Genomic DNA, 55,799 nt, shown 5'->3' on the forward strand with positions numbered 1-55,799 from the left:
CCCCGACCCAACCCCCAGCGCAGGCTCAGAAAAGCTGCAGCACCCGCAGGCCGGCGAGGACGACGGGCAACCCGAGGACGACGAGCATCACCCAGGCGGTGATCCGGTGCCGTCGCTGGGAGGAGTCGAGCCGGGCGGCGAAGTCCAGGAGCGCGCCGTCGGGGACGTGGGCGGTCAGGCCCATGCGCCGGGCGTCGGGCGGGAGGTGCAGGCCGGCGTACCAGGTCGGCTCGGTGTCGTCGTCGTGGTCGTCGGGATCCTCGACGGGATCACACGGGTCGACGGGAACACCGGGCACCCCACAGACGCTACGCCGGTGCAGCACAACTCGCTGGGGCGCGCGCGAGCGCTCCCGTAGCATGGCCAGGCACCCACCGTCGACGAAAGGCCGCCCGGACCGGGCATCCATGACTGACAGCCAGACCTCTTCCACGCGGCACACCGTCGTGGTCCCGAACAGCATCAACATGGTGAGCCTGCTGGGACCGGGCGACGAGCACCTCGGGCTCATCGAGCAGGCCTTCGACGCCGACGTGCACGTCCGCGGCAACCGGATCACGCTGTACGGCGAGCCGGGCGAGGTCGCCCTCGCCGAGCGGCTGCTCGAGGAGCTGGTGACGATCATCCGCACCGGCCAGGGCGTGACCGGCGAGACCGTCGAGCGCGTGCTCACCATGCTGCGCGCCGAGACCACCGAGCGTCCCGCCGACGTGCTCAGCCTCAACATCCTCAGCAACCGCGGCCGCTCGATCCGTCCGAAGACGCTGAACCAGAAGCGCTACGTCGACTCCATCGACAGGCACACGGTCACCTTCGGCATCGGCCCCGCAGGCACGGGCAAGACGTACCTCGCGATGGCCAAGGCCGTGCAGGCCCTCCAGAGCAAGAACGTCAATCGGATCATCCTGACCCGCCCGGCCGTCGAGGCCGGCGAGCACCTGGGCTTCCTGCCGGGCACGCTGAGCGAGAAGATCGACCCGTACCTGCGCCCGCTCTACGACGCACTGCACGACATGATCGACCCCGAGTCGATCCCGAAGCTGATGGCCGCCGGCACCATCGAGGTGGCGCCGCTGGCGTACATGCGTGGCCGCACGCTCAACGACTCCTTCATCATCCTCGACGAGGCGCAGAACACCACGCCCGAGCAGATGAAGATGTTCCTGACCCGCCTCGGCTTCGGCTCGAAGATCGTCGTCACCGGCGACATCACCCAGACCGACCTGCCGGGTGGCGTGAAGTCCGGCCTGCGGATCGTCGAGGGGATCCTCGACGGCGTGGAGGACATCTCGTTCAACCGGCTCACCAGCCACGACGTGGTCCGGCACCGCCTGGTCGGCAAGATCGTGGCGGCGTACGACGAGTTCGACGCCGAGCGCGAGCGCGTCAGCGAGCAGCGCGCGGCCAAGGACGCGAGCCGGTGAGCATCGAGGTCCTCGACGAGTCCGGCCACGCGCTGGACGTCCGGTGGCTGGCCGACCTGAGCCGGTTCGTCATGGACCGGATGCGGGTCCACCCGATGGCCGAGCTGTGCATCAAGGCCGTCGACGAGGCCACCATCGCCGAGCTCAACGAGCAGTGGATGGAGAAGGAGGGGCCGACCGACGTCCTCGCCTTCCCGATGGACGAGCTACGTCCCGGCCTGGTCGACGAGGAGCCCGAGGAGGGCGTGCTCGGCGACCTGGTGCTCTGCCCCGAGATCGCGGCGAAACAGGGTGAGACCGCGGGCCACGGCAAGGACGCGGAGATCGAGCTGCTGACCGTGCACGGGATCCTCCACCTGCTCGGCTACGACCACGCCGAGCCGGAGGAGCACAAGGAGATGTTCGGCCTGCAGGACGAGATCCTGAAGGAGTGGCGCACCCGGTGACCGCCGGGGACGTGGGGCTGCTGGTCACGGCAGCCGCACTCGTCGTGCTCGCAGGCCTTTTCAGCGCCGTGGACGCGGGCATCAGTGCCTTCTCCCGCGCCCGCGCCGAGGAGCTGGTGGGGGAGGAGCGCGCCGGCGCCAAGAAGCTGGTCGCGCTGCTCGACGACCCGGTCCGCTTTCTCAACACCGCGCTGTTCCTGCGCCTGCTGTGCGAGGTCGCGGCGATCGTGCTGGTCACCCTGCACATCGACGAGGCCGTCGACGGCGCCTGGTGGGCCAGCGTGCTGCTGACCATCGGGATCATGCTCGTGGTCAGCTTCGTCGTCATCGGCGTCGCGCCGCGCACGCTCGGCCGTCAGCACTCCGAGACCGTCGCGCTCTACTCGGCCGGTCCGCTGATGGCGCTGAGCAAGGTGCTCGGCCCGCTGCCGCGGCTGCTCATCGTCGTCGGCAACGCCCTGACGCCGGGCAAGGGCTTCCGCGAGGGCCCCTTCTCCACCGAGACCGAGCTGCGCGAGCTCGTCGACCTCGCCGAGGCGTCCGCGGTCATCGAGTCCGGCGAGCGGCGGATGATCCACTCGGTCTTCGAGCTCGGCGACACCACCGCACGCGAGGTGATGGTCCCGCGCAACGACGTGGTCTACGTCGAGCGGCACAAGAACCTCCGCCAGACGATGTCCCTCTTCCTGCGCTCCGGCTTCTCCCGGGTGCCGGTCATCGAGGACAACCTCGACACGATCGTCGGCTTCGCCTACCTCAAGGACGTCGTCCGGCGGGACTTCGAGGCGCCCGAGGTGGAGCTGACCCAGCACATCGACGAGGTGATGCGCCCGGCGACGTACGTCCCGGAGTCCAAGCCCGTTGACGCGCTCCTCTCGGAGATGCAGGCCAACCGGCAGCACATCGCGGTCGTGGTCGACGAGTACGGCGGCACCGCCGGCATCATCACCATCGAGGACCTGCTCGAGGAGATCGTCGGTGAGATCACCGACGAGTACGACGAGGAGCAGGTCGACAGCGAGCGCCTGGCGGACGACCACGGGCAGCCGGGGGGCTGGCGGGTCTCGTCGCGCTACCCGGTGGACGACCTCGAGGAGCTCTTCGGCTTCGACGTCGAGGAGGAGGACGTCGACAGCGTCGGCGGCCTGATGGCCAAGCACCTCGGCCGCGTGCCGATCCCCGGCTCGGTCGTGGTGGCGCACGGCCTGCGCTTCGAGGCCGAGGGCCCGGCCGGCCGGCGCAACAAGGTCGCCACCGTGCGCATCGTCCCGGTGGCCCCCGATGAGCCCGACACCATCCAGGAGGACGAGTGACCACCACCGCCGACGGCCCGGAGCTCACCGCCGAGGATCGCAAGCTGGTGACCCTGGCCCGCGCCACGCGCGCCCGCACCCGGGCCGCCGAGGGCGCGGCGGTGCGCGACGCCGACGGCCGGACGTACGCCGCCGCGACGGTCGACCTGCCCTCCCTGCAGGTCTCCGCGCTCGGCGTGTGCGTCGCCATGGCGGTCGCGTCCGGGGCGACCGGCCTCGAGGCCGCGGTCGTCCTGACCGAGGCCGACGGCGTGGCCGACACCGACCTGGCCGCGCTCCGCGACCTCGCCGGCGCCGGCGTGGTCGTCCACCGGGGTGACCCGCGCGGCGCCGTCGTGGAGACCGTCGCCAGCTGATCGGCACCGGGCGGCGCGCATGGACAGCGCTCGGCACGGGCACCCCGAGGAGCATGTCGGAGAGACCCGGGACGGCGAAGCGCGGCGACGACACCTCCTCGAACCTCGCGGTCCGCGCGACCCGCAGCACGGTGGGGCGGGAGAGCACCACGTTCGGGTTCTCGATCCTGGTCACCGCGCTCTTCGGCATGCAGCAGGTCGTCCACGGCACGCCCGGCGCGCGTGAGGTGATCGCGTACGCCGTCGGCGCAGTGATGTCCTTCACCGTGCTCGAGGCGGTGCTGTCGAAGGGCTTCCGTCACCCCATGCCCCAGCACCACACGCGCGTGCTCGCCCTCGGCACCGCCCTCAACGTGGCCTCGGTGCTCGGCGGACTCCTGGCGGGGTGGGGTTGCGCGGAGCTGCTCGACGGTTGGGTCTCGTTCGCCGTGACGCCGTTCGTCGCCGGAGTGGTGTACCTCCTCATCGAGAGCCTCGAGGCGGCCGCCTCCGAGCGGCTGCTGGCGAGGTCCGGCGTGGACGACGCCGAGGAGGTCAGCGACTGAGGCCTGGCGTGGGGGCGATGGTGACGATCACCACCGTCGGGTCCGAGCCGGGAAACCCGCGCGCACGGACGGCATCGGCCGGAGTAACTTGTTGCCCGTGACAACTTCCGGGGTGTGGGAGAAGCACGAGCAGGCGGTGGCCCGGCTGCGGGCGTCGTACGCCGCGATCCCGCCGGGAGCGCCGGTCCGGCTCGCCAAGCAGACCTCGAACCTGTTCCGCCCGCGCGCCGCCACGACCGCTCCGGGGCTCGACGTGAGCGGCCTGACCGGCGTGCTCGAGGTCGACCCGGTCGCGCGGACCGCACAGGTGCAGGGCATGTGCACCTACGAGGACCTCGTCGACGCGACGCTGCCGCACGGCCTCATGCCCTACGTCGTCCCGCAGCTGCGGACGATCACGCTCGGCGGCGCGGTCACCGGCCTGGGCATCGAGTCGACCAGCTTCCGCAACGGCCTGCCGCATGAGTCGGTGCTGGAGATGGACGTCCTCACAGGCGCCGGTGAGGTGGTCACGACCCGTCCGGGCGAGCGGCTCTTCGACGCGTTCCCCAACTCCTACGGCTCGCTCGGCTACGCCACGCGGCTCGTGATCAGCCTCGAGCAGGTGCCGTCGTACGTCGCGCTGCGCCACGTCCGGGTCGATCCGGAGCTGCTGGCGGGGACGATCGAGGGGATCGTCGCGACCGGCGAGCTCGACGGCGTCCGGGTCGACGGCCTCGACGGCACGGCGTTCGCGCCGGACGAGGTCTACCTGACCGTCGCCACCTGGCGGGACGAACCGGGCCCGACCAGCGACTACACCGGCCAGGACATCTACTACCGCAGCATCCGGCAGCGGCCGACCGACCTGCTGACGACCTACGACTACCTGTGGCGCTGGGACACCGACTGGTTCTGGTGCTCCGGCGCGTTCGGCGCACAGCACCCGCTCGCGCGCCGGGTGTGGCCGCGCAGGTGGCGACGCTCGGACGTCTACCACCGGATGGTCGCCCTCGAGCGCCGCCACGGCGTCGTGGACCGGCTGGACCGGCGCGCGGGCCGTCCGCAGCGCGAGCGGGTGATCCAGGACGTCGAGGTGCCGGTCGAGCGGCTCACCGAGTTCCTCGCCTGGTTCGACGAGGCCGTCGGCATGCGGCCGGTGTGGCTGTGCCCGCTGGTCGCGCAGCACGACTGGCCGACGTACCCGCTCGAGCGCGGCGCGACGTACGTCAACGTCGGCTTCTGGGGGACCGTCCCCGTGGGCGACGACGCGCCCGAGGCCCCGCTCAACCGGGCCATCGAGGCGACGGTCCACGAGCTGGGCGGCCACAAGTCGCTCTACTCCGAGGCCTTCTACGACCGCGAGACCTTCGACCGGCTCTACGCCGGCGAGCACCTCGCGGCCGTCAAGAGCACCTATGACCCCGACGACAGATTGACGAGCCTCTACGACAAGGTGGTGAGGAGACGGTGAGCTCGATCTCGATCGGCGACGCGGTGGCGTCGCTGCTCCGTGACGGGATGCCGGTGCGGTTCGAGGCGTACGACGGGTCGGCCGCCGGGCCGAGGGACGCCGACATCCGCCTCGTGCTGACCGACCCGCGCGGACTGGCCTACATCATGACGGCTCCGGGCGACCTCGGCATGGCGCGCGCCTACGTCTCGGGGGACCTGGAGGTGCACGGCGTGCACCCCGGCGACCCGTACGACGCGATGACGCTGTTGATGAACCACCTGCGCTTCCGCAAGCCGACTCCCGCCGAGGCGGTCCGGCTGGTGCGAGGGCTGGGCATCAACCACCTCAAGCCGCCGCCGCCCCCGCCGCAGGAGCACCTGCCGCGCTGGCGCCGCGTGGTCGAGGGCGTGCGGCACTCGCTGACCCGCGACGCGGAGGTGATCAGCCACCACTACGACGTGTCGAACACCTTCTACCGTCACGTGCTCGGCCCGTCGATGGCCTACACCTGCGCGGTCTTCCCGAAGGAGTCGGCATCGCTGGAGGAGGCCCAGGCCGAGAAGTTCGACCTCGTCGCCCGCAAGCTCGACCTCCGGCCCGGGCAGCGCCTGCTCGACGTCGGCTGCGGCTGGGGCGGGATGGTCATCCACGCCGCCAAGGAGTACGGCGTCCGCGCGCTCGGCGTGACGCTCTCCCGCGAGCAGGCGTCGTGGGCCCAGCAGGCCGTCGACGAGGCCGGCGTGGGCGACCTGGTCGAGGTGCGGCACTCCGACTACCGCGACGTGCCCGAGACCGGGTTCGACGCGATCAGCTCGATCGGGCTGACCGAGCACATCGGGGTGCGCAACTACCCGGCGTACTTCGGGTTCCTGCGCGACCACCTCAAGCCCGAGGGCCGCCTGCTCAACCACTGCATCACCCGGCCGCACAACCGCCCGGAGTCGACGGGTGCGTTCATCGACCGCTACGTCTTCCCCGACGGCGAGCTGACCGGCTCCGGCACGATCATCACCGCGGCGCAGGACGTCGGCCTGGAGGTGATGCACGAGGAGAACCTCCGCCTGCACTACGCCATGACGCTGCGCGAGTGGTGCCGCAACCTGGTGGAGAACTGGGACGCCTGCGTCGCCGAGGTCGGCGAGGGCACCGCACGGGTGTGGGGCCTCTACATGGCCGGGTCGCGGCTGGCCTTCGAGCGCAACGAGATCCAGCTGCACCAGGTGCTGGCGGTCAACACCACCGAGGACGGCCGCGACGGATTCCCGCTGCGTCCGACGTGGTGACTAGCCTGACCCGGTGAGCACCCGGGCCCAGCAGCACACCGCCGAGGTCGTCGGCCGGACCCAGGTCTCCGACCACCTCGTGCGGCTCGTGCTCGGGGGCCCGGGCCTCGCGGACTTCTCCTCGACCGGCGTGCCGGACGAGTGGGTGGGCCTCGTCGTGCCGGGCCAGTTCCAGAGCCGCTACTACACCGTGCGGTCGTGGGACGGGTCCTCCCTCGTGCTCGACGTCGTCGTCCACGACGTCGGCCTGGTCACCGAGTGGGCCCGCCGCGACGTGGTGGGGGAGACCGTGACCGTGACCGAGCCGAAGGGCTCTTTCGCGATGCCCGACGACGCGGCCTGGCTGCTGCTCGTCGGCGACCTGACCGCGCTGCCGGCGATGGCCCGGATCCGCGAGACCGTCGACGTCCCGACCCGGGTCTGGGCGGAGGTGCCGGCCGACGACGAGCTCGCCGGCTACCTGCCCGCCGGCGCGGACGTCACCTGGCTCGACCAGCCCGGCGACGGCGAGAGCCGGCTCGCCGAGGCGGTCGAGGGGATCGACTGGCCCGAGGGCGAGGGCTACTTCTGGATGGCCGGCGAGTCCGCGCAGATGCGGGCGGTCCGCAAGCACCTCATGCGGGTCCGGCAGCTGCCGAGCACGGCGTACGACGTCATGGGCTACTGGCGCGCCAACGCGAAGCGGCAGCCGCGGTCCGTCGACCCGGGGCCGGTGTGGCGCGCAGGCAAGGCGGCCGGCAAGACCGACGACCAGATCTGGGCCGACTACGACTCGGCCGCCTCCGACCCAGCACCCGACCCGGCATCCGACCGACAGGCCTGACATGAGCGACACCACCTCCGGCACCTCCGGCACCTCCGGCACCACCGAGCACCGCAGCGGCTTCGCGTCGTTCGTCGGCCGGCCGAATGCGGGCAAGTCGACGCTGACCAACGCCCTGGTGGGCCAGAAGGTCGTCATCACCAGCTCCAAGCCGCAGACCACCCGCACCGTCGTGCGCGGCATCGTGCACCGCCCCGACGCGCAGCTGGTGCTCGTCGACACCCCCGGCCTGCACCGCCCGCGCACGCTGCTCGGCGAGCGGCTCAACGACCTCGTCAAGACCACGCTCGCCGAGGTCGACGTCGTCGCCGCGTGCTTCCCGGCGAACGAGAAGATCGGCCCCGGCGACCGGTTCATCGTCAACGAGATGGCCAAGGTCAAGCGCACCAAGAAGGTCGCCATCGCCACCAAGACCGACCTCGCGACGCCCGAGCAAGTCGGCCAGCACCTGCTCGACATCCAGGCGCTGGGCGCCGAGACCGGCACCGACTGGGCCGAGATCGTCCCCGTCTCCGCGCAGGCCGGCGACCAGGTCGAGCTCCTCGCCGACCTGCTCATCGGCCTGCTCCCGGCCGGGCCGCAGCTCTACCCCGACGGCGACCTCAGCGACGCCCCCGAGGAGATCCTGGTCGCCGAGCTGATCCGCGAGGCCGCGCTCGAGGACGTCCGCGACGAGCTCCCGCACTCCATCGCCGTCGTCGTGGAGGAGATGAACCTCCGCGAGGACCGGCCCGAGGACAAGCCGCTGCTCGACATCCACGCCAACGTGTACGTCGAGCGCGACTCCCAGAAGGGCATCATCATCGGCCACAAGGGCTCGCGGCTGCGCAGGATCGGCACCGACGCCCGCAAGCAGATCGAGGCCCTCCTCGGCACCCCGGTCTACCTGGACCTGCACGTCAAGATCGCCAAGGACTGGCAGCGCGACCCCCGCCAGCTCCGCAAGCTCGGCTTCTGAGCCTGCCAACACCCACCGGTCGGTCGAGGAGGTTGCGCAGCAACCGTCTCGAGACCCGGTGAGGGGCGCCTCCGCTGGTTGAGCAGGGAGGCGCCCTGGCGCCGACCGTGTCGAAACCCGGTGAAGGGCGCCTCCGCTGGTTGAGCAGGGAGGCGCCCTGGCGCCGACCGTGTCGAAACCCGGTGAGGGGCGCAGGGCAGCAGGCACCTGTCCGGGTCTCGACCCGCCCGTCGCGACCTCGTTCCCCGGCGCGGGGCTTGCTCGACGTTCCTTCGCGACGCCCCCCGCTCGTTCCTCGCGGGCGGCTGCTCAGTCCGGCGCCCAGCAGCGGCCGAAGGTCATGCCGGAGCGCCACTGGTCGGCGCTGGGCCACTCGTAGCCCCACTCGAAGCTGAGCGGGTCGTCGGCGGTGTCGCGGCCGGCGTCCTCGCACGGGCCCTGGCCGGCGTCGCGCACGGTCGCCTCGCCCGGGTAGCGGCCCGAGCCGAGGTCGACGACGGCGACCGCGCGCCAGGTGTGGTCGGTGGAGCACGGGACCCGGCGGAATCCCGGGGCGTCGGGGCCGGCCGTGCCGCACATCGCCCACCGGCGGGCGGCCTCGGGGCGGTCGAGGACGCCGGCCAGCCGGCCGGTCAGCGGCGCGAGCTGCTCGGGACCGGCCAGCGAGACGACGTCGCAGCGGTACCACTCGGCACCCGCGTCGGACTCCTCGACCGTCGGGGTGAACCAGACCGAGCGCAGCATGCTCAGCCGCAGCGCGTCGCGGCTCCCGCCGAGGAACGGGCCGAGCCGCCGCGGGCACTCCTCGGCGACCTGCTGCTGCACCCGGTCGGAGTCGACGGCCAGCAGGTGCCCGCCGACGACGGCGTCGAGCGTGCCGACGGCGTACGTCCTCGAGGTGTGCCGGCCCGAGCACGGCACCGGGTCGGTGGCGGTCGTCGGCGCGACCGCCTCGGCGTAGGTCATCCGGTAGCAGGCCCGGTCGTCCGGCTCGGAGCCCGAGGAGCAGCCGGCGGCGAGGGCCAGCAGCAGAGCGGCGGCGGCGCGGCCGCGCATCAGTCCGGGGTCCGCGCCCAGCACACCGAGCGCCGGTTGCCGGCCTGCCACTCGGCCTCGTGGAACCACGTGTAGCCGAAGTCGTACTCCACCGGGTAGCCCAGCCACGCACCCACCGACTCCGAGCAGAAGTCGCGGGTGGTGACCTCGACGACCCGGTCGCCGGGGTACTCGTCGTCCTGGTCGCCGACCTTGATCGTGGTGACGGCACGCCAGTCGTGCTCCTGCGAGCACGGCACCTTCGTGCCGGTGTCGACCGACGGGCCGACCGCGCAGACCATCCACCGGTCCTGGGGACGGCCGAGGAGCAGCCCCTCGGCGGTCTCGGGGAGCGCGACGTACTCCTCGCTCTCCTCGCCGCCGCCGACGACGTCGCAGCGGTACCAGCGCGCACCGTCGTCCCACGCCTCCTCGGACGGGCGGAACCACGCCCAGCTGACGACGGTGCGCATCACCAGGCTCTCGTCGGCGCCGAGCAGCTCCTGGAACCGCTTCGAGCAGGTCTCGTAGGCGAACGCCCCCATCTCCTCGTCGTCGTACGCCGCGTCGTGGAGGGCCTCGGGCAGCTCGCCGACCGCGTAGGTCTGGGCGGTGTGCCGCTGCGAGCAGGGGACGGTCCGCGTGGCGTTCGAGGCGCGCGCCACGTCGTCGGGCGTCAGCACCCGGCAGGCGCCCAGCTCGGGCACCTCGACGGCGTCGACCTGGTCGGGATCGGTGTCCCCGCCCTGGGCGTCGGTTCCGCACCCGGCCAGCAGGGCCGTCACCAGGAGCAACGCGGGGAGCAGACGCACGCGCCGGATGCTACCTGCGGGTCAGGTCAGCTGCGCCCGCATGTGGTCGAGGATGCGGCCGATGAGCCGCGAGACCTGCACCTGGCTGACGCCGATGTCCTCGCCGATCTCCGCCTGGCTCCGGTCCTCGAAGAACCGGAGGTAGAGGATCCGCTGGTCCCGCTCGTCCAGGGTGCGCACGACCGGGGCCAGCGCCACCCGTGCGTCGCTCGCGGAGAGCGCGTCCTCGCTCTGGTCGTCGGTCAGCAGGTCACCCAGGGAGCTGCTGCCGTCCTCGCCGACGGGCTGGTCCAGCGACCGCGGGGCGAAGCAGCCCCACGCGCGGTCCGCCTCGTCGTACTCCTCGGAGGTGATGCCCATCGCCTCGACGACCTGGTCCCTGGTGGGCTCGCGGCCGAGCTCCTGGCGCAGGTCCTCGAGGGTGCGGCCCAGCCGGCCCTGGAGCTCCTGGACGCGGCGCGGCGGACGCACCGACCAGCCGTGGTCGCGGAAGTGGCGGGTCAGCTCGCCGCGCACCGTCGGCACGGCGAAGGTGAGCAGGTCGTGACCGCGCTCGGGCTCGAAGCGGGCGATCGCCTTGACCAGGCCGACGTAGGCGACCTGGACGAGGTCGTCGTCGGAGATCCCGCGGCCGCGGTAGCGCCGGGCGATCGCCTCGGCCACGCCGCGGTTGACCAGCACGAGGTCGCGGCGCAGGTCGTCGCGGACGCCGTCGTCCTTCGTGGCGCGGAGCCGGTCGAGGAGCGCCTCGGTGCGGGCGGCACGCTCCGCGCGGGGGAGGCGGGTGGTGTGAGCAGACGTCATGGTTCCGTCCCGAGAACGAGGTGCGGACCGCCGTCTGCTCAGCGGTACATCCCTCACACAACCCGAGCCCGGTTGCGCAGAACCTCACCCGCGAGGGTGAAAGGATGCCGCCGGACCCGGGCGTCCGACACGCGCGGGGTCTGGTCCGGGCGATCCCGGGAACCGTCGGCGGGAGCCCGTGAGACCTGTGAGGATTGCCTTCCCCGCGAAGGTGACCTCCGCGAGGAAGTGGGCACAGGAGGGCCATGAGCGAGCAGCACCAGCGAAGGGATGCCATGGACGGGTCGTACGACGACTCCGGCCGCTCGGCTGCCTTCCACCAGGCGCCGGGTCTCCTCGCGCTGTTCGAAGGACCGGAGCTGCGGCTGACCGAGGTCAACGACGCCGGGCGGGCGCTGCTCGGCGAGCGGACGGTCGAGGTCCTCGCCGCCGGCGGCGCCCGCAGCGACCTGCTCGACCTCGCCCGGACCGTGCACGAGTCCGGCGAGGCCCGCGCCGGCGAGATCGTCCTCGACGAGACGGGCACCCTGACGCTCGGCCTCGCTCCCTGGCGCGACCGTGACGGCGAGGTGCGCGGCGTCGTCGCTCAGGCGCTCGCCGGCCCGACCCGACCCGCGGCCCCGGCCGCGGCTCCTGCTCCCGCCAAGCACGCCGCCCCGGCCGCCGGCCCCGACCAGACGCTCGTGGCGCTGCAGGACGCGCTCCTCCCGGGTGGCGTCCCGATCCCGCGCGGCATCCGCCTGGCCGCGCGCTACCTCCTCGCCGACGAGGGGGTGGTCGCCGGTGGCGACTGGTTCGACGCCGTCGCGCTCGAGGACGGTCGCCTGGTGCTCGCCGTCGGCGACGTCGTGGGACACGGTGTCCGGGCCTCCGTGGCCATGGGCGAGCTGCGTGCACTCTTCGAGGAGCGCGCGCGTCTCGACGGCGACATCGAGGCGGCCCTGGAGCTGCTCGACTCCCGCGCTCGGAGGGTGCCGCCGGCCCGCGCCGCGACGGTCTGCGCCGCGGTGCTCGACCCGGAGACGGGCGACCTCGTCTACTGCACCGCGGGCCACCCCCCGCCGATGGTCGTGAGCCCCGACGGCGAGACGACGTTCCTCCCCGCCTCCGGTGCCGGCCCCCTGGCCTCGGGCCTGCCCTTCGAGCTGGCCGAGCACCGCCTCCAGGAGGGTGACGTGCTCGTGATGTACAGCGACGGCATCGTGGAGCGGCCCGGCCGCACCGTCGCGCAGTGCACGATCGACCTGGCCGAGGTGGTCCGCGAGGCCGTCCTGGCCGGGCCCGACCTCGAGCGGATCGAGGAGCGCGTCCCCGAGCGCATCTGCCGGGAGTCGATCGAGCGGTTGGCCGGCGCGACGGGTGTCGCCGACGACATCACCGTCCTGGCCGCGGAGCTGGTCGAGCCGATGCCCGACCTCGAGCTCAGCTACCCCGCGATGGCCGACACCCCGCGGGTGGTCCGTGCCGAGCTTGCCGAGTGGCTCGACGAGCTGCAGGTCGGCCCGCTCGACGAGGTCGCGCTCCAGCACGCGGTCGGCGAGGTCGTGACCAACGCCTGCGAGCACGCCTATCCCGAGTCCGTGCGCCGTGCCGACGCCGTCGTCCGGGTCACCGCCCACCTCGACGACGAGGGCGTCGTCGAGGTGACCGTCTCCGACCAGGGCACCTGGCGCGCGCCGGGCGCGCCGAGCACCCGGGGTCGCGGCCTGGCGATGGCACGTGGCTTCGCCGACGAGTTCGAGCTGCACCACGGGGAGGGCGGCACGACCGCACGGCTGCGGCTGCGGCCGACCCGCTCGGTCGGCATGCTCACCGCGTCGGGCTCCTCGGTCTCGGGACGCGAGCCGCTGGTCATCGAGGAGGAGCCGGGCGGCCTGACGCTCTCCGGCACGGTCGACCACCGCGCCACCGACGAGCTGCGCCGCCGCATCGCCCACGCGTCGTTCGGCGGCACGATCGACGTGGTCGTCGACATGAGCGGCGTGACGCTGCTGGCCAGCTCCGGCGTGCAGGTGCTCTACGAGGCCATGGCGCCCGCCGGTGGGATCGGCCTCGGTGAGCTGCGCCTCGTCGCGCCGCTGGGGTCGCCGGCGCAGCACGTGCTCGAGATGGTCCGCCTGCCGTACTCGACGGGCTGACCCGCTGCGTCACCCGGCCGGGTGAGGCTGGGCCACGCGCCGGCGGGAGACCTTGGTGGTCCACGCTCAGCAACGGCGTGCCGGTCGAACCCACCACGGAGGTGGCGCCCCGTGAGGCAGTCCGTCCCGCTTCCCCTCGCCGGTCTCGACGAGACCTGCGCGATCCACCAGTTCATCCGCGTCCACGGGCGCAGGCCCACGCCCGCGGAGCTCGCCGCATGCCTGCAGACCGCTCCGACCGACCGACCTCGCGGACCGGCCGGCTTCGCGGTCGACGTGCTCGGCTCCGTGCGGCGGCAGCTCGCCCGCATCGTGGCCGGCGCCTGAACGGGCCTCAGCCCGTCGAGAGCAGGGCGGCGATCGTCCCGCCGAGGTCGTACGCCGCCTCCTGCTCCGCGGGGCCGACGTCGCCAAGGACCTCGAGCACGTCAGCGGCCTGCTGCCAGGGCAGGGCGCCGACGATCGAGAGCACCGAGCGGACGGCGCCGGTCGTGTCGTACCGCCCGTGCACCCAGACCCCGAACGGCCGCTTCCGGCCGGCTCCGGCCGGGGCGCCGCCGCCGTCGTCGGTCAGCGCGCCGCCGGCCTCGAGGAAGATCGTGTCGAAGAAGTGCTTGAGCGCCCCGGACATGTAGCCGAAGTTCGCCGGCGTGCCGAGCACGTAGCCGTCGGCGGCGAGGACGTCCGCCGCCGTCGCCTCGAGAGCGGGCCGGACCACCACCTCGACGCCCTCGATCGCGTCGTCCCGCGCGCCGGCGACGACGGCGTCGGCCAGCTCCCGGACGGTGGGCGTGGGGACGTGGTGGACGACCAGGAGCCGAGGCATGCGGCCAGGATGCCGTGCCGGCCGGTGCGGACCTAGTGCGGGACGCCACCCTCCTCGAGCACGTCCATCACCAGCATCGTCACCGCCGAGGTCGAACAGGTGCCGTTGACGACCTGAGCTCGTCGTTCGTCGACTGCGGCTCCTCGCCGGTGGTCTCGGGCCCGCATTCGCGGCCGGCGCCGCCGCCTCCTCAGTCGTGGGCTATCGTGGCGGGGTCATGATGCGTCAGCACCTCCTCCTTCGCTGCCGCAGCGAGGTCTGAGCCCAGCCGGACCCCCTCGCTGCGGAGTGCTCGCGCGGCCGGCGCCCCTGGGCCACCCAGGCCCCACCCCAGCAGACAGCACGAGGTTGCTCCCATGACCCAGCACGACATCCCGGCCCGCCAGCAGTCCCGGCAGCAGCCGAGCGGCATGCCGTTCGACCGCTACCGAGCGTTCCCGCCGATCGACCTCCCCGACCGGACCTGGCCCTCGCAGACCATCGCCCACGCCCCGCGGTGGCTCTCCACCGACCTGCGCGACGGCAACCAGGCGCTCATCGACCCGATGAGCCCGGCGCGCAAGATGGAGATGTTCGACCTGCTCGTGAAGATGGGCTACAAGGAGATCGAGGTCGGGTTCCCCAGCGCGAGCGAGACCGACTTCTCGTTCGTGCGCCAGCTCATCGAGGGCGACCGGATCCCCGACGACGTCACGATCTCGGTGCTGACCCAGGCCCGCGAGGACCTGATCGAGCGCAGCGTGCAGTCGCTGGTCGGCGTGCCGCGCGCCAACATCCACCTCTACAACGCGCTGGCCCCGTTGTTCCGCCGCGTGGTGTTCCGGGCCAGCAAGGACGAGGTCAAGGACATCGCGGTCCGCGGCACGGAGATCCTGATGAAGAACGTCGAGAACTACCTCGACGCCACCGTCATCGGCTACGAGTACAGCCCCGAGATCTTCACCAGCACCGAGCTGCCGTTCTCGGTCGAGGTCTGCGAGGCCGTCAGCGACGTCTGGCAGCCCGAGGACGGTCGCGAGATCATCCTCAACCTGCCGGCCACCGTCGAGGTCGCGACGCCCAACGTCTACGCCGACCAGATCGAGTGGTTCTCCCGCCAGCTGACGCGTCGCGAGCACACCGTCATCTCGCTGCACCCCCACAACGACCGCGGCACCGCCGTCGCGGCGACCGAGCTGGCGATGATGGCCGGCGCCGACCGCGTCGAGGGCTGCCTGTTCGGCCACGGCGAGCGCACCGGCAACGTGTGCCTGGTGACCCTGGGCATGAACCTCTACAGCCAGGGGATCGACCCCCAGATCGACTTCAGCGACATCGACGAGGTCCGGCGCACCGTCGAGTACTGCACCCAGCTGCCGGTGCACCCGCGGCACCCCTACGCCGGCGACCTCGTCTACACGGCGTTCTCCGGCTCCCACCAGGACGCGATCAAGAAGGGCCTGGAGGACCTCGACCGCCAGGCCGCCGAGCAGGGCGTCCCGGTCGAGCAGCTGCCCTGGGAGGCGCCGTACCTGCCGATCGACCCGCACGACGTCGGCCGCACCTACGAGGCGGTCATCCGCGTCAACAGCCAGTCCGGCAAGGGCGGCGTGGCCTACGTGCTGAAGAACGAGCACAAGCTCGACCTGCCGCGCCGCGCCCAGATCGAGTTCAGCCGGGTCATCCAGGAGCGCACCGACGCCGAGGGCGGCGAGATGACGCCCGACGCGATCTGGTCGACCTTCCGCGCGGAGTACCTCGACCGCGAGGCGCCGCTGCGGCTCAACTCGGTGCACACCTCCTCGGCTGCGGGGGAGAAGGACCAGCTGACCGTCAACGTGTACGTCGACGGGCAGATGCGCACGCTCGAGGGCTCGGGCAACGGCCCGATCGCCGCGTTCGTCGACGCGATCAACGGGCTCGAGGTCGCCGAGGAGCGCGGCTGGGACGTGCGGGTGCTCGACTACGCCGAGCACGCGCTGTCGGCCGGCGGCGACGCCTACGCCGCGGCGTACGTCGAGTGCGCGGTCGGCGACCAGGTCCTCTGGGGGATCGGCGTCGACCCGAACATCGTCACCGCCTCGCTCAAGGCCGTCCTCAGCGCCGTCAACCGCGCCTGAGCCCCCGCGCCTCCGGCCCGTCGTCGCGCGGTCCGTCGGTCGGGTCCGGTCGCCGCCCGGTCACCCTGCACTACTGTGCCTCGCATGCTGGTTTCCGAGCGGATCGGGCAGTTCTTCGTCGAGGGCGACACCGGGCGCGACCGGCTGGAGTACACCGAGTACGGCGCCGGCGACGCCTGGGTCGTCCTCGTGCACGGGCAGCTGATGCCGCGCCGGATGCACGCGCCGCTGGCCCGCCGGCTGGCCGCCGAAGGCCTCCACGTCGTCACCATCGACCTGCTCGGGCACGGCCGCTCCGACCGCCCGGCCGACCCGCTCGTCTACTCCGTCACCGCGTTCGCCGAGCAGGTGGTCGCGCTGCTCGACCACCTCGGCGCCGCCCAGGCCGTCGTCGGTGGCACGTCGATCGGCGCCAACATCGCCCTCGAGACCGCGGTCCTCGCGCCCGAGCGGGTGCGGGGGCTGATCTGCGAGATGCCGGTCCTCGACAACGCGGTCGAGGCCGGCATCCTGACCTTCGCCCCGCTGCTGATGGCCGCGCGGTTCCTGCCGATCACCGTCACCGCCGTGCGGCGGCTGACCCGGCCCGTGCCGCGGGGGATCGTGCCGTTCTGGGCCGGGATCGTCCTCGACACCCTCGATCAGCGCGCGGACTCGCTCGCCGCGGTGGTGCACGGGCTGTTCTTCGGACGGATGGCGCCGCCGTCCAAGGACCGCCGGCGGATCCAGGTGCCGGCTCTGGTCGTCGGCCACCCCGCGGACCCGGTGCACCCGGCGGCGGACGCGGCGATGCTGGCCGAGGAGCTGCCGCAGGCGACCTTCGTCAAGGCCCGGTCGATCCTCGAGTGGCGGGTCGCCCCGGAGCGGCTCGACCGCGCGGCGGTCGGCTTCGCGCTCGGCTGCTGGCGCTCGACGGGGCGGCGGCGTCGTACCGGCTCCTGAGTCGCGCACAATGGAGGCGTGCCTCTCTACCGCGACGAGGCGATCGTGCTGCGCACCCACAAGCTGGGGGAGGCCGACCGCATCATCACCCTGCTGACCCGCCACCACGGACGGGTCCGCGCGGTGGCCAAGGGCGTACGCCGCACGACCTCCCGGTTCGGGTCGCGGCTCGAGCCGTTCACCCACGTCGACCTGCAGCTCGCCGAGGGGCGCAACCTCGACACGATCACCCAGGCGGAGACGCTGACGCCGTTCCACTCCGGCATCGGGCTCGACTACGACCGCTACACCGCCGGCACCGTGATGCTGGAGACCGCCGAGCGGCTGGCCGCTGAGGAGCGCGAGCCCTCGCTGCAGCAGTTCCTGCTGCTCGTCGGCGGGCTGCGGGCGATGTCGACCGGGCAGCGGCGGCCGGGCCAGGTGCTCGACTCCTACCTGCTGCGGTCGCTGTCGGTGGCCGGCTACGCGCCGTCGTTCGAGCACTGCGCCCGCTGCGGGACCCTGCCGAATCCTGAGCGCCCGCACCGGTGGTTCAACCCGTCGATGGGCGGCGTGCTGTGCTCGACCTGCCGGGTGCCGGGGTCGGCGTCGCCGGCGGCCGAGACGCTCCTGGTGCTCGGCGCGCTGCTCGCGGGCGACTGGGAGACCGTCGAGGCGGCCGAGCCGCGGCAGCTCAAGGAGGCGAGCGGCCTGGTCGCGGCCTACCTCCACTGGCACCTCGAGCGCGCGCTGCGCTCGATGGAGCACGTCGAGCGGTGACCGGCCCCGCCCCGCTCGCCCTCTAGGCTCGCCGCCGTGAAGCGCGCCGTCCGCCAGCCCACGCCGCACCCCTCGGGTGCCCGGCCCCCCGAGCTCCCGAAGGAGCTCGTCCCGCGCCACGTCGCCGTCGTGATGGACGGCAACGGCCGGTGGGCCAAGGAGCGCGGCCTGCCGCGGACCAAGGGGCACGAGGAGGGCGAGTCCTCGTTGTTCGACGTCGTCGAGGGCGCGATCGAGATCGGCGTCAAGGCGGTCTCGGCGTACGCCTTCTCCACCGAGAACTGGTCGCGCAGCCCCGACGAGGTCCGCTTCCTCATGGGCTTCAACCGCGACGTGATCCGTCGCCGCCGCGACGAGATGCACGAGCTCGGCGTCCGCGTCCGGTGGGCCGGGCGGGCGCCGCGGCTGTGGAAGTCGGTCATCAAGGAGCTCCAGGTCGCCGAGGAGCTCACCCGAGACAACGACGTGCTCACGCTGACGATGTGCGTCAACTACGGCGGCCGCGCCGAGCTCGCCGACACCGCCCGCCGGATCGCCGAGGAGGTCGCCGCCGGCCGGCTCGACCCCCGCAAGGTCGACGAGCGCACCTTCGCGAAGCACCTGTACGTGCCCGAGCAGTCCGACGCCGACCTGGTGTGGCGGACCTCGGGGGAGCAGCGGCTCTCGAACTTCATGCTGTGGCAGGCCGCCTACGCCGAGCTCGTCTACTCCGACGTGCTGTGGCCCGACGTCGACCGACGCCACCTGTGGGCCGCGATCGAGGAGTACGCCCGGCGCGACCGGCGGTACGGCGGGGCGCGCTGACGCGTCCTTCCGCCGCAATCACCTGCCGGAGCGAGCCGGAGGGGCCAGACTGGCGCCCATGCCTGGGAGGGGCGGGACCGGACGGCCGTGGGCGGGCGCGCTGAGGGGCGTGCTCCTCGCGTCCACCACCGACCCGCGCGCGATCCAGGGCGGCTTCGCCCTGCTGGTCGCCGTCGACGTGGCGCTCCGTCTGGTCGGCGGCGTCCGGGTCGGGCTGTCGGCACCGGCCGTGGCGGTGCTGGCGGTGCTCGTGCTGCTCGCCGTCACCCTCGTCGCCCACGGTCGGATGTCGATGCGGGCCGTCGAGGCGCTGCTCGTCGCCGACATCGCGGTCGTGGGCATCGCTCGGTTGAGCCCCGAGGGCGGCTCCGGCCTCCTCGTCGTGCTGCCGGCCCTGTGGCTCGGGCGCCTGCTCGGCCGGCGCGGGGCCGCGGTCGCCGGGGTGGCCACGGTCGCGCTGGTCACCGTCCCGGGACTTGCCTACACCGGCGCCGACGGCATCTTCCTCTCCCGGTCGGTGATCATCCCGGTCGTCGCGACCATCGCCGCGCTCGCCATCGCCGGCGGCATGGAGCAGGTGGGGCAGGCCATGGAGACCGTCGAGCACCAGCGGCGGGTCTCCGAGGCCACGCTCGACACGGTCGACGTCGGGCTGGTGCTGCTCGACCGGGACGGGAAGTACGTCGCGATCAACCGCCGGCACGAGGACTTCATGGCCCTCGCCTACCCGGGCGGCCACGCAGGGCGGGCCGGTCAGGTGGGGCACGTCCTCGACGCGGACCGGTCGACCCTCCTGCCGCGCGAGTCGATGCCGACGTACCGCGCGGCCCAGGGGGAGGAGTTCGACGACTGCCGCATCTGGGCCGGCGACGACCCGCTGACCCAGCGCGCGCTGTCGGTCTCCGCCCGGTCGGTGCGGGACGAGGCCGGGCGCTTCGCCGGCGCGGCGCTCGCCTACAAGGACGTCACCGACTTCATGCGCGCGATGGAGGTCAAGGACGAGTTCGTCGCTTCGGTCTCCCACGAGCTGCGCACGCCGCTGACCTCGATCGTCGGCTACGTGCAGATGCTCCGCGAGGACGACGGACTCGGACCGCGGGCGGCGCGGCAGCTCGAGGTCGTCGACCGCAACGCCCAGCGGCTGCTCCGGCTGATCACCGACCTGCTGGACACCGCCCAGATCGACGCCGGCCCCGTCGGGATGGCGCGTACGCCGTGCGACCTGGCCGGCCTGCTGCGCGACTGCGTCGACGCCGCCCGTCCCGCGTACCGCGCCGCGGGCATCCGACTCGACCTCACCGCCCCGCCCGCGCTGCCGATGCTGCTGGACCGGCAGCGCATCGAGCAGGTCGTCGACAACCTGCTCACCAACGCGATGAAGTACAGCACCAGCGGCACCGAGGTCTGCGTCTCCCTGGCCGTCGAGGACGGCCGGGCCGAGCTGACCGTCGCCGACCAGGGCATCGGCATCTCCGCCGCCGACCGCGACCGGCTCTTCACCCGCTTCTTCCGCTCCCGCGACGCCGAGGACCGCTCGATCCAGGGCGTCGGCCTCGGTCTCAGCATCACCCGCGGCATCGTCGAGGCCCACGGCGGCCGGATCGAGGTCGACAGCGAGCTCGGCGTCGGCAGCACGTTCCGTGTCCGGCTGCCCATCGAGGTCGCCGGCGCGTTCGCCGGCTGATCGCGAGCCCTCTGCGAGCGTCGACGAGGCCCGGTGAGCCGACCTTCGGTCTGCGGGCCGTGGGTGGTGGCGGTGAGGAGCAGCCAGGAGGACGAGGTACGCCGTGGCTTGCGGTCGCCGGCCGGCTCACGGCTCACGGCCGGCTCTGTTCGGCTGGTTGAGGAGGGCCGCAAGGCCCGACGCTCCTATGTCGCGTCAAGCGTTGTGGGTGGGTGTTCGAGTGCTCGGTAGAGGTGTCAGGCGACGTAGCGTTTGAGGCAGCGTTTGATCTCGCGTGGGGTTTTGCCTTCGGCGGTGCGGCGGGCGATGTAGTCGCGGGTGGCGGGGTCGTGGCGGATGCGGGTGAGCACGATGGTGTGCAAGGCGCGGTTGAGTTGGCAGTCGCCGGATCGGTTGAGCCGGTGACGGTCGATGGTCTGTCCGCTGGTGGCGGGGATCGGAGCGACGCCGGCGATCATCGCGAACGCTGCTTCGGAGTAGATGCGTCCGGGATGGGACCACGCGGCAAGCACGGTCGCGGCCACGATGGGGCTGACCCCGGTCTGGTCGAGCAGGTCGGGTCGCCAGGTCGGGTCGCCAGGTCTTCACGATCGCGGCGATGGCGTGCTCGTGGGCGGCGGCTTCGACGTTCAGTGTCTGGACCCGACGCGCCAGGGCGCGTAGCACGGCGATGGTGGTCGCGGTCTCGGTGTCGTGAGAAGACCGGGCACGAAGGATCGCGGCGGCCTCCACGACGCGGGTGGTGCTGAGGCCGTGGAACTTCGCGCCTAGGGGTTCGGGGGCTGCGATGAGCAGGCTCAGGAGTTGTCGTTGCGCGTCGCCGGCGGCCTCGACCGCTGAGCGGCGCACGGTCAGCAGCACCGCGAGTGCTTGGCGGTCCCCGCCGGCACGTGGGGCGCCCAGGCGGGGGCGGGCGAGGGCTTCGCGAGCGGCGCGGATCGCGTCGAGGGGGTCGGACTTCGCGCCGTGGCGCCGCTTGGCGCGGACCGGCCGGTCGAGCTCGATGACGACCTCGTTGTGGCGTTGCAGGTGGCGGGTCAGGCCCGCGCCGTGGCTGCCGGTGCCCTCGATCGCCCAGGCCCGCAGCGCCGCGTGGGCATCGGCGAACTCCAGCAGCTGCGCGTAGCCCGCGGCGGTCGCCTCGACGCTGACCTCGGCCAGGACACCGCCGGTGCGGGCGTCGATCACCGCTGCGGCGTGGGTGTGGACGTGGGTGTCGACACCGATCACGACGTCGACGACCTCCCGCAGGTCGCGCACGTCATGCAGGTGGTCGCGGTGATTGGCGAGTGTGGTCACGCTGGTCATGCGTTCTCCTTAGGACCGGGGACGTGGTTCCGGTCCGCGGCCGAGACACGGCAGGACTGTGACGGGACCGGCAGGCGCCACTAACGCCTGCCGGTCAAGCTCCTGATCAGGCCAGCTCCTCCGCCCGGGCCGCGGCCGGTGACCACGACCGGACAAGTCGGCCCCAAGACACCCGGATTCCCTCCAGGGGTCAGTCTCGAAACGGGTCACGACCACGGCCACCAGCCACAGCCCAGCACCAGCCAGGGCTGCACGTCGACGATCACAGTCTCGAAAGCCGCCGGGAAACTCGCGCAGGTTGATGTCCGAATGCTGGTCTGACCTGCATGAACAGCCGCGTCACTGTCGGTGGTAACTGCTTGAGTAGACCCATGGCCAAGGACTCCCGACCCACCGCGCACCCGGTGTGCCGCGCGGTCGCGAAGTCCCGCAAGAAGACCACGACCGCGTGCGGTGAGCGGTTGTGGGAGATGGCCGACCAAGAGGTCGCGACCGCCCTCCTCGAAACTGGAAAGCTGCGGGCGCAGGTCGAGGCGCTCGAGCTCAAGCTGGCTGCCGAGGCCGAGCGCCGCGAGGTCGGCGACAAGACCGGCGCCACCGACACCGCGTCCTGGTGGAGCCACCAGAGTCGCCAGGACCGACCGGCTGCGAAGGGCCGCATGCGGCTCGCCAAGTCCCTTGGCCACCACGCCCCCACCGCCGCCGCGCTCGCGGAGGGTGCGATCAGCGTCGACCACGCCCGGGTCATTACCCAGTGTGTCGACCGGCTGCCCGACGACCTCCCGGACGCCACCATCCCCGAGCGTGCGGAGAAGCACCTCCTGCACGAGGCGCTCGACCTCGACCCGAAGGCGCTCGCGATTCTCGCGAAGCACGTCCTGACCGTGGTTGCGCCCGCGATCGGCGAAGCGCTCGACGCCCGGGCGTTGGAGCGTGAGGAGCGGGAGGCCCGCGTGAATGCGTGGCTGACGATGAGCCCGGACGGGAAGGGCAGCTACCGCGGGAAGTTCTCGATCCCCACCCTGCAGGGGGAGATGTTGAAGAAGGCGCTCCTCGCGTTCGCCGCCCCCAAGCACCAGGCGAGCAAGAAGGCCGACGAGCCGGAGCGGGAGCAGGTGGAGCGGCGGCCGTCCCCTGAGCGGATGGGTGACGCGTTCTGCGAGCTCATCGAACGTTTCCCCACCACCGAGCTCCCCGAGCTCGGCGGGCTGAACGCCTCCATCGTGGTGCTCATCGACTACACGAACCTGAGGAGCGACGTCGGGCGGACGGTCCTCGAGTCGGGCCAACCTGTCTCAGCGGCGCTCGCCCGGCGGATGGCGTGTGAGGCGGGATTGCTTCCTGCCGTCCTCGGCCGTCGATCCGAGGTGCTCGACCTGGGCCGCACGTCACGGTTGTTCAGCCCGGCCCAGCGCACGGCATTGGGCATCACGCAGCGCGAGTGCACCGCCGCCGGTTGCGACTGGCCCGCCTACCTCTGCCATGCCCACCACGACGACAGCTGGCTCTCCGGCGGCCGGACGGACATGAGGAAGGGCCGGCTGCTCTGCCCGCGACACCACGCCCGCATCCACGACCCCCGCTACGAGACCACGCTCCATCCCGACAACCAGGTCACCTTCCACATGCGGACCTAGACCGCTCGACCCGCTGGTCGAGCAGGCAGGCGCCCCAGCGCCGACCGATGACCAGACCCCCGGGACCGACCAACGGCCCCAATCACCCTCCGGCCGGACAACCCCCGCCAGGCCCTGCCTTCCCTCACCGGGTCTTGACGACGTTCGCTGGGGCTCGCTGCTCGGCCAGCGGGCGAGGGTGTCGACGACGTTCGCCTGGGCTTGCTGGTTGAGCAGGGCCGCGCCCCGCGCCGGCCGGCTCAGGCGTCGGAGCAGGTGCGGCAGGTGCCGAAGATCTCGAGGGTGTGGCTGACGTCGGTGAAGCCGTGCTCGCCGGCGATGCTGCGGGTCCAGCGCTCGACGGCCGGGCCCTCCACCTCGACGGTGGCGCCGCAGGTGCGGCACACCAGGTGGTGGTGGTGGGTGCCGGAGCAGCGGCGGTAGACGGCCTCGCCGTCCTCGGTGCGCAGCAGGTCGACCTCGCCGGCGTCGGCGAGGCGCTGGAGGGTGCGGTAGACGGTGGCCAGTCCGACGGGCTCGCCGCGGCGGCCGAGCAGGTCGTGGATCTCTTGCGCGGAGCGGAAGTCGTCGACGGAGGCGAGGGCCTCGGCCACGGCCAGGCGCTGCCGGGTCGGGCGGAGAGGGGTCTGCTCGGTCATGCGCTGCTCCCGTCAGGGTCCGTCGGTGCGTCAGTGCTCGTCGTAGTGCTCGCCGTGCCGGGCGTGCCGGTGCCCGTCGTGCACGTAGTCGACGTGGTCGTCGTGCGGGACGGCGAGGTGGCCGCAGGCCGGACCGTGGTCGTGGTTATCGTGGTCGGTCGCCTCGAGCGGCGCGACGGCGCCCTCCGGGAACGGTTCGCGCAGGCGCGCCCGGTGCCGCAGCCATGCGCCCAGCGGCCAGGTCGCAACGAAGCAGGCGAGCGCCAGCAGCACGATCGTCGGGCCGGGGGCGACCGAGACGTCGTGCCGCACGGACACGTACGCCGATAGCAGCAGGCCACCCACCGCCGCGCCCGCCCCGACCAGCACCGCGCCGACGACCGTGGCGCGGAAGGAGCGGGCGAGCTGCTGGGAGGCCGCGACCGGCACGATCATCAGCGCCGAGACCAGCAGCAGTCCCACGGTGCGCATCGCGATGGTGACCGTGACCGCCGCGAGCACCGCCACGAGCAGGTTGTAGGCGCGGACGTCGAGGCCGGCGACGCGCGCGAAGTCCTGGTCCTGGGCGACGGAGAACAGCTGGGGGAGCAGGCCGACGCCGACCAGGAGGATCAGGGCGGCCAGGCCGATGGTGAACCAGATGTCCGACAGCGAGATCGACGTGATCGAGCCGAAGAGGTACTGGTTGAGCCGTGCGGCCGACTGTCCGGCCAAGCCGGTGATCATCACGCCGCCCGCCAGGCCGCCGTAGAACAACAGCGCCAGCGCCAGGTCGCCGCTGGTGCTGCCGCGTTCCCGGATGACCTCGATGGCCACGGCGCCGAGGACGGCGACGACCACGGCCGTCCAGGTGGGGGCGAAGCCGGTGAGCAGCCCGATGGCCACGCCGGTGACCGCGACGTGACCGAGGCCGTCACCGAGGAGAGCGAGCCGCCGCTGCACGAGGTAGGTGCCGATGACCGGTGCGGCGAGGCCGGTCACGAACGCGGCGATGAGCGCTCGCTGCATGAAGGGATGGCCGAGGAGGTCGATCACCACGCCACCTCCTCTCCGGGTCGATCCAGCGGGGCAACCACCCCAGGGTGGTGGTCGGCGCGTCGGGGGCTGGGGTGGTGGTGTCCGTGCGCGTCGTCGAGGTGCAGGGGCGCGCCGTCGTACACCACCCGGCCGTCGCGCAGCACGATCGTGCGGTCGACGAGCGGCTCCAGTGGCCCGAGCTCGTGGGTGACGAGCACGACGGTGCTGCCGGCTCGCGACAGCGCTCCGAGCGCCTCGGCAAGGGCCTGCTGGTTCGGGAGGTCGACGCCCGCCGTGGGTTCGTCGAGGAAGAACAGGTCGGGCTCGCCGGCGAGCGCGCGGGCGATCAGGACGCGCTGCTGCTGCCCGCCGGAGAGCGTGGCGACGCTGTCGCCGGCCCGGTCGGCCAGGCCGACCAGCTCGAGAGCGGAGGCGACGGCCGCCCGGTCGGCGCGGCCTGCCGGCCGGAGGATGCGACGTCTGGTCAGTCGCCCGGATGCGACGACCTCAGTGACCGAGGCGGGCACGCCGCTGGCCGCGCTCGAGCGCTGCGGGACGAACCCGAGCCGGTGCCAGTCGCGGAAGGACTCGAACGACGTGCCGAAGAGCCGCAACGAACCCTGCGTGAGGGGGCGCAGCCCGACCAGCGCGCGCACGAGCGTCGACTTGCCGGAACCGTTCGGACCCAGCAGCGTCACGAACTCGCCCGCGTGCACGGTGAGGTCCAGGTGCCGCAGGACCGGTCGGCCTGCGATCGCGACGGCGCCGTCGCGCAGCTCGACGACCGGGTCGGAGCCGCCCGGGCGGGAGGTGCTCAACAGCCGTTCGCCTCCTGGAGCGCGGTCAGGTTGGTACGCATGAGTGAAAGGTAGTCCTCGTCCGCGGTCTCGTCGGTCAGTCCCTCGACGGTGTCCAGCACGTCGGTGCGCACGCCCGCGTCGTCAGCCAGCACCTCGGCGGTCTTGGGGCTCACCAGGGACTCGGAGAAGACCGTCGTGATGCCGTCCTGACGGATCAGGTCCTGCAGGTCGGCCAGGGTGGCCGGGCTCGGCTCGGCGTCGGGGGAGATGCCGGCGATGGACTCCAGGTGCAGCCCGTACTTCTCCAGGTAGCCGAAGGCGTCGTGGTTGGTGACCACCGTGTCCCGCTCGCAGCCGGCCAGGCCGGTGGCGTACTCCTCGTCCAGCGCCTCGAGGTCCGCGCGCAGCTCCTCGGCGTTCGCGGCGAACGTGTCCGCCTCGCCGGGGTCGATCTCGGCCAGCCGGTCGGCGATCGCGTCGCCGACCTCTGCCATCCGGATCGGGTCCTGCCAGAAGTGCGGGTCGTGCTCGCCGTGGTCGTGGGCGTGCTCGTCGTCGCCCTCGTGGGCGTGCTCGTGCTCGCCGTGGTCGTGGTCGTGCTCGTCCTCGCCCTCGCCCTCGCCCTCGTGCGCGTGCTCCTCCTCGAAGGGCAGCAGGTCCACGACGGTCGCGACGTCCAGCACCTCCCCGCCGGCGTTCTCCTCAGCGGCCGCGTCGAGCGCCGGCTGCAGCGAGTCGACGTAGACGAGCAAGGCGGAGTCGCTGACCAGCGCGGTCTCTCGCACGCCGAGCTCCAGGTCGTGGGGCTCGCCGCCGGGGGAGGTGAGGTTCTCGACGTCGAAGGCGTCGCCGGCGACGCGCCCGGTGACGTACGCCAGCGGGTAGAGCGCCGCCGCGACCGTGCGAGAGTCGGATGCCGCTCCGTTGGAGCCATCCTCACCGGTGAGGGCGGCGCACCCGGACAGGGTGATCGCGCTGGCGGCGCAGACGGCGGTGGCGAGGACACGACGAGAACCCATGAGAACGATTCTCAGAGTTGTTGAGAACCGTTGTCAAATCGCGTCACCCGTGCCGTGCTCCTAGGCTGCGCCGTGTGCTGGTGGTCAACAGGTTCCGCGTGCCCGAGGGCGACGAGCGCTTCCGTGCGGACCTCCAGCGGGCGCACGAGACGCTCGCCGCCCGGGCCGGCTACGTCACCGGCCTCATCGGCCGCAACGTCGACGACCCGGCCCTGTGGGTGCTGACGACCACGTGGGAGAACGTCGGTGCCTACCGCCGCGCGCTGTCGTCGTACGACGTGAAGCTGGACGCCGTGCCCGTGCTCAGCAGGGCCCTCGACGAGCCCAGCGCCTACGAGCCGGTCGACCCGGGGACCGTCCTCAACACCGGCGTTCCCCGCTCGCTAGGCTGACCGCTCGCTCGATCCGAGAGCCCCCTGCAGCACCCTGCAGCCCCGCCTGAGAAGTTCCGCTTGAGAGGTTCCCCGTGGCCAAGCCGCCAGCAACCACCGTCGACCACGTCGTCTCCCTCGCCAAGCGGCGAGGCTTCGTCTACCCGTGCGGCGAGATCTACGGCGGCACCCGCTCCGCGTGGGACTACGGCCCGCTCGGCGTGGAGCTGAAGGAGAACATCAAGCGCCAGTGGTGGAAGTCCATGGTCACCATGCGCGAGGACGTCGTGGGCCTGGACTCCAGCATCATCCTGCCGCGCCAGGTGTGGGAGGCCAGCGGCCACGTCGACACCTTCAACGACCCGCTCACCGAGTGCCAGTCCTGTCACAAGCGCTTCCGCTACGACCACCTCCAGGAGGCCTACGCGGAGAAGAAGGGCATCGAGGACCCCGACTCCGTGGACCTCGCCGAGGTCGCCTGCACCAACTGCGGCACCCGCGGGGCGTGGACCGAGCCGCGGCAGTTCTCCGGGATGCTCAAGACCCACCTCGGCGTCACCGAGGACGAGACCGGCCTGCACTACCTGCGCCCGGAGACCGCGCAGGGCATCTTCGTGAACTTCGCCAACGTCGTGACCTCGAGCCGCCAGAAGCCGCCGTTCGGCATCGCCCAGATCGGCAAGAGCTTCCGCAACGAGATCACGCCGGGCAACTTCATCTTCCGCACCCGCGAGTTCGAGCAGATGGAGATGGAGTTCTTCGTCAAGCCGGGCGAGGACGAGGAGTGGCACCAGTACTGGATCGACCAGCGCACGCAGTGGTACACCGACCTCGGCATCGACCCCGACAACCTGCGCCACTACGAGCACGCGCAGGAGAAGCTCAGCCACTACTCCAAGCGGACCGTCGACATCGAGTACCGCTTCGGGTTCACCGGCTCGGAGTGGGGTGAGCTCGAGGGCATCGCGAACCGCACCGACTTCGACCTCTCCACGCACGCCCAGCACTCCGGCCAGGACCTGTCGTACTTCGACCAGGCCAACAACGAGCGCTACACGCCGTACGTCATCGAGCCGGCCGCCGGCCTCTCGCGCAGCCTGATGACGTTCCTCGTCGACGCCTACACCGAGGACGAGGCGCCCAACACCAAGGGCGGCGTCGACAAGCGGACCGTGCTGCGGCTCGACCCGCGCCTGGCGCCGGTCAAGGTCGCGGTGCTGCCGCTGAGCCGCAACGCCGACCTGTCGCCGAAGGCCAAGGACCTCGCGATGGAGCTGCGCAGTGCTGGCTGGAACATCGACTTCGACGACTCCGGCGCGATCGGCCGCCGCTACCGTCGCCAGGACGAGATCGGTACGCCGTACTGCGTCACCGTGGACTTCGACACCCTCGAGGACCAGGCCGTGACCGTCCGCTCCCGCGACACCATGGAGCAGGAGCGCGTCGGGCTGGACCAGGTGACCGGATGGTTCGCACAGCGATTCGTCGGTTGCTGACCAGGGGCTCCGTGCACAATCGCAGCATGCGTCCCCTCCGCACCCGCGCCGCGCTCGCCGGCCTGCTCGCCGGCAGCCTGCTGCTGACCGCCTGCTCCGACGACTCCGGCAGCGAGCCGGACGCGGAGGGCAGCAGCTCGCCGTCGAGCAGCGCGGGTACGGCGTCGGCCAGCGCGACGCCTTACCTCCCGGTGCCGGACGACGTCGAGCTGACCCCGCAGGGCAGCGAGCTGGAGGTCGGTGAGGAGGCCGTCGTCGCCTACGAGCCGAAGCAGGACCAGGTCGGCGTGCTGTCGATCCGGGTCGACCGGCTGGAGCGGACGTCGTTCAAGGAGTCCTTCAGCGGGTGGCAGCTCGACAAGGCCACGAAGCGGTCCAACCCGTACTTCGTCCGGGCCACCGTCACCAACGCCGGGGAGACGAACCTCGGCGGCCTGCGGCTCCAGCCGCTCTACATCGTCGACGGCAACAACACGCTGATCGAGCACTCGTCGTTCGCGAGCCGCTTCGACCCGTGCCCGAGCGCGCCGCTGCCGAAGAAGTTCGGCCCCGGCAAGAAGGCCGAGGTCTGCCTGGTCTACCTCGCGCCGGACAAGGGCGACCTGACGGCGGTGAGCTTCCGTCCCACGCAGGAGTTCAACCCGGTCACCTGGACCGGTGAGCTGCAGAAGGTGAAGAAGGCCGGCGGCAAGAAGGGCAAGGGCAACAAGCGGGGCTGAGCAGTGCCCGCGTCCGGCCACCGGATTTGGGCCGCCCGGCGGGCCCGCCGGACAATGGGGCCATGCCGCTGCCCTCCTCGCTGACCCTCGGGTCGCTGCGCGTCGACACCCCCGTGGTGCTCGCGCCGATGGCCGGCATCACCAACGCGGCGTACCGCCGCCTGTGCGCCGAGCAGGGCGCCGGCCTCTACGTCTGCGAGATGATCACCAGCCGCGGCCTGGTCGAGGGTGACCAGCACACCCGCGACATGCTGGTCTTCGACGAGCTGGAGACCACCCGCTCGGTGCAGCTCTACGGCACCGACCCCGTCTACGTCGGCAAGGCCGCCGAGATCCTCTGCTCGGAGTACGGCGTCGCGCACATCGACCTCAACTTCGGCTGCCCGGTCCCGAAGGTCACCCGCAAGGGCGGCGGCGGTGCGCTGCCGTGGAAGCGCGGGCTGCTCGGCCGGATCCTCGAGCACGCCGTCGCGGCAGCCACGCCGTACGACGTGCCGGTCACGATGAAGACCCGCAAGGGCATCGACGACGACCACCTCACCTACCTCGACGCCGGCCGGATCGCCCAGGAGTCCGGCGCCGCGGCGATCGCGCTGCACGGGCGCACCGTCGCGCAGGCCTACTCCGGCGAGGCCGACTGGGACGCCATCGGCGAGCTCGCGGCGTCCGTCGACATCCCGGTGCTCGGCAACGGCGACATCTGGGAGGCCGCCGACGCGGTGCGGATGGTCGAGCAGACCGGCGCCGCCGGCGTCGTCGTCGGTCGGGGCTGCCTGGGCCGCCCCTGGCTCTTCCGCGACCTGGCCGCCGCGTTCGGCGGCGAGCAGGTCGCGACCCTGCCGACCCTGGGCGAGGTGGCCGCGATGATGCGCCGCCACGCCGAGCTGTTGTGCCAGCACATGGGCGAGGAGCGCGGCTGCAAGGAGTTCCGCAAGCACGTCTCGTGGTACCTCAAGGGCTTCGCCGCCGGCGGCGAGATGCGCCGCTCGCTGGGCCTGGTTGACAGCCTCGCCGCGCTCGACCGGCTGCTCGCCGAGCTCGACCCCGACGAGCCGTTCCCCGCCTCCGAGCTGGGTGCGCCGCGCGGTCGGCAGGGCTCGCCCCGGTCCAAGGTCGTGCTCCCCGAGGGGTGGTTGGACGAGACCGACGGGCTGGGCTGCGTGCTCGCGGAGGACGCCGACGCCGGCAGCGGCGGGTGACTGGACACACAGCAACTTTTGCCGTTCAACTTTCACACAGCCCGGCCGAGGTGTGTCACGGTGGAGGCCGTGCCGGTCCAGCGAGAGCTGACCGGCCGTCCCATGTACGCAACAGCAAAGGATCAGCGCTGTGGCAGACCACCGCCACAAGCGGGACACCAATGCCCGCCGCAAGCCCCGGGCCGCCTTCGTGGCGGCGCCGATCGCCCTCCTCGCCACCGCCGGCGCCGTCACCCTCGGCGTCGTCGGGGCACCCTCGCCGACCGAGCTGGTGACCGCCAACGCTCGCGAGGCCGCCGTCCCCGGGCCCTCGATGGAGTTCGAGCGCCAGCCGGTCGTCTCCCGCTCCTCCGACCGGATCGAGCGCAAGCCCACCAAGGCGGAGGTCGTGACCGCGCCGGCCAGCGTCCGCCGCGCCGTCTCCGCCGCCGACACGAAGCTGTGGACGACCACCACGCTCAACCTGTGGACCGCTCCCGGCGACCAGGCCACCAAGGTCGGCGTCCTCGACGAGCTGACCAAGGTGCTGGTCACCGGTCGCTCGCTCTTCGGCCGCGAGGAGGTCGTCGTCGACGGCACCGCCCGCTGGGTCAGCCGCGGCTACCTCGTCGCCGAGGAGCCCGAGGTCGAGACGGCGGAGGAGGCAGCGGCGGCGAAGCCGGCCGTCGGTGGCACCTGCACCAACGGCACGTCGGTCTCCGCCGGGGTCAGCCCGAACGTCGCGGCGGTCCACCAGGCGGTCTGCGCGGCGTTCCCGCAGATCACCTCGTACGGCGACTTCCGCAGCGACGGGGAGCACTCGCAGGGCATCGCGCTGGACATCATGGTCAGCGGCGACCTGGGCTGGGAGATCGCAGAGTTCCTCCGCGCGAACTACGCCGAGCTGGGCATCTCCTACCTGATCTACGCCCAGCAGATCTGGTCGATCGAGCGCGCCGGCGAGGGCTGGCGTGGCATGTCCGACCGCGGCTCGGTCACGGCGAACCACTACGACCACGTCCACGTCACGACGTACTGACGCGGGTCCTCGCGCCGGGCCGCCGCCGGCGTCCCGCCGCGTCGTCATGTCGGTGGCGGGCCCTAGGCTCGCCCCCGACATGACGACCGAGGAGCTGTACGACGACGCCGACCGCGAGCGGCTCGTCCCGGAGCCGCCCAAGCGGGTCGACGCCCCCGAGCGCACGGCGTTCGAGCGGGACCGGGCCCGGGTCGTCCACGCGGCTGCGTCGCGGCGGCTGGCGGCGAAGACGCAGGTCGTCGACCCCCGGTCCGACGACTTCGTGCGCAACCGGTTGACCCACAGCCTCGAGGTCGCCCAGGTCGCCCGCGACCTGTCCCGGGCGCTGGGCAGCCAGCCCGACATCGCCGAGACCGCGGCGCTGGCCCACGACCTGGGCCACCCGCCGTTCGGGCACAACGGCGAGCGGGTGCTGGCCGAGCTGGCCGGGCCGTGCGGCGGGTTCGAGGGCAACGCCCAGACACTGCGGCTGCTGACCCGCCTGGAGGCGAAGACCTTCGACGCCGAGGGCCGCTCGGTCGGGCTCAACCTGACCCGCGCGACGCTGGACGCCTGCACGAAGTACCCGTGGCCGCGCGAGCGCGCCGAGACGCCCCAGGGGCACCACGCGGACGGGTCGCCGCGCGAGGTCAGCAAGTTCGGGGTGTACGCCGACGACCGGCCGGTCTTCGACTGGATGCGGGCCGGGGCCGCCGGCGAGCGGAAGTGCCTGGAGGCGCAGGTGATGGACCTCGCCGACGACGTGGCCTACTCGGTGCACGACATCGAGGACGGCATCGTCGCGGGCCGCGTCGACCTCACCCGGCTCGACACTGCCGCGGTCTGGGAGACGGTCCGCGACTGGTACGTCCCCGAGGTCGACGACGCGCGCCTCGACGAGGTGCTCGCCGGGCTGCGGACGCAGGGGTCCTGGCCGGTCGCGCCGTACGACGGCAGCCGCCGCGGGCTGGCCGCGCTGAAGAACCTCACCAGCGACCTGATCGGCCGGTTCTGCGGCGCCGTGCAGCACGCGACGTACGCCGCGGGGGAGGGGCCGTTCGTCCGCTACCGCGCCGACCTGGTCGTCCCGGAGACGACCCGGCTGGAGATGGCGGTGCTCAAGGGGATCGCCGCGCGCTACGTCATGCAGGCCGACGACCGGGTGGCCCTGATGGACCGGCAGCGCGCGCTGGTGGCCGAGCTCGTCGCGGCGTTGGTCGAGCGGGGACCGGACGGCCTGCAGCGGCCGTTCGCGGACGACTGGCGCGAGGCGGCCGACGACGCGGCCCGGCTGCGCGTCGTCGTCGACCAGGTGGCGTCGCTGAGCGACGCGAGCGCGGTCGCCTGGCACACGAGGCTGGTCGGCGCCGCCCGTTGACCGACCGGGTTGAAAGGCCAGCGGTAGGGTCGACAAACATGAGTGACCGACTGGTGTGGCTGCCGTTCGACCCCGCCGAGCTGGGCGACCCGCCCGCGGGCCTGCGGTACGAGGTGGTCGACCCGACCCAGGATGTCCCGGACTCGGTCGAGGACGTGCGGTTCTACGTGCCGCCGTACCAGATGGGGCCGGCGATCGGTGACGTCCTGCCGCGCATGCGCAGCCTCGAGGTGGTGCAGCTGCTCTCGGCCGGCGTCGACAACGTGCGCTCGCGGGTGCCGGAGGGGGTGGCGCTGTGCAACGGTCGCGGCATCCACGACACGTCCACCGCCGAGCTCACGCTCGCGCTGGTGCTGGCGTCGCTGCGGGGCATCCCCGACTTCGTCCGCGCCCAGGACCGTCACGAGTGGACGCCCGGCTGGCGGCCGGCGCTCGCGGACCGGAAGGTCCTGCTCGTCGGCCACGGCGCGATCGGCGAGGCGATCGAGGCGCGCCTGCTGCCCTTCGAGGTCGAGGTCGTCCGCGTCGCGCGCACCGCGCGCGACGGCGTGCACCCGATCGAGGAGCTGCCGACGCTGCTGCCCGACGCCGACGTCGTCATCCTCGTCGTGCCGCTCACCGACGCCACGCGGGGGCTGGTGGACGCCGACTTCCTCGCCCGGATGAAGGAGGGCGCGCTGCTCGTCAACGTCGCCCGTGGAGCGGTCGTGGTCACCGACGACCTGGTCGCCGCGCTGCACTCCGGTCGCGTCCGCGCAGCGATCGACGTGGCCGAGACCGAGCCGCTGCCGGCCGACAGCCCCCTCTGGGACGCGCCGGGGCTGCTCGTCAGCCCGCACGTCGGCGGCGCCAGCAGCGCGATGTGGCCGCGCGCCCACCGGCTGGTGCGGGACCAGCTGCACCGGTACGCCGCGGGCGAGCCTCTCCACAACCTGATGACCGGCGAGTACTGATCGCCCCGCGGCACCTAGGATCGGCCTCGTGGCCGGCCTGATCCGTGAGGAGAGCATCGCCGAGGTGCGCGAGAAGGCGCGCATCGACGACGTGGTCGCCGAGCACGTCACCCTGCGGAACGCCGGCGGCGGGTCGATGAAGGGGCTGTGCCCCTTCCACGACGAGAAGTCCCCGTCCTTCCACGTCACACCGAGCCGGGGGTTCTTCCACTGCTTCGGCTGCCAGGCCGGCGGCGACGTCATCAAGTTCGTCATGGACATCGACGCGCTGTCCTTCGCCGAGGCCGTCGAGCGGCTCGCGGACAAGTACGGCGTGCAGCTGCGGCGCGAGGAGGGCGACGTCCGCGACGACCGCCCGAAGGGTCCGCAGCGCAGCCGCCTGGTCGAGGCGCACAAGGTGGCCCAGCAGTTCTACGCCGAGCAGCTGGCGACGCCGGACGCGCTCGTCGCCCGGCAGTTCCTCGCCGAGCGCGGCTTCGACCAGTCCGCGGCCGAGACGTTCGGCATCGGCTTCGCCCCGCGTGACGGCGACGCGCTCTTCAAGCACCTGCGCCAGCTGGCGTTCTCCCAGGAGGAGCTGGTCGTCGGCGGCCTCGTCGCGGTCGGTCGGTCGGCGTACGACCGCTTCCGCGGCCGCCTGCTCTGGCCGATCCGCGACGCCAGCGGCGACACCATCGGCTTCGGCGCGCGACGGATCTTCGACGACGACCGCATCGACGCGAAGTACCTCAACACCTCCGAGACGCCGATCTACAAGAAGAGCCAGGTGCTCTACGGCATCGACCTGGCACGCAAGGACATGGCGCGGTCGAGCCAGGCGGTCGTCGTCGAGGGCTACACCGACGTCATGGCCTGCCACCTGGCGGGCGTGACGAGCGCGGTCGCGACGTGCGGCACGGCCTTCGGCGACGAGCACGCGCGGGTGCTGCGGCGGTTCATGAACGACCACGAGGAGTTCCGCGGCGAGGTGATCTTCGCCTTCGACGGCGACGCCGCGGGCCAGAAGGCCGCGCTGCGCACCTTCAGCGGCGACCAGAACTTCGTGTCCCAGACCTACGTCGCGGTCGAGCCCGACGGCCTGGACCCCTGCGACCTGCGGATCAAGCAGGGCGACGCCGCCGTCCGCGAGCTGGTGGCCCGCCGGGTGCCGCTCTACCGGTTCGTGCTGTCCAACGTCGTCGGGAAGTACGACCTCGACCGCGCCGACAGCCGGGTCGACGCGCTCCGCGAGGGCGCCCGGCTCGTCTCCAGCATCCGCGACAAGTCCAAGGTCGACGCCTTCGCCCGCGAGCTGGCCGGGATGGTCGGCATCGACGTCGACCAGGCGCGTGCGGAGGTACGCCGCGCCGCCGCCCGCGGACCCGCCAGGCCCGACCAGCGGGGAAGTCGTCGCAGCGAGCCCCAGCAGGCCGAGACCCCGGCGCCGCCGGCCCCGCGCAACCCGGTCCCGGACCTGCGCGACCCCCGCTTCGCCCTCGAGCGCGAGACGCTCAAGCTGGTCATCCAGCACCCGATGGCGATCGGGCGCACCACCTCCGACATCGGCGTCGAGGACTTCACCCACCCCGTCTACCGCGCGGTCTGGGAGCTCGTCGCCGCCGCGGGCGGACCCGTCGCCGGGTCGGGCGACGCGACGTGGGCCGGCCGCCTGCGCGACGCCGCCACCGACCCCGCCGTCTCGTCGGCGATCAGCGCGCTGGGCGTCGAGCCGATCCGCACCGCGAAGGAGCCGGACGCGGCGTACGTGTCGGTCCACGTCTTCCGCCTGCTCGAGCTGACCGCCATGCGTCGCATCGCCGACCTGAAGTCGAAGCTCCAGCGCACCAACCCGGTCGAGAACGCCGCGGAGTACAACCGGATGTTCGGTGAGCTCGCCGCCCTCGAGCAGCACCGCCGCACGCTGCGCGAGCGCACGGTCGGCGCGTCGTGAGGCGGCTCCCGTGAAGCTGCTGCGCCGCCGGGAGCGCCCCGACCTCGCCGTGCGCCGCGGCGAGCGCCTGCTCGCCTGGACCGCCACCTCCCTCGGCCCTGTCGGGGGCTCGCGGGACGCGCTCTACCTGCCCACCGCCCGCCTGCCGTGGGAGCAGGTCGAGACCGCCAGCTGGGACCGGGACACCGGCGAGCTCGTGGTCCGCGAGGTCGGCTCCTGGGGCGCGCCCGGGCCGGTGCACCGGATGTCGGTGGACGAGCCGGGGCGGCTGCTGCAGCTGGTGCGCGAACGGGTCACCGCGAGCGTCGTCCTCACCCGGTACGTCGAGGTCGCGGCCGGCCGCGGGCTGCGCGTCGTCGCTCGGCGGGCAGCCTCGGGCGACCGGTCGCCGACCTGGTCGTGCGACCTCGACGAGGGCCTCGACCCAGCCGACCCGGCCGTCCAGGAGGCCGCCGAGCGGTGCCTGGCGGCCGCGCGTGCAGAGGTCGAGCCGGGCTGAGCCCCCGATTTTCTCCGTGCTCCCCGGCCTTGCTAATGTGTGCGCGCTGCACCGCGATCCCCTGTAGCTCAACTGGCAGAGCATTCGGCTGTTAACCGGAGGGTTGTTGGTTCGAGTCCAACCGGGGGAGCAGAACGAGGGCCTGGCACATCGTGCCGGGCCCTCGGTGCATTTTCCGTGCGCTCGTCCTGCTGGCTCGGCCGGTCGCGGGGTGCTCCTCGCCCTCCTCGCGCTGGGGCTGTGGCTCGTCGGCCTCGTCGGGGGTGAGGCCCAGGCGCAGTGCGATGGCGTCGACCTTGTTCCAGCCGTTCCATGTCCTCCGCGTCGACCTGGAAGAGCCAGTGCTTCGCGCCGAGCAGCAGGATCGCCTGGAGGACCAGCTGCATCCACTCGCTCTGCCAGTTCTCGAACGTGCTGGCCCAGAACTCCGGCCAGAACTGCCCCCACGCGAACTGCTCGCCGTGGGTGCGCGCCTCGTCGCGCACCTGCTGGAGCATCGTGAGCAGGTGCCCCAGCCACGACCCACGAACAGCAGCACGAGCAGGTAGACCGCACCCCACCGGCGTACATGCCTCATCGGTCCTCCTCACTCCGCCGCGGGCCCGGCTCGCGTGACAGCGGAGTACCCCGCGCCGGCCGGCACAGCCACCCCGACTAGGCTCCCGCGCTCGAGGGGCGTTAGCTCAGTCGGTCAGAGCAAGGGACTCATAATCCCTGGGTCGTGGGTTCGAGCCCCACACGCCCTACTTGCGTGACCTGCGGAAACGCGGGCCACGACCTGTTCCATTCCGACGAACGGGGTTTTCGTCCCCCAGTTCGTCCCCCAGTTGCCTCCGGCGTCCCCCATCACGCACCCCCCAGCGCCTTGGTGAACACGTCCACCGCTTGGCCCTGAAGGCCGGGGATGACGTGCCCGTAGGTGTCCAGCGTGATCTGGACCGTGGCGTGCCCCAGCCGCTCGGAGACGACCTTCACCGGCACCCCGTTGGCCAGCAGGATCGTGGCGTGGGTGTGTCGGAGCCCGTGGAACGTGAGCCGGGGGAGGCCCGTCGCCTTCACCAGTCGGTCGTGAACGGTGGAGGCCGTGTCCGGGTGGAACAGAGCCCCGTCCTCCCGCGTGAACACCAACCCGTGAGAGGGCCACGCGCCGCCGAGCGCCAGCCGGTCCTGAGCCTGCTGGGCCTTCCACGACCGGAGCACCGCGACCGTATCCGCGTCTAGGTCCACCCGTCGTCCCTTGCCGGACTTGGGCTGCCCGTGGATCACCTTCATGCCGCCCCCGTTGGGGGTCGTCCACCGCCGTGATGGTGTGCCGCACCGACAGGTGGCCCGCGTCCAGGTCCACGTCCTGCCAGCGGAGCCCGACGACCTCGCCCCGCCTCATGCCCGTGTACGCCGCCAGATGGGCCAGCGCGTGAGCGCGTCGTGATCGCCTTCCTCAGCCCCGGCGATACCTGGACGCGGCAGGAGGCCGTCCGACGTACCTGACGGAGGCTGGGACGACACAGTGACGGCCTGGATCTGCAGCGCGGTCGTCGGTGCCCGTGGCGGCACTCCCAGCTAGCCGCTCTTCGGCACGCAGAGCGGGTCGCTCAGTGGGACGAGGTCCGGACGGACTCTGCGACCTGGCTCCGCTGCCTAAGATGGCGGAGCGTGCCGGGCACGCGTGGATCGAGATGGCGTAGCGGGGTGGGTCCTATTGGGTCGTTCACGCTCAGCCGGACACGAGGTGCCCGCCCGTAGTGACCGGGTGGAGGCGGCGGTGGGTCGCTGAACAGCCCACCACGACCCACCGCCGCCCGCGTGCCACCCGATTCCTGGCCCGGTCGCTAGAAGAGAGTTTCCTCTGGAGCGCTTCCGCCCAGATGCTTGAAGAGCGTTTCAGCTCGTTCTTCATCGAATGGGAGGTCGGCGTCGGCCGCGATCTTCGCCGCCTGCTCCCTCACGAGGTCGCGGTCGAAGGGAATGCGGTTGACGTCCAGCCGTGCCAGCAACTTTTTGGTGATGGGCCGCTTCGAGTCCCAGAAGACCATCGACTCAACCAATGCCCGGCACTCGTCGCTGTTCAGGATCGCCGTAACAAGCGCAGCCTCCGTCGCGTCATCGAACGGCAGGAGATAGCAGGTGTCATCCAGCACGACCGGTTGGCCGTTGAGGGGCGGCACCAGGCGGAAAACGGGCTGCTTGTGCAGTCCCGAAATGGCCACCTTGTACGGCGCGTAGGTGTAGTCCCCATGCCCGAAGACCGAAAACCGGGGCCGGTTTCGGTAGATGGACGACTTGCGCCCATCCAAGGCGGCAGCGTTCTCCGTCAGATAGCCCCATAGCTTTGGCGCTAGATGCTCCAGTGCTGCGGTCTCCGCGCCGAAAGTCTTCTGCGGAACTATCACCCACTTGGACAGGTCGCGATGACGGCCCCTGAAGATGTCCGTGCTCTTGAGGAACGGGAGCACGTAGTCAGCCTCGAGGTCGAGGGTCTGTCCCGACTTCGTCGCCGGTGACGGAGTGGCGACTAGCTCGAACACCTGGGACGCGTCGTGTTTGAGACCAGACCGCCATACGTATGGGCAGGTCCCATCTCCAGCCCGGACTGCCTCGTACCGGTCCACATCCGAAACCATGAGGCCATCCACGACGCCGAACCGAGCGACGGCAGGGCGATCGGGTGCGAACACGTCGTCGTAGACGTCAGCGGTGTACTGGGGCATCTCCCTGGGGTCCATCGAGACGACAAACCAGCAGGCATCAACGCCCGCGTTGAACCACTTCATCGCGTCAATGCGGTACAGGGCCGACTCTCGAATCGGTAGGCCAGTCGATGCCGCGTATTCGATCACGTTCCGAGCAACCTGGGTCTTGCAGAGCATGCCCAGGGTGAACGGCTCAGCCTGATGCTCGTTCAGGGCCTTCAGAATGATGTACTCGCATACGTCGAAGTTGGACGATCCGAGCATCGCATCGAAGCCCTTGGCTCCCTTGAAGTTCTCCTTGGCCGGGAGGTTACCGGAATCCATCCGGTTCAACTCCGCTGAGGTCACCCAAGGTGGATTGCCGACGACAAAGAGCGGACCAGACGTGTTCCACGAGATGTCACGAGCCAGTTGAAAGTGGAAGACGTTCGCTTCCCGAACACGGCCCCACTCAGACGCTCGTGCGACGTAATCCGGGTGTCTCTCCAAGCCCACGCGCTCCGAATTTGGGCTGAGCGTCGCCGCCGCCTGCATGAAAGAACCCAATCCACAGGTCGGCTCCAACACGCGGGCGTCCTCGGGGAGCCCCATGACCCGCAGGCACTGCATCGCCAATGCCAACGGAGTCTGAAAATCGCCGAACTCGTTGTTAGGCACGGAGGTCCACCACCTCGGGTGCAATAGATCGAGCCACCGCCGTACTGATCGCTCGTGAATATTGAAGCCGCCACTGCAGGGCGTTCGAGATGGTTAGTACCCCCTGGGCAGGCACGTCGTCCACCATGCGCTCTGCCAACTGCCGACGACTCACCTCATCCAGCGGGACGTTCTTGTCTTGAAGCAGTGCGTCTAGGTCCTCAATGGCCGCCTCCCGGCCTCCGACCTCGCTTCCGATGCCCGCGACGATCGACCGGATTTGCTTAGTGAGGGTGAAGTCACCGGTTCGCTTCTTGTCCACATAGATCACATGTTTGATGTCGAGGTACGCGGCTCGCTCTTCGTCCTCGTCGCGCTTGACGTACACCACCACCAGCAGGTTGTAGCCGAGGCCGTAGATCTTCTGCGTCGCGGCTCTGAACGGACAGGAGGACTGGGGTTGCTTCATCGACGTGACCTTTAGGTCCAGGTCGAGCGATGGAAAGTCGAGTCCGCTTGCAGCGTTCCCGACTTCAACGTCGAAGCGAGTCTGCAGGTACTCCTTGAACATCGCTTCGACCTTGGTTCCGACGGCCTTGCCGTCGGTGGCACCGTAGAGTTCAGGCAGCGGCGTCCTTGACAGGCTCTCCGCGAACTGCGTCGCCGCCTCGTGGAAGAACTCAAGAGTGAGCGGGGCCAACGAGGTCATGCGTCTCCAATCGCGGTTCTGCGGTCAGCAGAGGCTATCCCTTCAGGCGTCGATGGCTCGTAGCCCGCCGCCCCCTTGGGGGTCGACGCTCTACCTGCCGGGCCATGGCTAGGCATGCTCCACCTGGAGCGGGCCCAGTCGTTCCCGCTGGCGACGTGGGTAGTTGTGGGTGCTCCCTAACTTGTCCCGCCGAACTGTGAATCAGCGACCTCCCGCGTGGGGCGGCGTGGGTACCCGCTTCCGCCCAGCCGCAGCCCGCTTTGACCCACCAACTACCCACGGAGCACCAGTGACTAGTGCAAAGCACCTTCCAGCGCCGAGAGCTTGTCGGTAGTCCACTACAGACTGAGGGCATAGCAGTACGGAAGCTCCCCGACCTCACGCCGGAGCGAGTCGTCCAGTTGCAGGACGCGCTCCTGGCCCACGCGGACGCTCTGTTGACCTCCGCCTGGCCGTCCTGGACCTAGGCCATGTAGCGCTGGCGCGGTCATTGGCAATTTTGGGCCTGGAGGAGTCCGGGAAGGCCATCGCGGTCCATGAGGGCCGCGTGCAGATGACCTCCACCCCCGAGGGCGAGCCCTTCCGCTGCTCCTGGCTGGACGAGCTGTGGGCCAGCCACCAGCAGAAGCTGGAGAAGGTCCACGGCTTCCTCCTGATGGAGCCCTACTGGTTCGGGCAGCCGCCGGACTACGACGAGAACGCCACCTTCCTTGGCACGATCCGGGCCTGGGCACGCGGCCACGACCGCTCCAAGCAACGAGGCTTCTACGTGGATCTGGGCAAGACCGGAGCGATCATGGCTCCTCCCGACGTGGCCGACGAAGGAGCCCTCCGTGACGTGATCGGGCACGTTCACCAGATCGGCTGGCAGCTCCGCCTCGGCGAGCACATCGAGGGCAAGCGGCAGGACGAGCAGGAGCAGGGCCACCCGCCCATGGACCCGAAGACCTTGGACTGGCTGGAGGGCAGTGACGGCCGCGACTCTTCGCCTTACCTCCGGCGGATCGCGAAGCGCATGCGCGAATCGCTGAGCGAGGGCGTCCCCCGGTGAGCCGCTGAACAACGCCGCCTACCGCTTCAACCCGCCAGATGCGGGCCGGAACCCGTTCAGGAACCTGGGCAAGCCCGGATACGAAGCCGAGACACGGGAGCTGCTGTGGCTGGAAGAGGACCTGGACCGGCGAGATGCCGAGCGAAACCAGGAGCGTGGCTCCCCGTAGACGTCGGTAACGGACCACAGAATGGCTCTATGACAGGAGCCCCGGAGCCCAGCTACACGCTGGCGCTGGAGGAGGCCCGGCGAGGATTCGACCAGCTCGCCGGGGAGGTCTCCGACGTGCGCGGCCGCTCGGTGTCGCTGCTGGGCATGGGCGGGCTGGCAGCCAGCTTCCTGGGCGGACTCACGCTTCCGCAACGGCGCTTCGGTGACGGCCTGAACGTGGGTGGCGATCGGCGCGTTCGTGATTCTGGCTGTGCTTAGCGCCATCGTCCTCTGGCGTCGTCGCTTTCACGTCTCCCAAAGCCCCGCTGTGTTGGTGCAGTGGACCGAATATCACAGGGCCAGCCAGAGCGACATGGAGCGAGACCTGACCCTCTGGTTGGGCAAGAAATACGACGATAACCGGGTGAGCGTGGACCGGCTCGGCCGCTTACTCAGCATCGCCGGCGTCGCCTTTCTGATCGAAGTAATCGCCCTCACGATCGACCTAGTGAGGAGGTGAACCGCATGGCAGATGAGGACAACGCGCCGCCGCCTCCGCCTCCGCCGCCTCCGCCACCCGAGCCTCGGCTACCGGACCCTGGCAGAGGACGAGAGACGCGCAACGACCCCAGGCAGCCGAGCACTCCGCGCCCGGCACGACCCGGGCCGCCGGAGCGCAAAGGCTAGTCCGGTGCCCGATCAGGTGACCGGGGTAGTTGGCCAACACCAGCTCCCGGCCATTCAGTCCACCAGCGCCGCCGGATCGCCGATGAGGGTCGCCGAGTCGCCGCGATGCATCCGCGACTCCCAAGCGCCGCTAGGGCCATATCTGCTCCCGAACCACGGGGCCGCCCAGGCGCTCCGCTGCCCGCTCCTGTCGTAGCGCCTCCAGGAATCGGGCGGCCGGGTTCGGGTCAGGCCGTGGCACGTACCCCACCGCGTAGGTGTGGGTCCACGGCATGAACGGCTCCGCCGTCGTCTCTTGTACCGGCTCAATCGTCGCCACCACCCCGACCCGGAAGACGCTGCCGACCGGTTGGCCCAGGTCCTCCCAGGTGCCCAGGAGAACGCCGGATGCCTGCCGGAAGGACAGGAGGCGCATCCGGTGCCCTTGGATCGTCGTCTCGGTCATGGCCGTTGCCCTCCGTCCCCCACAGCGTCCCCCAAACGGTTGAGAACTGCTGAGAATCCGGGGGTGTCGGAACCCCAGGTCAGGACCGGATTCACGCTCAGTTGAGGGGTGCTGCGACCGGCTGAGAACGCCGATCCTCCACTCATAATCCCTGGGTCGTGGGTTCGAGCCCCACACGCCCTACCCCGGGAACCGCAGGTCAGCGACCTCACGCGCCTCCGACTCGTCCTGCGACCCCTCGATGGACCACGTCCTCACGAGGCTTCCGCAGAATCGCCCTGGCGTGCTCCGGCGTGCGGCGCGGGACCGACGTGCCACCCTCGCCGCCCCACCCGACCTGGTGGCGGGCGCCGCCCCGCCCCCAGTGTGGGACCCGAGGCGAGGCGGCGCGGTGCTCCGCTGCGCACGCTCCCTGACCCCTGCAGGGACCGGGGTCGGAGAGCATTCGTCGTGGTGCACCCGTTACCTGTCGCGGGCTGGAGCGGGCGTTACATCCAGGGCCCTGCTGTCGCAGGGACCGATGTCGACGTCGAGGTCGATGCTGTGCGCGAGGCGCTCCGGCAGCTCGGCCATGACCGCGACGTCGTGCTCGAGGGGGTCGATCCAGATCCTGCTCGCGCCGGCTTCCACGAGCGCCTTCTCGACGCCGCTCAGGACAGCGGCGGCGAGGTCGCTCGGGACGGTCCTCGCCATCGTGAGGACGTGGACAACAGGCACGGTCCGAACCCATCTGCGTGAAGGCGTGGTGAGCGGGTCCGCCGGCGTTCGTGGGAAGTCGGTCCGGGGAGCGACGTCAGTCGCCGACTGGATTGCTCGACCAGCGGTGGTCGCAGGAAGGTGGAGCCGCTCCTGATCCCACCCACCGTAGGTCCCGTCCTGGACACAGTCGTCCGCTCGTCGCGGAACCACCCGTCCGGACTACGTGTCCCTAGCCGGAGCCTCACCCGGCCCCGAGGTCGCCGGGGGCGTCACCGTCGTGATGCGTCTCGACGTAGTCACGCCGGACCTGCTCGAGCCAGCGCGACGCGGGCTGGCCCGTGACGACGACCAGGTAGTCGACCAGGTGCATCGCGATGTTGGCCAGGTCGAGGATGGCCATCTCGCTGGCGGTGCCGGCGCCGAACGCCGCCTCGAGCTCGCCCCACCCCTGGCGGTACACCCGCTCGAAGTCCGCGGGCAGCCACTCGCCCGACGGGGTGTTGACCCGCATCGTCAGCAGGGACATCGCCCAGGCGGTGATCGCGTCGAAGTCCGGCTCGCCGTCCATGGTGCCCAGCCTGCCCTGTCGCCGGAGGAGCAGCGCCGTCAGGAGGGGCGGTCGGCCAGTGCCCGGGCGCCGCGCCGGTGCAGGAGCCAGCCGCCGGCCACCAGCACCGCGCCGAGGGCGAGGAAGCCGAGGTCCCAGGCCAGCGGCGCGCCCAGGTCGTCCCGGACGTGGTGCACGCCCAGCAGGTGGTGGTTGATGACCCCCTCGACCAGATTGAACAGCCCCCAGCCGGCCAGGACCAGGCCCAGGTGGAAGGACCAGGTGGGCGCGAGGCGCCCGTGCTGCCAGGCGCGGACGGTCAGCACCGAGCCCGCGACGACGCACAGCCAGGCGACGACGTGGAACAGGCCGTCGGCGAGCGTGTTGGCCTCCAGGCCCGCCACGGTCGTCGTCGGGTAGTCGTCGACGTGGCTCACCATGTGGTGCCACTGCAGCACCTGGTGCAGCACGATGCCGTCGACGAAGCCGCCGAGCCCGATGCCGTAGAGCAGGCTCGCGAGGCGGGTCGGCGGCCGGGCCGCCGAGCGGGTGGGGGTCCGGGCCGCGGGAGGAGCCGAGGGGTCGGGCACGCTGCCGAGGTACCCCGCGGCGAGCCCTCGCAGAAGTGACGGCCGGGCCGGAAAGTGACCGAACGGACGATTTCGGCGTGCGCCCCGAGCGGCTACCTTCGTCCGTGCCGGGCCGTGGGCACACCCCCCAGGTCTGCGGCCCGGCACCCGCAGGCGCACCTGTTTGTGCCGCCGGTCGGTCGGGAACCCGGCGGTATGAGTCTTCCTCCGAGCGACGGTCCGACGGCCGCGTCCCTCGAGTTCGTCGGGACCGCCACGACGATCCTGCGGCTGGGTCCGTTCACGCTGCTGACCGACCCGAACTTCCTGCACCGCGGGCAGCGCGCGTACCTCGGCAAGGGCCTGTTCTCCAAGCGGCTGACCGAGCCCTCGCTGCAACCGGGCGACCTGCCGGCGCTCGACGGCGTGCTGCTCAGCCACCTCCACGGCGACCACTTCGACCGCATCGCCCGCCGGGAGCTCGACCGCGGCCTGCTCGTCGCGACGACGCCGGCGTCGAGCCGCACGCTGACCCGCTGGGGCTTCGGCGGGGCGCACGGCATGCGCACGTGGGAGTCGCTGGAGCTGAGCAGCCGCGGCAGCAGGCTGCGCATCACCGCCGCGCCGGGGCAGCACGGGCCGGGGCCGGCCAAGCACGTGATGCCGCCCGTGATGGGCAGCGTGCTGGAGCTGGAGGAGCCCGGCCGCCCGGTCTTCCGCGTCTACATCAGCGGCGACACGCTGTTCCGGCCCTATCTCCGCGACGTCGTCGAGCGCACCGGGCCGCTGGACGCCGCGGTCGTCCACCTCGGCGGCACGCGCGCCTTCGGCGTGCTCGTGACGATGGACGACGACCAGGGTGCGGACCTCGTGCAGCTGCTCGAGCCGGCCGTCGCCGTGCCGGTGCATTTCGACGACTACACGGTCTTCCGCTCCAGTCGGGAGGACTTCCTCGCCCGGTGCCGGGAGCGCGGGTTGCCCACGCACCTGCGCACGGTCGAGCGCGGCGGCCGGGTCGACCTGACCTGAGTCCCGGGCGGTCCCGGCAGACCGGACTCAGCCGTCGGTGCCGCGTCCGGTGCTCTGCTGGAGCCGCTCGATGTGCTCGGAGGCCTCGGCCTTGGTGAGGTCGGCGGACAGGGTCTCGCCGGCCTGGCGGGCCAGGGTGTCGAGGTAGCTGCGCTGGGCACCGGTCATCGGCTCGTCCCCGGTGACCCAGTCCTCCGGGTCCTTGCGGGCGTTGGAGCCGTCGTCGGGAACGGCGGCCCCCAGGACGTCGCCGTCGGCGGAGGGGTTGTGGGCGGCGTTCGCACTGGCGTTCGAATCGGTCATGACCGCCCCGTACCCGAGCCGCGGCCGGGCAAACCGCGGCCGCGCCGGTGTCAGTAGCCGCGCTCGATGCCCCAGGCGACCGCCTGCGAGCGCCGGGCGACCCCGATCTTGGCGTAGATCTGCCGGATGTAGGTCTTCACCGAGTTGACCGACACGTAGAGCTCCGCGGCGATCTCGAGGTTGCTCCGCCCACGGCAGATCAGCGCGAGCACCTCGGCCTCCCGCGCGCTCAGGTGGTCCCGGGACGACGGCGGCGGGACAGTGACCGGCTCGCCGCGGTGCACGAGCTCCAGCACCCGGACCAGCTCGTCGGCGCCGGCGGCCTTCGACACGAACCCGCGCGCGCCGGCTCCGACCGCCCGGCGCACGTTGCCCTGGTCCATCCGCCACGTGTAGACGACGACCCGCGCCGGGGTCCGCCGGGCCACCTCGGCGAGGTACGCCTCGGTGTCGACGGGGCGCCCGACGGGGTCGCACAGCACCACGTCGGCGTCCGGGGGCTCGACGAGCGTCACCCGGTCGGCGTAGGCGCCCAGCATGCCCTCGACGCCCGCGACGACCAGCTCCGACTCGTCCACGATGCTCACCCGCACCGGCCGACCGCCCCGGTTGCCGCCCTCGTCCGACACGCTGTTCATGATGGACAAAATCTAGGACCCGCAGCGGCCTCCACTGACCGGAAAGCGTCGCCCGAAGGGGTGAAAACCCTGGTGAGAGGCACGTTCGGTCCTCGGCCGGCGTCGCGTCGGCGGCTGCTGAGCCCCGTCAGCCGCCTGGGGAGTACGACGCCCGGTAGGACGACAGCAGGGCCTGCCCGCGCTGCACCGACGCGTCGAGGGCGTCCAGCATCGGGGCGGCTCCTTCCGTCGTGCCGGCGTCGCCGAGGAACTCCAGCTCGCGGGCGGCCGCCCCCACCTGGACGACGCCGAGGTTGAGCGCGCTGCCGGCCAGCTTGTGCGCGGCCTGGCGCATGCCGTCCGCGTCGTCCTCGGCGACCAGGCCACGGAGGCGCTCGACGGCGGGCCCGGAGTTGGCGAGGAAGTTGCCGATGGCGCGGTCGAGGTACGCCGTGCTCCCCGGGTCGAGGTCGCGCAGCATGTCCAGCCGGTCGACGTCGAGCCCTTCGACCGGGCCGGACGGGGGCATCTCCACGGGTTCCTCCTCCATCGGTGGCGCGGTCGCGCGCCCGGTCACAGGTTTGGTCACAGGCTCGGTCACAGGCGTCGTCGCCGGCGTGGTGCCGGTCGACCCGACCCACTGGGCCAGCACGGACCCGAGCGCCACGGGGTCCACGGGCTTGGTCAGGAAGTCGTCCATGCCGGCGGCGAGGCACCGCTCGCGCTCACCCTCCACGGCGGCGGCCGTCATCGCGATCACGGGCACCCGGGGCCCCTCGCCCTCGCGGCGCCGCAGCTCGCGCGTCGCGGCGTACCCGTCCAGGCGAGGCATCTGCACGTCCATGAGGACCGCGTCGACGCGCAGCCGGCCGAGGACCTCGAGCGCGACGACGCCGTCCTCGGCGGTCAGCACCTCGTAGCCCATCGACTCCAGCAGCCCGCTGGCGACCATCTGGTTCACCGGGTTGTCCTCGACGACGAGCACGCGCTGCTCGGCGCCGGCCTGCGGCTCCTGCTCGGGCACCGTGGGGGTCGCCTCGACCCCCGCCAGCGCGCTGACCAGGACGCCGCGGAGCGCGGGGGCGAGCACCGGCTTGGTGAGGAAGCCCGACACACCCGCCGCGGCCACGTCGGCCGGGTCGAGGGTGGTGAAGGAGGTGAGCATGACCAGCGTCAACGCGTCGTACGCCGGGTCCTGCCGGACCGCACGGGCCAGGTCCAGGCCGTCGCGCACCGGCATCGCCACGTCGAGCAGGGCGCCGTCGAACGGGTCGCCTGCCGCGAGCGCCTCGGCCAGCGCTGCCTCGGCCTCGTCCGCGCTCGCGACCGCCACCGTGCGCACGTGCCACCAGCGCAGCTGCTCCTCGAGGATCAGCCGGTTGTGGGCGTTGTCGTCGACCACGAGCACCCGCTGTCCGGCCAGCCAGGTCCGCGCGTAGGCGTCGGCCGGGTCGGCCGCGGTGCCGGTGGGCTCGTCGAGCAGGGCGCTGAAGGAGAAGATGCTGCCGCCGCCGGGGTTGGGGGCGAACCGGATCTCGCCGCCGAGCGCCTCGACGATCTCCTTGGAGATCGCCAGGCCGAGCCCGGTCCCGCCGTACACGCGGGTGGTGGAGGCGTCGGCCTGGGTGAACGGCTCGAAGAGCCCGGCGACCTTGAGGGGGTCCACGCCGATGCCGGTGTCGGCGACCTCGACGTCCAGCCGCGTCCGACCGTGGTCGGCCGGCGCAGAGGTCGCCCGGACGTAGACCTCGCCCTCCTCGGTGAACTTCACGGCGTTCGAGACCAGGTTGGTGAGCACCTGGGAGAGCCGGGTGGGGTCGCCGGCCAGGACCTCCGGGACCTCGGGGGAGCAGGAGACGATCAGCTCCAGGCCGCGCGCGCGGGCGCTCTCGGCCGTGACCGCGGCGACCCGGTCGAAGACCGGCCTGACCTCGAAGTCGACCCGCTCGAGCTCCAGCCGGCCCGCCTCGATCTTGGAGAAGTCCAGGACGTCGTTGATGACGCCGAGCAGCGCGCGGCTGGCGACCTGGACGCCGGACGCGAGGCGCAGCTGGGCGGCGTCGAGGCCGGTGCGCAGGAGCAGGTCGTTGAGACCGATCACGCCGTTGAGCGGCGTGCGGATCTCGTGGCTCATCGTCGCGAGGAACTCCGACTTCTGCCGCGAGGCCTCCATCGCGTCGTCCCGTGCAGCGGAGAGCTCCCGCTCGGCCTGCTCGCGCTCGGCGACCCGCGCCATCTGCACGGCGACGAGGTCGACCATCTCCTGGATCATGTCGTGGCGGTAGAGCGGCGGCGCCGAGGTGATGACGACGACGGCGTGGACGCGGCCGGCGTACGACACCGGGAACGCGATCGAGAGCCGCCGGTCGTCCCAGACCGACCGGCGCTCGGCGTGGGCGCGCTCGGCCAGCGCCTGCTCGCGGGCGACCCGCTCGGGGTCCTCCTCGTCGGTGCGCCGGTCCTCGTCGGAGACGTAGTAGGGGCGGATCCCCGTGCCGTCCTCGTCGGGCACGAAGCCGCGGGCGCGCTCCCAGTCGTCGTGCAGCAGCACGAGGTCGCGCGCCTGGCCGAGCAGGTCGTGGAGCGACCGCGCCTCGTTGGCGGCCGAGGCGACGGCCTGCATCAGCACGTTCTGGTTCACCTGGTCGACCAGCGCGAGCTCGGCCCGCTTGGTCTCGGTGATGTCCTGGTGGGTGCCCGACATCGCCACGGCGCGGCCGTCCGGGTCGCGGTGCACCACGCCGCGTCCGCGGGTCCAGACCCAGTCGCCCGTGCCGCGGAGCCGAGCCACCCACACGAACGGCTCGCTGCCCTCGAGCGCCCGCCGGACCGCGCGGTCGACCTCGTCGCGGTCGTCCTCGTGCACCAGGGCCAGGAAGCCGTCGTACGACGGCGGGAAGTCGCCCAGAGCCAGGCCGTAGAGCTCGTGGATCTCCGGCGACGCCGTCACCCGGTCGTTGACCAGGTCCCACGACCAGCTGCCCAGGCGGGCGATCCGGTGCGCCTCGGCCAGCCGGCCGCGGCTCTCCACCAGCTCCTCGATGTCACGCCGCCGGTCGCTCCAGTCGGTCATCCGGTGCAGCACGCCGGTCAGCTCGCCGTCCGGCCCGTGCAGCGCCGACTCGCGGGCGAGCACCCAGGTGGCCGTCCCGTCGAGGCGCTGGAGCCGCACCTCGACCTCGCGCTCGTTGATCCTGCCCTCGCGCAGGTCCGCCAGGTGTGCGGCGAACTCCCGCTGACCGGCGTCGTCGAGGGTGTCGAAGACGGTCAGGCGCTGGGCCTCGGCCTGGGTGGTGCCGATCATCCGCGCGAGGGCCGGGTTGGCGTAGCGGATCCGGCCCTCGAGGTCGAAGACCCAGATGCCGTCCGGCGCGGTCTCGACGACGTCGCGGTACAGCGCTGCCAGGTCCATGCCCACCTCCCGTCGCTCCACCCTAGGGTCTCGCCGCGCGCGTTCCGCTGCTGGTCAGGCCGTCGTTGGTCAGGCCCTCGCTGGTCAGCCCTCGCCGGCGATGCGGTACTCGCCGTCCGCGAAGGTCAGCCGGAGCTCGACGTCGTCGCGGACCGAGCGGCCGTTGGTGAGGGTGTAGGTGTAGCGGTACTCCACCGACGGACCCTCCGGCTCCGGGCGCACCCGCTGCACCTCGACGGACTGCACGTCGCCCCAGAACCCGGCGTACCCGCGGAGCCCGCCGCTGGCCTCCTGGAACTCCGGGGTGAGCATCGCGAAGCCGGCCGACGGGTCGGCGGCGGCGGTCCGCAGATAGTTGCGGACGAAGGCGTCGATGCCCTCCGCGGTGGGCCGTGGAGGGCGCGCGGGGGAGCTGGGGGAGCCGGAGCCGGCCGAGCTCGCGCTGGCCCGGTCGCCGGGTCGGGTGTCGGCGCGCTCGTCGCCGCCGCCGCCGCGGCCGAGCAGGAACCCGCCGACGGTCAGCGCGGTCACCGCGGCGATCCCGATGAGCACCGGCACGATCATCCCGGACCGCCGACCGCGGTGACGGGTGCTGCCGGTGGCCGCGGTCGCCGGCGGTGCCGGGGGCGGGGGAGGCGGCGGGCGCAGCGGACGCTGCGCGCTGCTGGCGAGCAGCTGCGTGCTGTGCTCGTCGTGCCGCGAGGCGCGGGTGACCGGGACGGGCCGTGGCGCGCCCGCCTGGGGTCCGGCGTGGAGGAAGTCGCGGACCTGGGCCATCGTCCAGCGGTCGCCGGGCTCGCGCGCCATCGTCGCGGCGAGGAGCGGGCGCAGCCAGCCGGCGTCGTCGAGCCGCGGGGGGTCCTCGTGGACGATGCGGTAGAGCGCGCCGAGCACGTTGTCGCCGACGTCGTACGGCGGCCGCCCGGCCAGCGCGTGGAAGAGCGAGGCCCCGAGGGACCACACGTCGCTCGGCGGGCTCGCGAGCCGGCCGCTGGCGACCTCCGGCGCGAGGTAGGCGGGGGAGCCGGTGACCAGGCCGGTCTGCGTGAGGGACGCATCGGCCTCCGCGCGGGCGATGCCGAAGTCGGAGATCTTCACCCGGCCGTCCCCGGTGACCAGCATGTTCGACGGCTTGACGTCGCGGTGGACGATGCCTGCCGCGTGTGCCGCAGCCAGCGCGTCGGCAGCCTGGCCGAGCAGGACGGCGGCGGCGTCGGGCCCGAGCCGCCCGCGCGTGCGCACCAGCTCCGCGAGCGTGGTGCCGGGGACGTGCTCCATCACCAGCCAGCGCTCGTCGCCCTCGTCGACGAGGTCGAAGACGGCGACCACGTGGGGGTGGTTGAGCCGCGCGGCGAGCCGCGCCTCGCGCTGGGCCCGCTCGAGGTCGGCGCTGTCGCCGCCGGGGGCGAGGCCGATCCGCTTGAGGGCGACGTGCCGGCCGAGCACCTCGTCCCGGGCCAGCCAGACAGCGCCCATGCCGCCCCGGCCGATCTCGCGGTCGAGCGAGTACCTCCCGGCGATCACCGTCTCGGCTCCTCCTCGTCCGTCCGCCTGCCCCGCGTCTGCGGACCGAGCCAGCCTAGCGACGGCCGGGCACGAGCCGGGTGGGCGGACGAAGGGCCCATGCGGCAGGCTTGGAAGCAGGTACCCAGCCCGACGGAAGGCCCATCGTGTCCCTCGACCCCACCCTCCTCGACGACCTCGAGTGGCGCGGCCTCGTCGCGCACTCGACGGACCTCGACGCCATGCGCGAGGCCTTCGCCGGGGGGAGCGTGCGGTACTACGTGGGCTTCGACCCGACCGCCCCCAGCCTGCACATGGGCAACCTCCTGCAGATCGTCACGGCGGTCCGCCTGCAGCGCGCCGGCCACACGCCGTACGTCCTCGTCGGCGGCGCGACCGGCATGATCGGCGACCCGCGCGACTCCGGGGAGCGCACGCTCAACTCCACCGAGACGGTCCAGGAGTGGACCGAGCGGGTGCGCCGGCAGGTCGAGCCGTTCCTCTCCTTCGAGGGGGACAACGCCGCCACGATGGTCAACAACCTCGACTGGACGGCGTCGGTCTCGGCCATCGACTTCCTGCGCGACATCGGCAAGCACTTCCCGGTCAACCGGATGCTGGCCCGCGACGTGGTGCGCAACCGGCTCGAGGACGGCATCAGCTACACCGAGTTCAGCTACGTGCTGCTCCAGTCGATGGACTACCTCCACCTGCACCGCGAGCACGGGGTCGACCTCCAGCTCGGCGGGTCCGACCAGTGGGGCAACATCACCGGCGGCGTCGAGCTCATCCGCCGCGCGACCGGTGACAAGGTGCACGCGTTCGTCACCCCGCTCGTCACCAAGGCCGACGGCACGAAGTACGGCAAGACCGAGGGCGGCGCACTCTGGCTCGACCCGGAGATGATGTCGCCGTACTCGTTCTTCCAGTTCTGGCTCAACGTCGAGGACGACAAGGTGCCCGAGCTGCTGCGCGTCTTCACCTTCCTCTCCCGCGAGGAGATCGAGGAGATCGAGGCCACCCACGCCGAGAAGCCGTTCCTCCGCGCCGGCCAGAAGGCGCTCGCCGAGCACGTGACGACGTTGGTCCACGGCGCCGAGGAGACCGACCGGATCAAGGCCGCCTCGGCCGCGCTCTTCGGCGGTGGCGACCTGACCGGGCTCGGCGGCTCGACGCTCGGCTCGGCGCTGCGCGAGGCGGGGTCGGTGACCGTCGACCGCGCGGACGGCCTGCCGACGGTGGTCGACCTGCTCGTGCTGACCGGTCTCGCCTCGAGCAAGGGCGAGGCGCGCCGCACGATCGGCGAGGGCGGCGCGTACCTCAACAACGTGCGGGTCGAGGACGTCGAGGCGGTGCCGGCCGAGTCCGACCTCGTCGACGGCACCTGGCTGGTGCTCCGCCGCGGCAAGAAGAAGTTCGCCGGCGTCGAGGTCCGATGACCACCTGGCTGGCCGGCCTCGAGGAGCGGGCGCGCGCGGTGCTGCCCGCGCCCGTCTTCGAGTACGTCGCGCAGGGTGCGCGCGAGTCGGTCAGCACCGCTGAGGCGGGCGGGTCCTGGGGCGCCTTCCGGTTCCTGCCGCACGTGATGCGGGACGTCACCGACGTCGACCCGGGCGTCGACCTGCTCGGGCGCCGCGCCGACCTCCCCTGGGGCATCGCGCCGACCACCCTCCAGCGCGCGGTGCACCGGGACGGTGAGCTGGCCATGGCGCGGGCGACCGCCGCGGCCGACGGCCTGCTGGTCGTGTCCAGCAACGCCGGCACGCCGTTCGCCGAGATCGGGGCCACGGGCGTCCGTTGGTGGCTCCAGGCCTACCTTCCGTCCGACCGCACCCTCGCGGAGCCGATGCTCGCCCGGGCTGTCGAGGCAGGGGCGGAGGCGGTGGCCCTCACCGTCGACACCCCGGTGGTCGGCACCAAGTACGCCGTCGGCGAGAGCGTGTGGGCGACCGTCGACCCGGCGCTGGTGCGCGTGAACTTCGGGCCGGGCCACGAGGAACGACCCGGCGCCGACAAGGCGACCGACCTCGGGCCGCACGACCTGGACTGGCTGCGCGAGAGCACCGGCTTGCCCGTGGTGGTCAAGGGCGTGCTCCGACCCGACGACGCGCGCCGGTGCGTGGACGCCGGCGCCTCGGCGGTCTGGGTGAGCAACCACGGCGGCCGACAGCTCGACCGGGCCGTGCCGACGGCGGCGGCACTGCCGGGCGTGGTGAGCGCCGTCGGTGCCGACGCCCAGGTGTACGTCGACGGGGGAGTGCGCAGCGGGCTCGACGTGCTGGCTGCGCTCGCGTCCGGCGCCGACGCGGTCTTCCTCGGCCGCCCGCCCGTCTGGGCCCTCGCGGAGGGCGAGGCCGGCGTCGCGCGGCTGCACTCGGAGTTGCTCGCGGAGACCGTCGAGGCGCTCCGCCTGGCCGGCTGCCGCCGCGTCGCGGACACCCGCGACCTGCTCGCGGCGCCCGCTCTACCCGCGTCCTGAGCAGCCCAAACGGCCCTGTGCTCGCCGTCACGCCGTCTCGGTTTGGTGTTTCCCGCGGGGCCCGTCTAATGTTTTCTCTGTCGCCAGGGAGCGGCGGGGAGCAAGGCCGGTCTGGTCGGGCTTCCGGCCCCGGTGCGATGGTCAGCCTTCAGGGCAGCGAGAGATCGCGGTGGTCTTGTTGTGCGTGTGATCCTTGAGAACTCAACAGTGTGTCATAGTCGACGAATTAGTTTGTTATGCCCCGTTGGCTGATTCTTCTCTCTTTTGGGGGTTGGGTTGGTTGATGGTTTCTTTGACAATGATTCTGGCTGATCTTTGATCATGTCAGTGTCGTCTGTCAGGGCATCTCTTTTTCCAGCATGATCGGTAAGGTTGTGTTGGTGTTGTTTTTCAACGGAGAGTTTGATCCTGGCTCAGGACGAACGCTGGCGGCGTGCTTAACACATGCAAGTCGAGCGGTAAGGCCTCTTCGGGGGTACACGAGCGGCGAACGGGTGAGTAACACGTGAGTAATCTGCCCTTCACTTCGGGATAAGCCTCGGAAACGGGGTCTAATACCGGATACGACACTTCCTCGCATGAGGTGGGTGTGGAAAGTTTTTCGGTGGGGGATGTGCTCGCGGCCTATCAGCTTGTTGGTGGGGTAATGGCCTACCAAGGCTTCGACGGGTAGCCGGCCTGAGAGGGTGACCGGCCACACTGGGACTGAGACACGGCCCAGACTCCTACGGGAGGCAGCAGTGGGGAATATTGGACAATGGGCGGAAGCCTGATCCAGCAACGCCGCGTGAGGGATGACGGCCTTCGGGTTGTAAACCTCTTTCAGTACCGACGAAGCGAAAGTGACGGTAGGTACAGAAGAAGCACCGGCCAACTACGTGCCAGCAGCCGCGGTAATACGTAGGGTGCGAGCGTTGTCCGGAATTATTGGGCGTAAAGGGCTCGTAGGCGGTTTGTCGCGTCGGGAGTGAAAACACTGGGCTTAACTCAGTGCTTGCTTCCGATACGGGCAGACTAGAGGCATGCAGGGGAGAACGGAATTCCTGGTGTAGCGGTGAAATGCGCAGATATCAGGAGGAACACCGGTGGCGAAGGCGGTTCTCTGGGCATGTCCTGACGCTGAGGAGCGAAAGTGTGGGGAGCGAACAGGATTAGATACCCTGGTAGTCCACACCGTAAACGTTGGGCGCTAGGTGTGGGGCCTATTCCATGGGTTCCGTGCCGCAGCTAACGCATTAAGCGCCCCGCCTGGGGAGTACGGCCGCAAGGCTAAAACTCAAAGGAATTGACGGGGGCCCGCACAAGCGGCGGAGCATGCGGATTAATTCGATGCAACGCGAAGAACCTTACCTGGGTTTGACATACACCGGAAGCCTGCAGAGATGTGGGTCTCTTTGATACTGGTGTACAGGTGGTGCATGGCTGTCGTCAGCTCGTGTCGTGAGATGTTGGGTTAAGTCCCGCAACGAGCGCAACCCTCGTCCTATGTTGCCAGCGGGTAGTGCCGGGGACTCATAGGAGACTGCCGGGGTCAACTCGGAGGAAGGTGGGGATGACGTCAAGTCATCATGCCCCTTATGTCCAGGGCTTCACGCATGCTACAATGGCCGGTACAAAGGGCTGCGATGCCGCGAGGCGGAGCGAATCCCAAAAAGCCGGTCTCAGTTCGGATTGGGGTCTGCAACTCGACCCCATGAAGTCGGAGTCGCTAGTAATCGCAGATCAGCAACGCTGCGGTGAATACGTTCCCGGGCCTTGTACACACCGCCCGTCACGTCACGAAAGTCGGCAACACCCGAAGCCGGTGGCCTAACCCCTTGCGGGAT

53 protein-coding genes, 2 tRNA genes and 1 rRNA gene are annotated in these 55,799 nt (G+C 71.5%); 35 read left to right on the forward strand and 21 right to left on the reverse strand.

The window, feature by feature from the left end:
- Window positions 1-25 precede the first annotated feature (25 nt).
- Window positions 26-298, reverse strand: coding sequence for a hypothetical protein (locus G6553_RS12975; protein ID WP_166193459.1), 273 nt, complete (start codon window positions 296-298; stop codon window positions 26-28).
- Between the two features lie 109 nt (window positions 299-407).
- Between G6553_RS12975 and G6553_RS12980 the strand changes: the two genes are divergently transcribed.
- From G6553_RS12980 to era, 9 genes are all read left to right on the forward strand, one after another.
- Complete coding sequence (locus G6553_RS12980) at window positions 408-1,424, forward strand: PhoH family protein (RefSeq protein ID WP_166193462.1); 1,017 nt, start codon at window positions 408-410, stop codon at window positions 1,422-1,424.
- The gene (gene ybeY, locus G6553_RS12985) at window positions 1,421-1,870 is read left to right on the forward strand and encodes an rRNA maturation RNase YbeY (protein WP_166193465.1); all 450 of its coding nucleotides are present in this window, start codon (window positions 1,421-1,423) and stop codon (window positions 1,868-1,870) included. Before G6553_RS12980 ends, ybeY begins: the two co-directional genes overlap by 4 nt.
- Window positions 1,867-3,183 (forward strand): hemolysin family protein, encoded by a 1,317-nt coding sequence (locus G6553_RS12990; protein ID WP_166193468.1) that lies wholly within the window; start codon window positions 1,867-1,869, stop codon window positions 3,181-3,183. Before ybeY ends, G6553_RS12990 begins: the two co-directional genes overlap by 4 nt.
- Entirely contained in the window at window positions 3,180-3,539 is a 360-nt protein-coding gene (locus tag G6553_RS12995) for a cytidine deaminase (RefSeq protein WP_166193470.1), read from the forward strand. Before G6553_RS12990 ends, G6553_RS12995 begins: the two co-directional genes overlap by 4 nt.
- A 53-nt stretch (window positions 3,540-3,592) precedes the next feature.
- Window positions 3,593-4,084 (forward strand): hypothetical protein, encoded by a 492-nt coding sequence (locus G6553_RS13000; protein WP_166193473.1) that lies wholly within the window; start codon window positions 3,593-3,595, stop codon window positions 4,082-4,084.
- A gap of 97 nt (window positions 4,085-4,181) precedes the next feature.
- Window positions 4,182-5,537 (forward strand): FAD-binding oxidoreductase, encoded by a 1,356-nt coding sequence (locus G6553_RS13005; RefSeq protein ID WP_347565693.1) that lies wholly within the window; start codon window positions 4,182-4,184, stop codon window positions 5,535-5,537.
- Window positions 5,534-6,802 (forward strand): class I SAM-dependent methyltransferase, encoded by a 1,269-nt coding sequence (locus G6553_RS13010; protein WP_347565694.1) that lies wholly within the window; start codon window positions 5,534-5,536, stop codon window positions 6,800-6,802. Before G6553_RS13005 ends, G6553_RS13010 begins: the two co-directional genes overlap by 4 nt.
- Window positions 6,803-6,815: 13 nt before the next feature.
- Window positions 6,816-7,625: a siderophore-interacting protein gene (locus tag G6553_RS22185; RefSeq protein WP_166193476.1), complete on the forward strand. Its 810-nt coding sequence runs from the start codon at window positions 6,816-6,818 to the stop codon at window positions 7,623-7,625.
- Window position 7,626: 1 nt separating this feature from the next.
- Window positions 7,627-8,583: a GTPase Era gene (era, locus tag G6553_RS13020; RefSeq protein ID WP_166193479.1), complete on the forward strand. Its 957-nt coding sequence runs from the start codon at window positions 7,627-7,629 to the stop codon at window positions 8,581-8,583.
- Window positions 8,584-8,892: 309 nt separating this feature from the next.
- On the opposite strand, the gene G6553_RS13025 is transcribed toward era, so the two are convergent.
- From G6553_RS13025 to G6553_RS13035, 3 genes are read right to left on the reverse strand one after another with little or no spacing between them, the layout of a single operon-like run.
- Window positions 8,893-9,639, reverse strand: a complete 747-nt coding sequence (locus tag G6553_RS13025) for a septum formation family protein (RefSeq protein ID WP_166193482.1) — start codon at window positions 9,637-9,639, stop codon at window positions 8,893-8,895.
- Complete coding sequence (locus tag G6553_RS13030) at window positions 9,639-10,430, reverse strand: septum formation family protein (protein WP_347565695.1); 792 nt, start codon at window positions 10,428-10,430, stop codon at window positions 9,639-9,641. The genes G6553_RS13025 and G6553_RS13030 overlap by 1 nt, the downstream gene beginning before the upstream one ends.
- Before the next feature lie 21 nt (window positions 10,431-10,451).
- Entirely contained in the window at window positions 10,452-11,234 is a 783-nt protein-coding gene (locus G6553_RS13035) for a sigma-70 family RNA polymerase sigma factor (protein ID WP_166193485.1), read from the reverse strand.
- A 245-nt stretch (window positions 11,235-11,479) separates the two neighbouring features.
- Here G6553_RS13035 and G6553_RS13040 point away from each other — a divergent pair, with 245 nt between their 5' ends.
- Together G6553_RS13040 and G6553_RS13045 are read left to right on the forward strand one after the other, a co-directional pair.
- Window positions 11,480-13,372, forward strand: a complete 1,893-nt coding sequence (locus tag G6553_RS13040; RefSeq protein ID WP_166193488.1) for a SpoIIE family protein phosphatase — start codon at window positions 11,480-11,482, stop codon at window positions 13,370-13,372.
- Window positions 13,373-13,483: 111 nt separating this feature from the next.
- Complete coding sequence (locus tag G6553_RS13045) at window positions 13,484-13,699, forward strand: hypothetical protein (RefSeq protein WP_166193491.1); 216 nt, start codon at window positions 13,484-13,486, stop codon at window positions 13,697-13,699.
- 7 nt (window positions 13,700-13,706) lie between these two features.
- Here G6553_RS13045 and G6553_RS13050 read toward each other — a convergent pair whose 3' ends face one another.
- Entirely contained in the window at window positions 13,707-14,198 is a 492-nt protein-coding gene (locus G6553_RS13050; protein ID WP_166193494.1) for an NAD(P)H-dependent oxidoreductase, read from the reverse strand.
- 356 nt (window positions 14,199-14,554) lie between these two features.
- Between G6553_RS13050 and leuA the strand changes: the two genes are divergently transcribed.
- The 5 genes from leuA to G6553_RS13075 all read left to right on the forward strand — a co-directional run bounded on the left by leuA (window position 14,555) and on the right by G6553_RS13075 (window position 20,486).
- Window positions 14,555-16,297: a 2-isopropylmalate synthase gene (gene leuA / locus G6553_RS13055; RefSeq protein ID WP_166193497.1), complete on the forward strand. Its 1,743-nt coding sequence runs from the start codon at window positions 14,555-14,557 to the stop codon at window positions 16,295-16,297.
- 84 nt (window positions 16,298-16,381) lie between these two features.
- Complete coding sequence (locus tag G6553_RS13060; protein WP_166193500.1) at window positions 16,382-17,239, forward strand: alpha/beta hydrolase; 858 nt, start codon at window positions 16,382-16,384, stop codon at window positions 17,237-17,239.
- A gap of 18 nt (window positions 17,240-17,257) precedes the next feature.
- On the forward strand, window positions 17,258-17,998 hold the full coding sequence (gene recO / locus G6553_RS13065; protein WP_166193503.1) for a DNA repair protein RecO: 741 nt from the start codon (window positions 17,258-17,260) through the stop codon (window positions 17,996-17,998).
- Between the two features lie 36 nt (window positions 17,999-18,034).
- Window positions 18,035-18,802: an isoprenyl transferase gene (locus G6553_RS13070; protein ID WP_166193506.1), complete on the forward strand. Its 768-nt coding sequence runs from the start codon at window positions 18,035-18,037 to the stop codon at window positions 18,800-18,802.
- Between the two features lie 58 nt (window positions 18,803-18,860).
- Window positions 18,861-20,486, forward strand: a complete 1,626-nt coding sequence (locus G6553_RS13075; RefSeq protein ID WP_166193509.1) for a HAMP domain-containing sensor histidine kinase — start codon at window positions 18,861-18,863, stop codon at window positions 20,484-20,486.
- A gap of 195 nt (window positions 20,487-20,681) precedes the next feature.
- Here G6553_RS13075 and G6553_RS13080 read toward each other — a convergent pair whose 3' ends face one another.
- Window positions 20,682-21,794, reverse strand: a complete 1,113-nt coding sequence (locus G6553_RS13080) for a transposase (protein WP_207619739.1) — start codon at window positions 21,792-21,794, stop codon at window positions 20,682-20,684.
- Between the two features lie 371 nt (window positions 21,795-22,165).
- On the opposite strand from G6553_RS13080, the gene G6553_RS13085 reads away from it, so the two are divergent.
- Window positions 22,166-23,431 carry an HNH endonuclease signature motif containing protein gene (locus tag G6553_RS13085; protein ID WP_166193512.1) on the forward strand — a complete coding sequence of 422 codons (1,266 nt, stop codon included), beginning with the start codon at window positions 22,166-22,168 and terminating at the stop codon, window positions 23,429-23,431.
- A gap of 239 nt (window positions 23,432-23,670) precedes the next feature.
- On the opposite strand, the gene G6553_RS13090 is transcribed toward G6553_RS13085, so the two are convergent.
- From G6553_RS13090 to G6553_RS13105, 4 genes are read right to left on the reverse strand one after another with little or no spacing between them, the layout of a single operon-like run.
- The gene (locus tag G6553_RS13090; protein ID WP_166193515.1) at window positions 23,671-24,069 is read right to left on the reverse strand and encodes a Fur family transcriptional regulator; all 399 of its coding nucleotides are present in this window, start codon (window positions 24,067-24,069) and stop codon (window positions 23,671-23,673) included.
- 30 nt (window positions 24,070-24,099) lie between these two features.
- Complete coding sequence (locus G6553_RS13095; protein ID WP_347565696.1) at window positions 24,100-25,107, reverse strand: metal ABC transporter permease; 1,008 nt, start codon at window positions 25,105-25,107, stop codon at window positions 24,100-24,102.
- Window positions 25,101-25,904 carry a metal ABC transporter ATP-binding protein gene (locus G6553_RS13100; RefSeq protein ID WP_166193518.1) on the reverse strand — a complete coding sequence of 268 codons (804 nt, stop codon included), beginning with the start codon at window positions 25,902-25,904 and terminating at the stop codon, window positions 25,101-25,103. Before G6553_RS13100 ends, G6553_RS13095 begins: the two co-directional genes overlap by 7 nt.
- Window positions 25,901-26,905 carry a metal ABC transporter substrate-binding protein gene (locus G6553_RS13105; RefSeq protein WP_166193521.1) on the reverse strand — a complete coding sequence of 335 codons (1,005 nt, stop codon included), beginning with the start codon at window positions 26,903-26,905 and terminating at the stop codon, window positions 25,901-25,903. Before G6553_RS13105 ends, G6553_RS13100 begins: the two co-directional genes overlap by 4 nt.
- 74 nt (window positions 26,906-26,979) lie before the next feature.
- Between G6553_RS13105 and G6553_RS13110 the strand changes: the two genes are divergently transcribed.
- The 11 genes from G6553_RS13110 to G6553_RS13165 all read left to right on the forward strand — a co-directional run bounded on the left by G6553_RS13110 (window position 26,980) and on the right by G6553_RS13165 (window position 37,193).
- Entirely contained in the window at window positions 26,980-27,297 is a 318-nt protein-coding gene (locus tag G6553_RS13110; protein ID WP_166193524.1) for an antibiotic biosynthesis monooxygenase family protein, read from the forward strand.
- A 74-nt stretch (window positions 27,298-27,371) separates the two neighbouring features.
- A complete protein-coding gene (locus G6553_RS13115; protein WP_166193527.1) occupies window positions 27,372-28,772 on the forward strand; it encodes a glycine--tRNA ligase in 1,401 nt (466 codons plus the stop codon).
- Between the two features lie 26 nt (window positions 28,773-28,798).
- Window positions 28,799-29,491, forward strand: a complete 693-nt coding sequence (locus G6553_RS13120; protein ID WP_166193530.1) for a hypothetical protein — start codon at window positions 28,799-28,801, stop codon at window positions 29,489-29,491.
- A 62-nt stretch (window positions 29,492-29,553) separates the two neighbouring features.
- Complete coding sequence (gene dusB / locus G6553_RS13125; protein WP_166193533.1) at window positions 29,554-30,690, forward strand: tRNA dihydrouridine synthase DusB; 1,137 nt, start codon at window positions 29,554-29,556, stop codon at window positions 30,688-30,690.
- Window positions 30,691-30,820: 130 nt separating this feature from the next.
- Entirely contained in the window at window positions 30,821-31,708 is an 888-nt protein-coding gene (locus G6553_RS13130) for a mucin-2 protein (RefSeq protein ID WP_166193536.1), read from the forward strand.
- Between the two features lie 79 nt (window positions 31,709-31,787).
- Complete coding sequence (locus G6553_RS13135; RefSeq protein ID WP_166193539.1) at window positions 31,788-33,065, forward strand: deoxyguanosinetriphosphate triphosphohydrolase; 1,278 nt, start codon at window positions 31,788-31,790, stop codon at window positions 33,063-33,065.
- 38 nt (window positions 33,066-33,103) lie between these two features.
- Window positions 33,104-34,018, forward strand: coding sequence for a 2-hydroxyacid dehydrogenase (locus tag G6553_RS13140; protein ID WP_166193542.1), 915 nt, complete (start codon window positions 33,104-33,106; stop codon window positions 34,016-34,018).
- 28 nt (window positions 34,019-34,046) lie between these two features.
- Window positions 34,047-35,948, forward strand: a complete 1,902-nt coding sequence (gene dnaG / locus G6553_RS13145) for a DNA primase (protein WP_166193545.1) — start codon at window positions 34,047-34,049, stop codon at window positions 35,946-35,948.
- A gap of 10 nt (window positions 35,949-35,958) precedes the next feature.
- Entirely contained in the window at window positions 35,959-36,447 is a 489-nt protein-coding gene (locus G6553_RS13150) for a hypothetical protein (RefSeq protein ID WP_207619740.1), read from the forward strand.
- A 57-nt stretch (window positions 36,448-36,504) separates the two neighbouring features.
- Window positions 36,505-36,577: transfer RNA gene (locus G6553_RS13155), tRNA-Asn, on the forward strand.
- Window positions 36,578-37,119: 542 nt separating this feature from the next.
- Window positions 37,120-37,193: transfer RNA gene (locus G6553_RS13165), tRNA-Ile, on the forward strand.
- Between the two features lie 100 nt (window positions 37,194-37,293).
- Here G6553_RS13165 and G6553_RS13170 read toward each other — a convergent pair.
- The 3 genes from G6553_RS13170 to G6553_RS13180 all read right to left on the reverse strand — a co-directional run bounded on the left by G6553_RS13170 (window position 37,294) and on the right by G6553_RS13180 (window position 40,482).
- Window positions 37,294-37,719, reverse strand: a complete 426-nt coding sequence (locus tag G6553_RS13170) for a site-specific integrase (protein WP_166193548.1) — start codon at window positions 37,717-37,719, stop codon at window positions 37,294-37,296.
- A gap of 557 nt (window positions 37,720-38,276) precedes the next feature.
- Complete coding sequence (locus G6553_RS13175; RefSeq protein ID WP_166193551.1) at window positions 38,277-39,794, reverse strand: class I SAM-dependent methyltransferase; 1,518 nt, start codon at window positions 39,792-39,794, stop codon at window positions 38,277-38,279.
- Window positions 39,787-40,482: a restriction endonuclease gene (locus G6553_RS13180; RefSeq protein ID WP_166193554.1), complete on the reverse strand. Its 696-nt coding sequence runs from the start codon at window positions 40,480-40,482 to the stop codon at window positions 39,787-39,789. Before G6553_RS13180 ends, G6553_RS13175 begins: the two co-directional genes overlap by 8 nt.
- A 457-nt stretch (window positions 40,483-40,939) precedes the next feature.
- Here G6553_RS13180 and G6553_RS13185 point away from each other — a divergent pair, with 457 nt between their 5' ends.
- The 3 genes from G6553_RS13185 to G6553_RS13195 all read left to right on the forward strand — a co-directional run bounded on the left by G6553_RS13185 (window position 40,940) and on the right by G6553_RS13195 (window position 42,203).
- A complete protein-coding gene (locus tag G6553_RS13185) occupies window positions 40,940-41,533 on the forward strand; it encodes an AbiV family abortive infection protein (RefSeq protein WP_278249588.1) in 594 nt (197 codons plus the stop codon).
- 198 nt (window positions 41,534-41,731) lie between these two features.
- Window positions 41,732-41,962: a hypothetical protein gene (locus G6553_RS13190; protein WP_166193560.1), complete on the forward strand. Its 231-nt coding sequence runs from the start codon at window positions 41,732-41,734 to the stop codon at window positions 41,960-41,962.
- Complete coding sequence (locus G6553_RS13195; RefSeq protein WP_166193563.1) at window positions 41,925-42,203, forward strand: hypothetical protein; 279 nt, start codon at window positions 41,925-41,927, stop codon at window positions 42,201-42,203. Before G6553_RS13190 ends, G6553_RS13195 begins: the two co-directional genes overlap by 38 nt.
- Before the next feature lie 297 nt (window positions 42,204-42,500).
- Here the strand turns inward: G6553_RS13195 and G6553_RS13200 are convergent, their stop codons facing one another.
- The 4 genes from G6553_RS13200 to G6553_RS13215 form a co-directional block, all read right to left on the reverse strand.
- Entirely contained in the window at window positions 42,501-42,815 is a 315-nt protein-coding gene (locus G6553_RS13200; RefSeq protein ID WP_166193565.1) for a hypothetical protein, read from the reverse strand.
- Window positions 42,816-43,277: 462 nt separating this feature from the next.
- Window positions 43,278-43,532 carry a hypothetical protein gene (locus G6553_RS13205; protein ID WP_166193567.1) on the reverse strand — a complete coding sequence of 85 codons (255 nt, stop codon included), beginning with the start codon at window positions 43,530-43,532 and terminating at the stop codon, window positions 43,278-43,280.
- A gap of 223 nt (window positions 43,533-43,755) precedes the next feature.
- Window positions 43,756-44,082 (reverse strand): hypothetical protein, encoded by a 327-nt coding sequence (locus G6553_RS13210; RefSeq protein ID WP_166193569.1) that lies wholly within the window; start codon window positions 44,080-44,082, stop codon window positions 43,756-43,758.
- Window positions 44,083-44,120: 38 nt separating this feature from the next.
- Window positions 44,121-44,651, reverse strand: a complete 531-nt coding sequence (locus G6553_RS13215) for a DUF2243 domain-containing protein (protein ID WP_166193571.1) — start codon at window positions 44,649-44,651, stop codon at window positions 44,121-44,123.
- A 195-nt stretch (window positions 44,652-44,846) separates the two neighbouring features.
- Between G6553_RS13215 and G6553_RS13220 the strand changes: the two genes are divergently transcribed.
- Window positions 44,847-45,659, forward strand: a complete 813-nt coding sequence (locus G6553_RS13220; RefSeq protein WP_166193573.1) for an MBL fold metallo-hydrolase — start codon at window positions 44,847-44,849, stop codon at window positions 45,657-45,659.
- 27 nt (window positions 45,660-45,686) lie between these two features.
- Here the strand turns inward: G6553_RS13220 and G6553_RS13225 are convergent, their stop codons facing one another.
- From G6553_RS13225 to G6553_RS13240, 4 genes are all read right to left on the reverse strand, one after another.
- Complete coding sequence (locus tag G6553_RS13225) at window positions 45,687-45,962, reverse strand: DUF3072 domain-containing protein (protein ID WP_166193575.1); 276 nt, start codon at window positions 45,960-45,962, stop codon at window positions 45,687-45,689.
- A gap of 50 nt (window positions 45,963-46,012) precedes the next feature.
- Entirely contained in the window at window positions 46,013-46,600 is a 588-nt protein-coding gene (locus G6553_RS13230) for a response regulator transcription factor (RefSeq protein WP_207619741.1), read from the reverse strand.
- 127 nt (window positions 46,601-46,727) lie between these two features.
- Window positions 46,728-49,991 (reverse strand): response regulator, encoded by a 3,264-nt coding sequence (locus G6553_RS13235; RefSeq protein ID WP_166193577.1) that lies wholly within the window; start codon window positions 49,989-49,991, stop codon window positions 46,728-46,730.
- 84 nt (window positions 49,992-50,075) lie between these two features.
- Window positions 50,076-51,515, reverse strand: coding sequence for a serine/threonine-protein kinase (locus G6553_RS13240; RefSeq protein WP_166193579.1), 1,440 nt, complete (start codon window positions 51,513-51,515; stop codon window positions 50,076-50,078).
- 146 nt (window positions 51,516-51,661) lie between these two features.
- Between G6553_RS13240 and tyrS the strand changes: the two genes are divergently transcribed.
- From tyrS to G6553_RS13255, 3 genes are all read left to right on the forward strand, one after another.
- Window positions 51,662-52,933 carry a tyrosine--tRNA ligase gene (gene tyrS, locus G6553_RS13245; protein ID WP_166193581.1) on the forward strand — a complete coding sequence of 424 codons (1,272 nt, stop codon included), beginning with the start codon at window positions 51,662-51,664 and terminating at the stop codon, window positions 52,931-52,933.
- Window positions 52,930-53,973 (forward strand): alpha-hydroxy acid oxidase, encoded by a 1,044-nt coding sequence (locus G6553_RS13250; protein WP_166193583.1) that lies wholly within the window; start codon window positions 52,930-52,932, stop codon window positions 53,971-53,973. The genes tyrS and G6553_RS13250 overlap by 4 nt, the downstream gene beginning before the upstream one ends.
- Window positions 53,974-54,363: 390 nt before the next feature.
- Window positions 54,364-55,799 (forward strand): 16S ribosomal RNA (locus G6553_RS13255).

The organism is Nocardioides sp. IC4_145 (assembly GCF_011250565.1).
Taxonomy (GTDB): Bacteria; Actinomycetota; Actinomycetes; order Propionibacteriales; family Nocardioidaceae; genus Nocardioides.

Coding starts and splice junctions, on each gene's coding strand:
- G6553_RS12980 (WP_166193462.1), top strand. CDS start 408: ATGACTGACAGCCAGACCTCTTCCACGCGGCACACCGTCGTGGTCCCG.
- G6553_RS13000 (WP_166193473.1), top strand. CDS start 3,593: ATGTCGGAGAGACCCGGGACGGCGAAGCGCGGCGACGACACCTCCTCG.
- era (WP_166193479.1), top strand. CDS start 7,627: ATGAGCGACACCACCTCCGGCACCTCCGGCACCTCCGGCACCACCGAG.
- G6553_RS13025 (WP_166193482.1), bottom strand. CDS start 9,639: ATGCGCGGCCGCGCCGCCGCCGCTCTGCTGCTGGCCCTCGCCGCCGGC.
- G6553_RS13035 (WP_166193485.1), bottom strand. CDS start 11,234: ATGACGTCTGCTCACACCACCCGCCTCCCCCGCGCGGAGCGTGCCGCC.
- G6553_RS13040 (WP_166193488.1), top strand. CDS start 11,480: ATGAGCGAGCAGCACCAGCGAAGGGATGCCATGGACGGGTCGTACGAC.
- G6553_RS13050 (WP_166193494.1), bottom strand. CDS start 14,198: ATGCCTCGGCTCCTGGTCGTCCACCACGTCCCCACGCCCACCGTCCGG.
- leuA (WP_166193497.1), top strand. CDS start 14,555: ATGACCCAGCACGACATCCCGGCCCGCCAGCAGTCCCGGCAGCAGCCG.
- G6553_RS13060 (WP_166193500.1), top strand. CDS start 16,382: ATGCTGGTTTCCGAGCGGATCGGGCAGTTCTTCGTCGAGGGCGACACC.
- G6553_RS13075 (WP_166193509.1), top strand. CDS start 18,861: ATGCCTGGGAGGGGCGGGACCGGACGGCCGTGGGCGGGCGCGCTGAGG.
- G6553_RS13080 (WP_207619739.1), bottom strand. CDS start 21,794: ATGACCAGCGTGACCACACTCGCCAATCACCGCGACCACCTGCATGAC.
- G6553_RS13085 (WP_166193512.1), top strand. CDS start 22,166: ATGGCCAAGGACTCCCGACCCACCGCGCACCCGGTGTGCCGCGCGGTC.
- G6553_RS13090 (WP_166193515.1), bottom strand. CDS start 24,069: ATGACCGAGCAGACCCCTCTCCGCCCGACCCGGCAGCGCCTGGCCGTG.
- G6553_RS13105 (WP_166193521.1), bottom strand. CDS start 26,905: ATGGGTTCTCGTCGTGTCCTCGCCACCGCCGTCTGCGCCGCCAGCGCG.
- G6553_RS13120 (WP_166193530.1), top strand. CDS start 28,799: ATGCGTCCCCTCCGCACCCGCGCCGCGCTCGCCGGCCTGCTCGCCGGC.
- dusB (WP_166193533.1), top strand. CDS start 29,554: ATGCCGCTGCCCTCCTCGCTGACCCTCGGGTCGCTGCGCGTCGACACC.
- G6553_RS13135 (WP_166193539.1), top strand. CDS start 31,788: ATGACGACCGAGGAGCTGTACGACGACGCCGACCGCGAGCGGCTCGTC.
- G6553_RS13140 (WP_166193542.1), top strand. CDS start 33,104: ATGAGTGACCGACTGGTGTGGCTGCCGTTCGACCCCGCCGAGCTGGGC.
- G6553_RS13170 (WP_166193548.1), bottom strand. CDS start 37,719: ATGAAGGTGATCCACGGGCAGCCCAAGTCCGGCAAGGGACGACGGGTG.
- G6553_RS13180 (WP_166193554.1), bottom strand. CDS start 40,482: ATGACCTCGTTGGCCCCGCTCACTCTTGAGTTCTTCCACGAGGCGGCG.
- G6553_RS13190 (WP_166193560.1), top strand. CDS start 41,732: ATGACAGGAGCCCCGGAGCCCAGCTACACGCTGGCGCTGGAGGAGGCC.
- G6553_RS13200 (WP_166193565.1), bottom strand. CDS start 42,815: ATGACCGAGACGACGATCCAAGGGCACCGGATGCGCCTCCTGTCCTTC.
- G6553_RS13210 (WP_166193569.1), bottom strand. CDS start 44,082: ATGGACGGCGAGCCGGACTTCGACGCGATCACCGCCTGGGCGATGTCC.
- G6553_RS13220 (WP_166193573.1), top strand. CDS start 44,847: ATGAGTCTTCCTCCGAGCGACGGTCCGACGGCCGCGTCCCTCGAGTTC.
- G6553_RS13225 (WP_166193575.1), bottom strand. CDS start 45,962: ATGACCGATTCGAACGCCAGTGCGAACGCCGCCCACAACCCCTCCGCC.
- G6553_RS13230 (WP_207619741.1), bottom strand. CDS start 46,600: ATGAACAGCGTGTCGGACGAGGGCGGCAACCGGGGCGGTCGGCCGGTG.
- G6553_RS13235 (WP_166193577.1), bottom strand. CDS start 49,991: ATGGACCTGGCAGCGCTGTACCGCGACGTCGTCGAGACCGCGCCGGAC.
- G6553_RS13250 (WP_166193583.1), top strand. CDS start 52,930: ATGACCACCTGGCTGGCCGGCCTCGAGGAGCGGGCGCGCGCGGTGCTG.